We start from the raw sequence: 54,521 nt of genomic DNA, 5'->3' as shown, positions 1-54,521 counted from the left end.
CGGCGGGAGATACAACGAGCCCGCCATAGGGCGGGCCGGGGTTACTCGAGGCGCGGGATGGGGGGATTGGTTTCGGGCAGGATACTGAGCAACTGGTAGGGCTTCACCAGCTGCTTGTATTCATCCCCCTGTCTGACCTTGTCCAGCGCCTGTTGCAGGCGGGCAACCTGTTGTTTGTCTGCCCTCAGGTTGAAGGCGAAGCAGTTGTCCTGCTCTTCAAGAATCGCGACGGTGACAAAATCCTCGCTGGGGAAACCCAGCTCCTTGGCCTGATGGCGCAACATCACCTCGTTGCCCGCCACCAGATCGGTGCGTGCCATGATCAGCTGGCGCACCACCTGCTCCATGCGCTCGACCGACATCATATTGCCCGGGCTGATCCCGCGGTTGAGTAGCAACTGCTCCCCGACATCCGCCTGCATCACGCCGATCTGCAGCTTGGCGAGATCCGCTTTGCTGGCCACTTTGGGGGCATCCTGCTTGCGGCCGACCAGCGCGACCCTGGAATGGCTGATGGGGCAGACCCAGAGGAAGTGGGGATCCCGCTCCTTGGTGTGCGCCGTGGTAAAGAGCACGGCCTCTTGCTGCTGGGTCAGCAGATACCAGCCGCGGGCCCAGGGCAGAAAGTGGATGGGTTGCTCCGGCTCTCCCATTTCACGCCACATCAGGCGCAGCAACTCGACCGCCAACCCCACAGGCTGACCATTTTTATCCTGGCCATTGAGCGGCATGTTCTGTTCCGAATAGTAGATAAGTGCCGGAGCCGGGAGCGCGATAAACAGGGCGAGAGAAGCGAGAGCAGGGAGCAGACGACGCATGATGCACTCCTTGTGCGGGTAGTTACCTAACAGTCTATGTGGCCTTTTCCATAACGTCATGATCCGGTAGCGGGATAAAAAACAGGCCACCTTGCGGTGGCCTATCGGTTTATTTGAGCAGGGCTTCCATCTCTGCCTCTGCCTTGGCGCGAGCCTTGGCTTCCGCCGCTCTGGCGGCATCGGCAATGCTCTCTCCGGCCGTATGATAGGCGGCACTGACGGCCTGCCGGGCTGGTTCGGCAACGGCCTTGGTTGCCTCTTGCGTCACGGTAGAGGTGGCACTGCTGACTGCCTGTTTGGCAGGAACGGCAACAGCCTTGGTCGCTTCTTGTGTCACGGTCGCCGCGGCACTGCTGACAGCCTGTTTGGCCGGAGCGGCAACGGCTTTGGTCGCTTCTTGTGTCACGGTAGCAGTGTCACTGCTGACGGCTTGTTTGGCAGGAACGGCAACGGTTTTGGTAGCTTCTTGGGTCATGGTCGCCGCGGCGCTGCTGACAGTCTGTTTGGCAGGAGTGGCAACGGCCTTGGTGGCTTCTTGCGTCGCGGTCGCAGCGGCACTGCTGACAGTCTGTCTGGCAGGCGCGGCAACGGCCTTGGTGGCTTCTTGGGTCATGGTCGCAGTGGCGCTGCTGACTGCTTGCTTGGCAGGAACGGCAACAGCCTTGGTCGCTTCTTGAGTTGCAGTCGCAGCGGCACTGCTCAGCGCCTGCTTGGCTGGCGGAGTGACTGCGGTGGTTGCACTACGGGTCAGATCGGTCGCGCTTTGGCTCACAGCTTGGGTAGCCTGCCCTGTGGCGTTGGCGGCTGCGCCGCTGATAGCCTGACTTGCGCTGTTGGTCAGCGAGCCGGTGACGCCGCGGGTCACTGTGCCCAGCGCGCTGCCAAGGGAGAAGGGGGAGGCGCCACTCTGACTGGTTGCCGCGCCGGTCAAGGCATTGGTCGCCGGGGTGAGCTGGCTGGCGGGGGTCTGCCAGCCCTGCATAGCGGTTGGCCAGGTCGGTGCCGTGCCCGCCAGATTTTCGCCGAAGGTCAGGGTGGTGCCATCCCCTTTTTGCAGCAATACCGACATCTGGTTGGTTTGCGAGTTCCACACCATCCCCGCCTGCTTGGCGATATCCGGCACCGGCGCATACTCGGAGACCACATAGAAAAGCGGCCCCTCCTGCTGTAACTTGTCGGCAGTCTTGAGCAACTGCATGGTGCTGTCGTAGTTGGGGCCAAGGATGGCGGTCATCCGATCCTTGATCAGGGGTTGTTCGAACAGATTGACCTCGTTCGGGTCAAAGCCGACCAGCGGCTTGAGCAGGGCCCACATCAGCTGGCTGGTGGGGCTCATCATCAGCAATGGGGCAACGCAGGCGGACAACATCAGGCTCAGGCAGGCCGCCTGAAGCAACGGCATGATACGCATTGGGATAATATCCAAATAACGATTTGATAAATAAGGTTATATTTTGTCAGGACGTGACAAATTCACCGGAAGTTTGCGCGTGGCAGCGAGAGACTGCCCGCAGGCGCTGGCAGGCTACCATATTGGTTCCACAATGCCAGCAGGCAGTATGATTGTCAGTCAAGTAAACCACGGAGCTGGTCGACTCTTCGAGAGTGCCTCCCATCGCAACAGGATCCCCCTCATGAAAAATGTACTGCTCTGCCTGCTGGCCTCCCTCTGGCTTACCCCCGCTCTGGCTGCGTCCAAAACCACTGTGGTGGGCGAGTCTGCCAGTCCCGAGCTGCTGTTGCCGCTGGGCTCATTGCCCGAGCGGGTTTGCTGGTTTGCGGATCAGAAATATTCCGAAGGGGCCCGCATTCTGCAGGGAGATATCTGGCTGGAGTGCGGCCCGCAGAACGACCTCGAGAGCAATGGCCCGTTGGCCTGGCGCTCTCCTGCGGTGGTGTTGCCTGCCACCCGTGGTGCGAAAGATCAGAAGACGATTTCCGTGGGTCAGTGAGGCTTTTCTTGATCCAGCTAAAGACATGGACGTGATCCCTGTCGCATAATGCAGCTCCTTTCTTCTCTTGGCTGGAACCTAAGAAATGGCTCGTCGCTCTTCCAATGCACAACGTCGTCGCAGTAGCTGGTGGTACAAACGCTTGTTGGCAAGGGAGCGGGAAGAGCGCGAAGCGCGTTCCGTCCGGGATTGATACAGCATTGAAAAAACGGAGCCTCAGGCTCCGTTTTTGTTGCTGGTAATTTGCCGTCTGGTTATCTTGTCCACCCATCGCATACCTTGTTGCCCTATGCCATCGGCAACTATCCAGAGAGCTGAAACTGTGAGAGTCGACGTTGTCTCCTACAACCCCCAATGGCCAGCCAGCTTTGTAGCTGAAGAGGTTCAATTACGCAGTGCGCTGGATAACTGCTTGCTAGCTGTCCACCATATCGGCAGTACCTCTGTCGTCGGTTTGGCCGCCAAGCCCATCATCGACATCATGCTGGAGGTATCATCGCTGGAGCGGCTCGATGAGCAGAACGGTCAGCTGGAGGCGCTGGGCTATGAGGCGATGGGTGAGTGCGGGATTGCGCGCCGCCGCTATTTTCGCAAGGGGGGTGATGAGAGAACCCACCAGATCCACGCCTTCTTGCAAGGGGATGACCATGTGCATCGCCATCTGGCCTTTCGTGACTATCTAAGGACCCACCCTGCGGTATGTCGGGAATACGCCGAGTTAAAGCAGGCGGTAGCCGCGAGCTGTCAGCATGATATCGAGCGCTACTGTGCGGGCAAGAATGCCTTTGTCAAAGAGCACGAGGCGAACGCGTTGCGGTGGCAGGCCGTGCAGGAGCCTGCTTTCTGAGCTAGCTTGCTCGCAATAGAAAAAGGGGGCCATCAGGCCCCCGTTTTGTTTTTGCAGATGTTGCCTGCTTGTGGCTTAGCGCTGCAAGGCGGCCAGTGCCAGTTCGACCCGTTTGGCATACTCGGGGTCGGCCTGCTCGAAGTGTTTGAGCTGGGCCGCGACGATGGCGTCATCCTCCACATTGATAAGGGAGCGGGCCAGGTTGGCGGCGAGCCGCGAACGCTGTCCCTCGTCCATGATGCGGAACAGGTTGCCCGGCTGGCTGTAGTAGTCGCTGTCGTAGTCACGGAAGTCGTAGTGCAGGGCGGCCCCTTCCAGACTCAGCGCCGGTTCGTGCTGTTCGCTCGGCTGCTGGGTACCGAAACGGTTCGGCTGATAGTTGGGGCTGGCGCCGCCATTGCTGTCTGCCCGCATTGCACCGTCACGATGGGCACCGTGATGGAACGGGCAGCGCGGGGCGTTGACCGGCAGCAGACCGTGGTTGACGCCGAGGCGATAGCGCTGGGTGTCTCCGTAGGAGAAGAGCCGCCCTTGCAACATGCGATCCGGCGAGAAGCCGATACCGGGCACCACGTTGGCCGGGGTAAAGGCGGCCTGCTCCACATGGGCGAAGTAGTTGTCCGGGTTCTGGTTGAGCTCCAGCACGCCCACTGGGATCAGCGGGTAGTCGCTGTGCGGCCACACCTTGGTGAGGTCGAACGGGTGGATGTTGTAAGTCTGGGCGTCGGCCTCCGGCATCACCTGCACATAGACCTTCCAGCGCGGGAAGTTGCCCCGCTCGATGGCATTGAACAGATCCGCCTGACTGGTCTCCCGATCCTGCCCGACGGCGGTGGCGGCCTCTTCATCGGTGTAGAAGCTGTGGCCCTGCTCGGTCTTGAAGTGGAACTTGACCCAGAAGCGCTCGTTGGCATCGTTGATAAAGCTGAAGGTGTGGCTGCCGTAGCCGTTCATCTCCCGCAGGCTCTTGGGGATGCCGCGATCGCTGAACAGTATGGTGACCTGATGCAGGGATTCCGGATGGCGTGACCAGAAGTCCCAGGCGGCAGTGGCGCTGCGCAGGTTGGTGCGCGGATCCCGCTTCTGGGTGTGGATGAAGTCAGGGAATTTCAGCGGATCGCGGATGAAAAAGACCGGGGTGTTGTTGCCCACCAGATCCCAGTTGCCCTGCTCGGTATAGAACTTGAGGGCGAAGCCGCGCACATCGCGTTCGGCATCGGCGGCGCCCTTCTCACCGGCCACGGTGGAGAAGCGCAGGAATACAGGCGTCTGCTTGCCGATGGCGCTGAACAGATCGGCCTTGCTGAACTGGCTGATGTCGTGGGTCACGGTAAAGGTGCCATAGGCGCCCGAGCCCTTGGCGTGAACCACCCGCTCGGGAATGCGCTCGCGGTCGAAGTGGGCGAGTTTCTCCATCAACCAGATATCTTGCATCAGGATGGGGCCGCGCGGACCGGCGGTGAGGCTGTTGTTGTTGTCGACGACGGGGGCGCCGTTGGCGCTGTGCAGGGTCTTGTCAGTCATGGCTTCTCTCCTTGTTGATATGGGGTCAGCCTACGGATCTGCGCCGTGCTCGGCCAATGGGCCTTTCCTCGCCCTTTGATAGGCAAGACAAATGGGTGCAGGTGGGGGATGTGTAACCGCGCCGGATATTGCATGATGGTGGCTTCGAGAAGGAGCCTCATATGCAGATTACTATCCGTCATGCCGAACCCGCTGATGCCCCCGCCTTGCGGGATCTGTACGCCATGCCCAATGCCCAGGCGGGCACTTTGCACTTGCCTATGCCTCCCCTTAGCCAGTGGCAGAAACGGTTGGAGAGCGACAGCGTGGTGGCACTGGTCGCCGACGTTGACGGCATGCTGGTAGGCCAGCTATCGCTGCTGGTTGAGCCCAATCCGAGACGCAAGCATGTGGCCGGTATTGGCATGGGAGTGCGGGATGACTGGGCTGGCAAGGGGGTGGGCTCCGCCCTGATGGCCGCGGCGCTGGATCTGGCCGATAACTGGCTCAACCTGCACCGGATTGAGCTGACCGTCTATACCGACAATGAGGCCGCACAGGCGCTCTATCGCAAGTTCGGTTTTACCGAGGAGGGGCGCGCCCGTGACTATGCCTTCCGCCAGGGGCGTTATGTGGATGCGCTCTATATGGCCAGAGTCGCGGGGGGCGCCAGTCGCTAACGGTATGGTCGATTATCAGGCCAGATTGCGCCCGGTGATCCGGGCGCTGGAGCAGAATCCCGATCTCTCCATCGAAACGCTGGCAAGCAGTGCCTGCTTGTCTTTCTACCATTTTCACCGGGTGTTTACGGCTGTGGCGGGGGAGACGCCCGGGGAGATGTGTCGTCGTCTGCGCATCCAGCGGGCTGCTTGGCAGCTCTGCTATTCCGATGCCAGTGTCACGGCCATTGCGTTGGGGGCGGGGCTCGCCAGCTCCCAGGCGTTTGCCAAGGTATTTCGCCGTTACTATGGTTGCACGCCGGGAGAGTTTCGCCGCGACAAGAGCAAGAATGGACACTTGATGAGCAAGGATGGACACGCACTTGTGCTGCCTAATCCTTATGCTGAGGGTCACTCATCAGCAAGGAGTAATACCATGAAAACCATCGAGATGGACGCCCGCACTCTGGCTTATATACGTGTCACCGGCCCCTATGGCGAGGGGTATGGTCCCGTTTGTAGTCAGCTGCATCAGTGGGCCAGCGCCCGCGGTCTGGAAGGTGGGGAGTGGATCTTCATCTATCACGATAACCCCGAGGTGACTCCGCCAGCCCAGTGTCGCACTGACATCGGGGTGACGGTGCCTGCGGGGACGGTGGGGATGGGAGCGGTCGAGATCCAGCTTATTCCCTCCGGTCGTTACGCCCAGTCCCGTTATCTTATTACCGACCGCAGTCAGTATGGCCCGCGTTGGCAGGAACATATCGGCGACATCGTTGCTGCCGGGCTGGAGTTTGGCAATGGTCCCTGCTTCGAGCTCTATCACAGCATGAGCGATGATCCGGTGCAGGACGATGTCAGCTTTTGCTCCAGCCTCAAGGGGTAGGGCGCAGAAGGGGAAGCTGAGCGGTACATCATGTCGCGCAGAAATTAGAGAGCCGGACAGTGTCCGGCTCTTGTGCATCTGGCGGATGGGGCGGCGGTTAGCGCTGGAACCCCTTCTGGGCGAACTTGGGTCTGGCATTCATGATCTGCTCCACCTGCTCGTCGCTCATCTTGCCGCGCGACAGTCCCAGCACCTTGTAGGTGAGCAGCGGCCGGGCGGGCAGGGCGATCATCAGGGCGCGGATCTGGTTCTCGTCATCCTTCTCCCGGGTCGGCTTGCCGTAGGCGTAGGTGAGGACGCCGGCATCCATCAGGTTTTTGACGGCGGGCTCGGTGATCGGCAAGTTTATGACGCTTTTACGCTGCAGCACGAACTCGCGCAGCACCGCCTTCTCGTTGAAGTCGAGGAAGCCGATCATCTGGGCCAGCTGATCCTGCTGACGGCGCGCTTGCCACTCTTCGCATGCCCACTCCCAGGCGATCAGGAAGCCCTGACTGCAGAAGTAGGAGATGGCGATCAGCATGCCGACCCCCAGCCAGGCCGCATGATCCGCAGCCCACTGGCTGACGGCCCCTTTCATCAGCCCGGCCGGAAACAGCAGAATGATGCTGCAGCAGAGCAACAACCAGACCATCAGCCAATTGAGGCGGTTCAGTTGATAGAAATGTTGGATCCACCGTTTCATTGTTCATCCTTCCCAAACTGTTGTGGATAGTGAACTACCTACAGCAATCGGTGTGCCAACAGCGCAATAGCGGTGGGGAGGAGGGGCTGGCGAGGTTACATTCCCTTACAACTTATTGAATGAGTTGTCATTAATTTGCCTTGTGAGGCGGTGGTCGAGTTGCTAAAACGTCTCCTCAGTCATTGGGGAGTAGCAACCCGCCCGCATTCCGGGCCGGGCCCATGTCAACACTCTTGGATCCTCGCATCCATGGCATGGGCGGCGATAGGCACTATCGCTCTGCAAGACCTTTGGCCTCGATATGCACGCCAGCCGGGCGAGCCATGTCGGGTCCATCGGTTATTCTGCTCGCCTGGCGGTATCTATTATGTTGATTACCCTGCTGTTATTTCTCGTCTCTGCGGTCACCATCTACCTTGCCTGCGAATACTTCGTCAACGGCATCGAGTGGACCGGCCACCACTTCAAACTCTCCCAAAGCGCCACCGGTTCGCTGCTGGCGGCACTGGGTACTGCGCTACCCGAGTGTATCGTGACCCTGACCGCTCTGCTGATGGGCAACACAACCGCCCAGCAGGAGATCGGCATTGGCGCCGCCCTTGGCGGGCCGCTGGTGTTGGCGACCATCGGCTATGCGGCAGTCGGCCTCACCCTGCTGCTTTGCATGGGGCGTACCGAGCGCGCCATCGATGGCGAGGTGCAGCGCGAGATTGGCCGGGATCAGCGCTGGTTTATGGGGATCTTTCTGGTGGCGACCGCGCTGGGGCTGGTCGCTTTCACCGGCAAGAGCTGGCTGGCCCCGCTCTTCCTGCTGGTCTACCTCGTCTATGTAAGGCGCGAGCTGAAACAGAGTGACAGCCACGAAGTCGAATTGCCGGAGCCCCTCAAGCTGGCTCCAAATGCCGGGATCCCGCCCCTTGGTAAGGTGTTGCTGCAGACGCTGGCTGCGTTGGTGGTGGTAGCGCTGGCGGCCCAGCTGTTTGTCCATCAGCTGGAGAGCATGGGCGAGCTGTTTGGTCTCTCGCCGGTGCTGGCAGCCCTGTTGCTGAGTCCGGTGGCGACCGAGATGCCGGAGCTGATGAACGTGCTGATCTGGGTGCGACAGGGCAAGAACCGGTTGGCGCTGGCCAATATCTCCGGGGCCATGATGATCCAGGGCACTATCCCCAAGGCATTCTGCCTGCTCTTTACCCCCTGGTTGCTGGATGGCGCCATGATGGCTTCCTCGCTGGTCACGCTGCTGGCGGTGGGGTTGCTCTGGTGGGGGTTCAGAAAAGGAACCATGACCGCCGGACGGCTGGCGCTGGTCGGTCTGCTCTATCTCGGTTTTTGCGGCTGGCTGCTGGTGAGCTGAAGCGGGAAGCGCGGATATGAAAAAGCCCCCTTGGCAGGGGGCTTTGTTGTATCGGTTGGGGCGGTGCTTACAGCGCGGCGATTTCGGCCTGCTGGGCTTCCAGCTTGGTCAGCTGGAGACGGTAATCTTCCAGCTTCTCGCGCTCTTTGGCGATGACCGCTTCCGGCGCCTTGGCGACGAAGGCTTCGTTGCCAAGCTTGCCTTCGATCCGGCCGCACTCGCCCACCAGACGGGCAACCTCTTTGGCCAGACGGGCCAGTTCGGCGTCCTTGTCGATGAGACCGGCCATCGGGATCATCAGCTCGGTCGCACCGATCAGCTTCTTCACTGACAGCGGGGCGGTTTCACCGTCCGCCAGTACGCGGATGGACTCCAGACGGGCCAGCGACTTGAGGAAGGCTTCGTTGTCAGCGGCGCGCTGGGCATCCTTGGCATCGCACTGGAGCAGTACGTTGAGCGGCACGCTCGGGGCCACGTTCATCTCGGCGCGGATGTTGCGGATGCTGACGATGAACTCCTTCACCCACTCCTGATCCGCCATCGCGGCTTCGTCCACCTTGGCGGCGTCGAACTCCGGGAAGGCCTGAATCATGATGGTGTCGGCGTGTACGCCAGCCAGCGGCGCGACCGATTTCCAGATGGTCTCGGTGATGAACGGGATGATCGGGTGCGCCAGACGCAGCAGGGTTTCCAGCACGGTCACCAGGGTGTGGCGGGCAGCGCGCTGCTCGGCCTCGGAACCCTTGGTCAGCACCGGCTTGGTCAGCTCCAGATACCAGTCACAGAACTGGTTCCAGATAAATTCGTACAGCACGCCAGCCGCGATGTCGAAGCGGTAGGTATCGAGGGCGGTACGGAAGTCACGGATGGCCACTTGCAGCTGGGACTGGATCCAGCGATCCGCCAGGCTGAACTGCATTTCGCCACCGGCAAAACCGCAATCCTGATCTTCGGTGTTCATCAGCACATAGCGGGAGGCGTTCCACAACTTGTTGCAGAAGTTGTTGTAGCCGTCCAGGCGCTTCATGTCCCAGTTGATGTCACGACCGGTAGAGGCCAGCGCCGCCAGCGTGAAGCGCAGGGCGTCGGTACCGTGTGCTTCGATCCCTTCCGGGAACTGCTTGGCGGTACGCTTGCCGATCTTCTCGGCCATCTGCGGCTGCATCATGTTGCCGGTGCGCTTCTCCAGCAGGTCTTCCAGCGAGATGCCGTCGATCATATCGAGCGGATCCAGCACGTTGCCCTTGGACTTGGACATCTTCTGGCCTTCTTCGTCACGGATCAGACCGGTGATGTAGACGGTCTTGAACGGGACTTGCGGCTGGCCGTTTTCGTCCTTGATGAAGTGCATGGTCATCATGATCATCCGGGCAATCCAGAAGAAGATGATGTCGAAGCCGCTCATCAGCACGTCGGTCGGGTGGAAGGTCTTGAGTGCTTCGGTGTTGTTCGGCCAGCCCAGGGTGGAGAAGGTCCACAGGGCGGAGCTGAACCAGGTGTCGAGCACGTCTTCGTCCTGACGCAGGGTGGTCACGGACGGGATGCTGTGCTTGGCACGCACTTCCGCCTCGTCACGGCCCACGTAGACATTGCCGGCGTCGTCATACCATGCCGGGATGCGGTGACCCCACCACAGCTGACGGGAGACGCACCAGTCCTGAATGTCGCGCATCCAGGAGAAGTACATGTTTTCGTACTGTTTCGGCACGAACTGGATGCGGCCATCTTCCACCGCCTCAATGGCGGTCTTGGCCATCGGTGCCACGCGCACGTACCACTGGTCGGTCAGCATCGGCTCGATGGGCACGCCACCGCGATCGCCGTAAGGCTGTTGCAGCACGTGATCCTTGATCTCGTCCAGCAGACCCAGCTCTTCGAGCTTGGCCAGAATCGCTTTACGGGCGGCGAAGCGCTCCAGACCGGCGAACTCTGCCGGCAGGGTTGCGTCATAGGCGGTGCTCGGGTTGCCGTTGGTATCGACAACTTCAGCCTCGGCACGCACGTGGGCATCCAGAGTGAAGATGTTGATCATCGGCAGGCTGTGGCGCTTGCCCACTTCGTTATCGTTGAAGTCGTGGGCCGGGGTGATCTTCACACAACCGGTGCCCTTCTCCATGTCGGCGTGTTCGTCAGCAACGATGGGGATCAGGCGGTTCACCAGTGGCAGCAGGATATGCTGGCCGATCAGCGCCTTGTAGCGCGGATCTTCCGGGTTCACTGCCACGGCGGTATCGCCCAGCATGGTCTCCGGACGGGTGGTGGCGACGATCAGGTAATCCTTGCCTTCGGCGGTCTTGGCGCCGTTGGCCAGCGGATAGCGCAGGTGCCACATGTGGCCCTTGATCTCGCGGTTCTCCACTTCCAGATCGGAGATGGCGGTGTTGAGTTTCGGATCCCAGTTCACCAGACGCTTGCCGCGGTACATCAGGCCATCTTCGTAAAGACGGACAAACACTTCCTGCACGGCGGCGGAGAGACCCTCATCCATGGTGAAGCGCTCGCGCTCCCAATCCACTGAGTCGCCCAGACGGCGCATCTGGCGGGTGATGGTGCCACCGGACTCTTCCTTCCACTGCCAAATCTTGTCGATGAAGGCATCACGGCCGTAATCGTGGCGAGTCTTGCCCTCTTCTGCGGCGATCTTGCGCTCAACCACCATCTGGGTGGCGATACCGGCGTGGTCGGTACCTGCCTGCCACAGGGTGTTCTTGCCCTGCATGCGGTTGTAGCGGATCAGGGTGTCCATCAGGGTTTGCTGGAAGGCGTGACCCATGTGCAAGCTGCCGGTGACGTTCGGCGGCGGGATCATGATGCAGAAGGAGTCTTTGCTGGTGTCGCCGTGGGGCTTGAAGTAACCCTGGGCTTCCCAGTGCTGATAGAGCGCCTGTTCGATGGCGTTGTGATTAAAAGTCTTTTCCATGGTCTCGCCGTAATCTGGATGGATGGAGTCTGGTGTTGATTCTTTATGGATCAATTGGTTGCAGTCAGGGCTGCGCCGGATCCGGTGCGGCAAGGACGGGCTGATCCCTCATTTCGAGGGTATGGCCTGCCTGGCGATAGTGCTTGTAGCGCTCGCGGGCTTGCTGCTTTTGTGTTTCGTCAGTGGGGACAAAATCTACCACTTGAGCGAAGTGTCCTGCAAACAAAGGTGTCGCAGTGGCCAGATTGATGAGGCGGGCGTAGCGCCGTTTCGGTGGCTGATAGCCGATCTCCACCGGGGCAATGCCGCTTTCGCCCTGTAGCTGGTGCGGTACGAAGCGCTCCGGCGGCAGCTGCCACAACAGCTCGTCCAGACGCAGGGCCTGGGCCTCATCGTCGCAGAACAGGTAGATATGGCCCGCGCCCCACGACTCGGCCGCAAGAGTGCAGGCCAGTCGCTCGACCGCAGAGGCCTGCGCGTCATCCTGTTCGCTCATCAGGTAAAAGGTCACTTGGCTCATCAGGTTGATCCCGTTTTGCGGTGACGGACTGTTGACCGCCTCATGAGGCGGACGGGCATTTCCCGTCCGCAACTCACTGATTCAAGAATGAAACAAGGAAGAGGCGGGCCTCTTCCTTGTGGTTCAGGGTAACGCCAACCCTTCCGATGCAGCCATCGGCGGGGGCCGGAGAGTTACTCTTTCTCTTCGATATCCACGCCAGCCCGGTTCAGCAGGAACTGGGTCAGCAGGGGCACCGGACGACCGGTGGAGCCTTTATCCTTGCCACTCTTCCAAGCGGTCCCGGCGATATCCAGGTGGGCCCAGTTGTACTTCTTGGTGAAGCGTGACAGGAAGGCGGCCGCGGTGATGGTGCCGGCCGGACGACCGCCGATGTTGGCCATGTCGGCGAACGGGCTGTCGATCTGCTCCTGATACTCGTCAAACAGCGGCAGACGCCAGGCGCGATCACCCGCCTGTTCGGAGGCGTTGAGCAGCTCGTGAGCCAGCGGGTTGTGGTTGGCCAGCAGACCCGAGGTGTGATGGCCCAGCGCGATGACGCAGGCACCGGTCAGGGTCGCCACGTCGATCACGGTTTCCGGATCGAAGCGATCCACATAGGTCAGCGCATCACACAGCACCAGACGACCTTCCGCATCTGTGTTGAGCACTTCGATGGTCTGGCCTGACATGGAGGTGAGGATGTCACCCGGACGATAGGCGTTGCCACCCGGCATATTCTCGCAGCCTGCCAGCACGCCGATGACGTTGATCGGCAGTTGCAACTGGGCCAGCGCATGCATGGTGCCGAGCACGGAGGCAGCGCCACCCATGTCGTACTTCATCTCGTCCATGCCGTCAGCAGGCTTGATGGAGATGCCGCCGGAGTCAAAGGTCAGACCCTTACCGACCAGCACGATGGGCTTGGCATCCGGATGACCCTTGTATTCGATGATGGCCATCATGGCTTCGTTATCGGAGCCGCGGGCCACCGCCAGATAGGAGTTCATGCCGAGTTCGGCCATCTCCTGCTCGCCCACCACCTTGGTGGTGATGTTGTCGTAGGCATCGGCCAGACGACGGGCCTGGGAAGCCAGATAGGCCGGGTTGCAGACGTTGGGCGGCATGTTCGCCACGTCGCGGCAGACCCGCACACCCTTGGCCACGGCCAGACCGTGAGCGATGGCTTTTTCACCAATGGTCAGTTCCCGACGCGTCGGCACGTTGAATACCAGCTTGCGCAGCGGGCGACGTGGCTCGGCCTTGTTGGTCTTGAACTGATCGAAGCTGTAGAGGCCCGCCTTGGTGGTTTCTACCGCCTGGCGTACCTTCCAATAGGTATCCCGACCCTTGACGTGCAGCTCGGTGAGGAAGCAGACCGCTTCCATGGAGCCGGTTTCGTTCAGGGTGGTGATGGTCTTGTTGATGATCTGCTTGTACTGGCGTTCGTCGAGTTCCCGCTCCTTGCCGCATCCGACCAGCAGTACGCGCTCGCTGAGCACGCCCGGTACTTGATGCAGCAGCAGCATCTGGCCTGGTTTCCCTTCCAGGTCGCCACGGCGCAGCAGCGAACTGATATAGCCATCGCTGATCTTGTCCAGTTGTTCGGCAACCGGAGAGAGGCGACGAGGCTCAAATACGCCGACTACGACGCAGGCGCTCCGTTGCTTCTCTGGACTGCCACTCTTTACACTGAACTCCATGGAATCTCCTACATCCTAAAGACAAAAGGCACCTTTTATTGAATAATGCGGTGCTTGTTGGGGTATCAGAGGCGGAGCGAACAGCCACAGGCTCCGCAGTTCAAACTGGTAAAAATCCAATATACGGCCCTATTTTTCAGGCATTCGACTAAAAACACAAGTTTACTTGGGAATGACTGTGATCGTTTTCCGATATTTGTTCAGGGAAACCCTGAAAACCCAGCTGGCAGTGTTATTCGTATTGCTGCTTATCTTTGTCAGCCAACAATTTATCAAGATCATCGGTGACGCCGCCGATGGCGAGGTGCCGACACGTCTGGTCTCCACCCTGCTGCTGCTCAACTTGCCCAATATGGCGCTGTTGATGCTGCCTATCAGTCTCTTTTTAGCCATTTTGTTTGCCCATGGTCGCCTCTACGCCGAAAGCGAGATGACGGTGATGCATGCGGTCGGCTTCAGCCACCGTTTTGTGATGCGCAGCGCCATGTTGCTGGCCTTGCTGACGGCGGTGGTTGCGGCGTTCAACACTGGCTGGATCGCCCCGCAGGCCAAGGAGCGCGAGTATCAGGTGATCGACGAGTTCAAAGCGGACCCGGGTATCTCCTTCCTGCAGGCGGGCCGCTTTATGGAGCTCGACAAGGGGCGTCTGGTTGCCTATATCCAGGATTTGAACGACAACGGCTCAAAACTGCAAAAGATCTTCGTGCTGCAGCGGGCGGAGGGGAATAATCCTCCCTCGGTGGTGGTGGCGACCGAAGGGGTGGTGACGGTCGACGAGAACGGTCTGCAGTGGCTGACCCTGATGGATGGTTCCCGCTACGAAGGGAGCTTCTCCGGCAAGCAGTTCCAGATCTCCGATTTTCGCGAATATGGTCTGGTGATCCGCCAGCAGGAGATGGAGCGTTCCAACCGCAAGGCGGCGGCCAAGCCGACCATGGAACTGTTCGGTACCCAGGACAACGCCATGATGGCGGAATTGCAGTGGCGTATCTCGCTGCCCCTCTCCATTCCGGTGCTCACCCTGCTGGTGGTACCGCTGGCGCGGGTCAACCCCCGTCAGGGGCGCTACGCCAAGCTGTTGCCGGCCATCATGCTCTATCTCTCCTACTTCCTGCTGCTCAGCGCCGCTCGTTCGGCCATCGACAGCGGTCGGCTGCCCTACTGGCCGGGGATGTTCCTGGTGCCGCTCGGTTACCTGCTGTTTATCGGCCTGCCCCTCAATCTGCAGGGCACCAGCTGGTGGAACGGGGTGAAAGGGCGCTATTTCAACAGAAAATCAGCATGATGCTGCAACATAGGAACTTCTGCTGATGTTTGGCATTCTCGATAGATATATCGGTAGGGTCATCTTTATGTCGATCCTGCTGTGTGAAATCACGCTCGTTGGTCTGGCGGGGCTCATCAAGTATGTGGAGCAGCTCAAGTCGGTCGGTGACGGCAACTACGACATGATCAACGCCCTCTACTATGTGCTGCTCTCCATGCCCAAGGAGGCGGTGCTCTTCTTCCCGCTGGCCGCGCTGCTGGGTGGCCTGATTGGTCTGGGTCAGCTGGCGACCAGCTCCGAGCTGGTGGTGATGCAGGCTGCGGGTCGCTCCAAGATCAGTATTGTAATGGCGGCGCTCAAGACGGCGATCCCGCTGATGATCATGGTGGGGTTGATGGGGGAATATGTGGCCCCCATCGCCAAGCGGATGGCAGATGACATCAAGGCGGGCGCGCTGTCCGAAGGTCGTCTGACGGTTTCAGCCTACGGAGTGTGGGCTCGTGATGGCAACAACTTCGTCAATATCAACGGGGTGCGTAACGATGGTGCACTCACCGGCATCACCCTCTATCGCTTCACCCCCGAGCGCAAGCTGATCGACGTGGTGCAGGCGCAGGAGGGGGTGTTCGAGCGCCACCACTGGCTGCTCAAGCAGACTCAGGTTACCCGCTTCGACGACCCGGCGCAGATCCGCAGCGAACAGCATGACAAGATGGAGTGGAGCTCGGAGTTGACGCCCAAACAGCTGGGGGTGGTGAGTATCGACCCCGAGAACCTCTCGGTCTCCGGTCTGCTCGACTACATCGGCTATCTCGATGCCAACAAGCAGGATGCCGGTCGCTACAAGCTGGAGATGTGGCGCAAATTGCTGTCACCGCTCTCGGTGGTGGCGATGATCCTGCTGGCCTCCTCCTTCATCTTTGGCCCGCTACGCTCGGTGAGCATGGGGGCGCGGATGCTGATGGGGATCATGACCGGCTTCGCCGTCTACGTGAGTGATCGGGTGTTTGGCCCCATCAGTCTGGTCTATGCGGTACCGCCCATTCTGGCGGCTATCGCGCCCAGCCTGCTGTTTGGCGGTATCTCCTTCTACATCCTCAGCCGCAAGCAGTAATCCGCACGAGGTTATGAGGAAATGCAAAGAGGGCACCTGTTGGTGCCCTCTTTCGTTATTGCATTGATCCGGGATTACTTGTTCAACAATTCCAGATTTGCCTCTTTGCTCAGCACGATCACTTCGCACTCGGCCCAGATATCCTGAAACGCCCGCGGGCGCTGGCGGTTGAACAGGCACATCAGGTTGCCCAGACCAAAGGCGGCGGTAGCGAGACGGATCAACGCTTGGGTAACGCGGATGTGGCTGCCATCCTCGTTCTGAATGCGCAGCCGCCAGGCGCGCATGCCGACGGTCTGGCCAGCGCGGGTCCAGAACCAAGTGTAGAAACCACAGATGACGAAGGCGAGCCACAGGGTGTAGATCAGGCTCAGGTGGTGGCGGGTCAGCAACCAGACGGTATCTTCACCCGCCGGTACGCTGGCCATGCCGGTGACCAGCAACAGCTTGGCTACACCCATGCCGATGAAGCCGGCGATGATCAGCAGCGAAGTCACCACCAGCGCATCATAGATCAGGGCGCCGAGGCGACGCAGCAGACCCGCTGACGGGTATGGCTGAGTGGCGAGAGAGGGGGATTTTTGTTGGACTTTTTTAGGCTTGGCCATCGTTTTTATTCCATTAAGATGATGGCGGCATTCTATGTAACTGGCCCCGCATCGGCAAGGCGTTGAATAAATGAACAAACGGGAGTGTTCAATCGAAAAACACCTTGCATGGCATCGCGCCATTCGTATAATCCCTCGCAGTTGCCCGGGTGGCGAAATCGGTAGACGCAGCGGATTCAAAATCCGCCGGTGAATAACCGTGTCGGTTCGAGTCCGACCCCGGGCACCATCAAATTCATGACAAAAGGCCATCAGCAATGATGGCCTTTTGTTTTTTGGCGTTCCTGCGCATTGGTGCGTTGCTGCTGAGTAGGCAGTACTTCCCGTTACCTCTTGGTATCCCTTCTCTTTTTCCGCTCCCCGTTATTTCCTTGTCTTGATATAGCCGCTGACGGCATCACCGCCAGCGGCCTGTTTCTATTGCGGTTTTCTTTCCAAACCTTGCGGCATCAGATCATGATTGCTGCGTTACCCCAGCAGGGCAAACAGCAGGGTCCCGAGGGTACCTGCGAGCGTCAGCACGATGATGGCTCTGGGTGTGCCGTGCAGCTTGGTCCACATAAACAGGCTGGTGAGGGCCAGCAGCAGCAGGGCCAGGGCGGCGATATCGCCAAACAGCTGCCAGCCGAGGCCGGTACCCATGCCGCGGTGCAGCCGGTTGAGGCTGGCGGCAAAGTTGGCCAGTTGCAGGTCGGTACGTACCAGCAGGGTACCCTCAACATAGCTGGCGGCCACGCTCTGGCTGAGGGTGACGCCGCGCATCTCCCACTTGGCGGGCAGGGTGAGCGGGCCGTTCGGGGTGGGCAGGGTCTGGGCCGGGGTGATCATGGTTCGCCCGTCGACAAAGGTATCGGGATAGCGCTGTTGCAGCAGGCTTTTCAGCTGCTCCGGGCTGGCGAGCGGCGCCTCCAGCACTATCTCTTCACTCGATTTTTCGGTGTGGGGGCCGGGGATGGGCAACACGGCACGGTGTTGCAGCCAGAGGCCGGTGATGCCGTACATCAGCATCAGGGCGAGGGTAAAAAAACCGGCCCAGGCATGGAGGCGGCGTACCCATTTGTTGTTGTGAAGGGGAACTCTTCTGCGTTTCATCGTGGTTGCTTCATAAAAAAACTGGCCAGCAGGGGCTGGCCAGTCGGGGTGGTTGTCACAGAGATCAGAAGCGGTAGGTACCGGTCAGACTCAGCTGACGGGGCGTACCCGGCATGATCTGGGTGGCACTGGTGGCGCTGACAAAGTACTCGTGATCGGTCAGGTTTTCGGCGCTCAGCTCGGCTTCCCACTGCTGCCAGCGATAACCGGCGCGCGCATCGAAGCGGGCGTAACTGGGCAGTGTGGTGGTGTTGGCGTTGTCGGCGAAGCGATCGCCCACCGCCGTTACGCCGGTTTCACCGAACCAGCCCTGCTCGCCACTCTTGTAGCCGAGGTAGAACTGGCCATTCTGGCGGGAGACGTTCATCGGGCGCTTGCCCTGCAGATCCGCGTCCGCCTTGACCTGCTCCGCATCCTGAATGGCGAAGCCGCCACGCAGGTAGATCTCGTCGGTCAGCTCGGCACGTGCGCTCAGCTCGACACCCTCGGTACGCTGCAGGCCGGTGAGGATCACCTTGGTGGGATCCAGCGGATCCTTGGTGCGCTTGTTGTACATCTCCAGTCGATAGAGGGAGAGAGTGGTCGCCAGCTTGCCGTTCAGCCAGTCACTCTTCACCCCCCCCTCGTAGAGGCGGGTGTGCTGGGGTTCCAGCCCGTTGTTCTTGTCACCTGGGGTGATGCCGATCAGCTCGCCGCCCACCGGAGTGAAGGTCTTGCTGTAGGAGGTGTAGAAGGCGTGATCCTCGAGGGGATTCCACACCAGACCGAGGCGCGGGCTCAGGCTGTTGACCGAGACGCTCTCCTCCTTGTTGAGGTCGTAGCGGCGACTGGTGACGGTGAAGTCGTCACGGCGCAGCCCGCCCACCAGATGCCAGTCACCCAGGGTGAGCTGATCCTGCAGATAGAGGCCATTGCCGCGCACCTTGTGTTTGGCGTCGCTGGAGAGCTTCATGGCGCCATTGTAGGTGGGCAGCGAGCCCGGATCGTAGAGATTGCCAGACGGGATGGCGGTGGCGTTCTGGTAGAGCTTGGGTGTGCGCTCCTGCCAGTTCTGCTCGAAGCCAACCAGCAGGCGATGTTCCACCGGGCCGGTCTGGAACAGACCTTCGGCCTCGGTGTTGCTGATCAGGCTCTTCGCTTTCAGATCTTGCTGCCAGCGGGAGCGGGTCACCTGATCCCCTTTGACGCTGGTGACATAGGTGTTGTCAAACTGGCTGTCGAGGGTGGAGTAACCGAGCTGCTGGCGCAGCTGCCACTGATCGTTGATATCCCAGGAGAGGCGGGAGCGGGTGGATTGCGCCACGTCATCGATGAAGTCGCGACTGGTATCGCTGTAGACATACTCCCGCGGCACATCGGCCGGGCGACCATTGATCCCGGGAATGCCGCGATCCGGGGTGCGGTCATGTTCGTTGCGCTCGTACTGTACCAGCCAGTTGAGGTTGTCGCTGATCTCCCAGTTGACGGAGGGGGCCAGCAGGGTACGCTTGCTCTTCACGCCGTTGCGGAAGCTATCTTTGTCCTCTTGCGCCATGTTGAGGCGCAGCTGTACCTGTTCGCTCGCCTCACCATTGAGGTCGGCGGCCAGTCGTTGGCTGTCAAAACTGCCGACCCGGGCGGTAACGCTGGACTCCTCTCCTTTCTGCGGCTTCTTGCTGACCCGGTTGACGATGCCCCCCGTGCTGCCGCGGCCGTAGAGCACGGCAGCCGGGCCCTTGAGCACTTCCACTCGCTCGATGTTGCCGAGATCCCGGGTGTACTGCATGTCGTCGCGGAACCCGTCGAGATAGAAGTCGTTGCTGGCGCTGAAGCCGCGGATGTTGACCCCGTCGAAGCGGGTATCACCGCTGGCGTTGACCCCGGGAATGCCGCTCAGGGCTTCACTCAGCGTCGGTTGGCCGAAGGCGGTCAGCTCGCTGACCTTGACGCTGTCGATGGTCTGGGGAACCAGCTTGGCTGGCGTATTGGTACGGGTAGCGGTGGCAACTTCCTGATGCTGGGAACGTTTACCAACCACAGTCATGGTTTCATCGGCGGCCTGGGCTGTGAAGCCGGTGCCCAGCAGTGCCAGCGAGACCAGCGTTCTGCGAAAGTGAGGGTGCTGCATATTCAATGTTGACTCTTTGGATGTCGACCTGACGGCTCGAACATATTGATTTAATTATAATTAGCCTGACCCGCTCAAGCGGGATGCCAATGATATTGATTTTCATTTGTCTGGCAAGGTGAAAATAGAGGGGGGCAGTGGTGGCAGGTTTTACGGTTGGGGAAGCGCGGCTGAAAAGTAGAACCATTGCAGCAAACCGCGCGAACGACGCAAGGGAAAAAGGGCGTAGCGGAAGAGAAAGGGACAAAACGTGAAGAGGCATCCGGCCCGATAGGACGGGCCGGATATCGGACTCAGTAGGTGCGCAGCAGTCGGCGGGCGAGGGGGAGGGCCGCCATCAGGCGATAGGCCAGCAGAGACGCTCCCAGCAGCAGCGGCACCTTGGCAATCTCCCACAGGATGGATGCGCCCTGCGGGCCGAACACGAAGAGCCAGACCACCAGCATCATGTGCAGGCAGTAGATCCCGAGCACTTTGGGGGCCTGGCGCTCAAGCCAGCTGCCCTTGCCCCACTCGGGGTTGGCCAGCAGCAGGCCAAACAGGCCGATAGCCCAGGGAAGGGAGCCGAGCAGGAAGTCGTGGCGGGTGAGCGGCACTGCGGCAAAGTGCTGCAGCGCCCAGGCTTCACAGCCATAGAGCGCCACGCCCGCCAGCAGCAGTTGCCAGCCGATGCGGGCATCGGGCTGCCACTGACGCTGGCGCAACAGGGCGCCGAGCGCCACAAACAGCAGGGAGAAGAAGGGGCCGTTACGGGTGAGCAGTGGCCACTCGGCGCCCAGCAGCGGCTTGGCATAGGAGCCCCCCAGCAGCGCCAGCAGGTAAAGGCCAAGACCCAGCCAGAGGGCGAGCGATGGTCTGCCAAGCCGATAGCAGAGTGCCAGCAGGGCCACCGCCATCACCAGGGCTGGCAGAAACCAGAGGTGGATCATGCCGCCCACCAGCCAGCCATTGAGGGGGTCGCCGAGCTGGAATTGCCACTGCCCGCGCAGGGAGGCCAGATAGCCTTGCTGCACGGCATCCAGCGGATTGAACGGCACCAGCAGGTAGACCAGACTCCATACCAGCCAGAGCAGCAGTAAGGGGTGGCAGTAGCGCCAGGCAACGGTCAGCGGCGCTTCGCGGCTCAGTCTCGGCTGCAGAAAGTAACCGGCACAGAGGAAAAACAGCGGCACGGCAAAGCGGCATAACTGGTTGATTGTGCCGCTCAGCCAGAGCCAGGATCCGCTTCCCCACAGGGCGGGATTGAAGGGATTGGCGAAGGGGGATACGTGAATGGTCATCACGGCCAGAATGGCCAGTACCCGCCCGCACTCGATACTGGAAATACGCATGGTGGCTCGTCGCTACAGGGGTTGTGATGGCACGCTAAAATTCTTGCCGAAAACTTACAACCAATTGATTCTATTAGTGTGAATCACGCTGTTGAGTAGTTACATTTTGTAACGGGATGGCGGAAGGTGTTACCTGTAACGGGAGCAAGCTCCCGTTTTTGGGCGCGCTCATGCAGATAAAAAAAGCGAGGCGGGCGCCTCGCTTGGTTGGGGATGTTCGAGCTTACTGGTGAGTCAGCATGCTGCTCTGGTTGGCTGCCAGGGTGGTTCTGCCCGAGCTCTCCAGCCAGGTTTTGATCCGCTTGGCGTCGGCGACCCGATCGTTGGTGGTCTCGGCATTGAGCAGCACCATGATCACCGGCTCACGATTGACCTTGGTGCCCAGCACCAGACAGCGGCCCGCTTCGCGGATATAGCCGGTCTTGGAGAGGGTGAACTCCCATTGCCCTTCGCGGATCAGCCGGTTGGAGTTGAGGTAGTGCAGCTGGCGCTTGTTGGTGCGCACATAGCTCTGCTCGTCGGTGGAGTACTGGCGGATCAGCGGATAGGAGGCAGCTGCGGCGGCGAGCTTGGCGAGATCCTGCGCGGTGGAGACATTGCGCGGGTTGAGTCCGGTGCTGTCGGCGTAGCGGGTATTCCACATCCCCAGCATGCGGGCCTTGGCATTCATCGCCTCGACGAAGGCGCGCTGGCCGCCGGGATAGTGGCGGGCCAGCGCCGAGGCTGCGCGGTTTTCAGAGGACATCAGGGCGATATGGAGCATTTCGGCGCGGCTGAGCCTGGAACCGATGGCCAGGCGCGAGCCGGTTCCCTTGATGCGGTCGATGTCGGCATTGGTCACCGTGAGCATTTCGTTAAGGCGCAGGTTGGCATCCAGCACCACCAGCGCCGTCATCAGCTTGGTGAGTGAGGCGATTGGCATTACCCGGTTGCCGTTGCGCTCGGAGATCACCTCGCCGGTTCTGTGGTTGGCCACCACGAAGGCAGCCGAGCTGAGGTTGGGCACATCCCGTCGCTCGAGAAAGCCGCTGCTGCTCTTGCTGCTGGCGGCAAAGGGGTTGGCATGGGCACTGTCCATAGTGGCCGGCAGCATTACTGCGCCAAGCAACAGGGGAAGGAGGGAACGCATCATCATGATCAGCTCTACCGGACGAAATACAGGGATATCTCGCTAAGTTATATGTCGTGAACTGGCGCTTCACAATCATTCTCACCTTGATATTGATAATTTACGGCGTTGAGCGCGCTCTGACGGCGAGGAGAGCGTAAAAGAGGTCTCCATAGAGTCTTTTCTTACATTGAAACTATGGACTGGTCGTGATGGCGAGCGGAAGCCGGCACTAAAAAAATCGGGACCAGAACAGTCCCGATTGGCATGGAGCATTGCTTGCCGTTTAGTGGGCATCTTCCTGCTTTATCTTGAAGCGCATGGCGATCACCACGAACAGCAGCGGGCCAATGATGGTCCAGACGCCGGTGGAGATATCGCCGGAGATAAAGGGGGCCACCACGGTAAAGACGTTGCCGAAGGCGACCAGGATCAGGCTGATGATGGTGGCCAGCAGTACCGAGCCCGCGCTCTTGAAGAAGATCAGATCCTTGTCCAGCGCCGGGTTGTTGCGATAGCGATACCAGGCGTAGATGAGGAACATGTAGGGCAGGGTCATGCCGACGTTGGTCATGGTGATGATCAGCTCATAGAGGGCGGCGGCCCCTTCCGGGTTGATCAGGGTAAAGATGGACTTGGCGGCAATGAACAGACAGACCACCCAGGCTTGCACCTTGAGGGCTTCAATCCGTACGCCATTCTCGTTCTCGCGCTGGAAACGCTCCGGCCAGAAGTAGCTCGGGGTGCCGGTGATGAACTGGCGCAGCGGTGCGTAGGAGAGGGCGATAAAGGCACCCAGATAGCTCAGGAACATGCCCAATCCGGCAAAGCGCATGAACACCTGTCCCAGCCACTCGCCACCGAGATGGCGCCCCAGCTCCAGCATGATGATGAAGAGGGCGGAGAGAGAGGTGATCCCCTCGGCCGGGAAGTCGCTCCAGCGCATGATGGCGCCGACCGCCAGAAAGCCGATGATGTAGCAGAGTACGATGAAGGCGCCGGAGAGGAAGATGCCGCGCTTGAGGTCACGCTCGGGATCTTCCAGCTCGTCAGCCACCCCGGCCATCGCCTCGACCCCGCCGTAGGCGAAGATGGCGAACACCATAAAGCCGAGGAAGGGGATGATGTCGTTGAAAGCGGCATTGGGAGAGGCCGTCAGCGATGCCTGGGTGAAGGGCTCCTGCAGGGTCATGCCGCTCACTGCGAAGGTGAAGACGCCGCCGACCAGCAACAGCACGTTGAGTGCCACCACGGAGAGGCCGCCGATGGCCGCCACTTTGGCGAAGCGGGCGCTGCCCAGGGTGATGAGCTTGGTGACGGTGGCAACCAGTGCGATGGCGACCACACCCAGAATAAAGGGGCCGAAGTCGATGCCGGTGCCCAGGGTGACCGGGATGACGGTGATGTCGCGGCCAAACAGCATGAAGGAGAGGGGCACCCACATAGAGAGCGCCTTGCCAAACATCCAGATGACGTAGGAGGCGAACCACATGGTCAGACCGATAAAGGCGAATCGGGTCGAGACCGAGTGACGCATCCAGGTAAAGATGCCGCCCGCCTCTTTGCGAAAACCGGTGCCGAATTCGATCATCATCAAAATGAACGGGATGAAGAAGAACAGACCGCCGATCACGAACATCGGAATGGCGGCATATCCCATTCGGTAAAAACCGATCCCGATATTAGTGACGCCAAATACCGATGTTAATATCATCAATATAAAGGCGCCCAACTTCAGCTTTTTTGCTGACATATTAAAAACTCCCTGATGGTGCTGGATTTAAAATAATCAAAAATTAAACAGACGAAACCGGACCCATTAATAACGCGGTAGCGCCATGCCATCTTGCTGTGGCGGGCGCGATCGGGTCATCTCTGACCGGGCTGGCTTACCCGTCAGGCGGTCAATGAATGTATGGGCGGAGCGGCATGGTCTGTGCCATGCGCGGTATTGGTCAGCGTTGCCGAAAATTAACTGTGAACGATTTTATCATTAATGCTGCTGGGCAGGTAAGTTTCCCGAATGAAGCTGTGGTTGAAATAAACAGACCTGCCAGTTAATTGATACGTTGCGGATGTAAACATTTACGCCCGGGCCGAGACTTATTTCCATTATTCGTATTCGGCATATTTGGCGGAGTGAATTACGCCATCCTGTCAGATAAATCTGCACCAATGGCGACAGCGCTTATCCTCCCAGCCGGGTCAGCAGCACGCCGCCGGTGATAATGGCCGCCGCCGTCAGCCGCATGCGCCCGAGCGGCTCTTTCAGCAGCCAGACCGAGAGCAGCATGGCAAACAGCACACTGCTTTCGCGCAGAGCCGCGACCACGCCAATGGGGGCTTGGGTCATGGCCCAGATAACAATCCCGTAGGCGAGCAGTGACATAGCCCCTCCGGTGGCGCCAACCAGTGCATATTGACGGATCTGGCGCCATGCGTTGCGTTTCTGGTGGACGAGCAGCACCAGCAGCATTGCCAGCCCGGTGCAGGCAAAGAGCCAGAGGGTGTAGCGTACCGGTTCACCCCCTGCGCGGGCGCCGGCCCCATCCGATAGGGTGTAGGTCGCCGTGAACATGGCCGTGATCAGGGCTGCACGAACTGCCTTGCTGTCAAGGCGTTGCTGCCCACCTCGCCAGGCCATCAGCAAGACCCCCATGATCAGCACGCAGGCACCGATGATGCCGCCGTAACCGGGGTAGTCCCCCAGCAGCAGGGCACTTAACGCCATGGCGAGCAGTGGGGCACTGCCACGGGCCAGCGGATAGATCTGGCCAAAATCGCCCTGATTGTAGGCATGGCTGAGAAACAGGCAGTAACCGATATGGAGCAGGACTGAGAGGCCGAGCCAGGGCAGCTCGGCAGCAGAGGGAAGCCCCATGGGTAGCAGCGCCACGGCGGCGATAAGCCCTGAGAAGATCGCCACCAGTGACACGCCCACCAGCCGCTCTTCGCCAATTTTGACCAGCGCATTCCAGCTGGCGTGAAGCAGGGCTGCCAGAAGAACGGCAAAAAAGACGGTGGTGCTCATGGGAAAGGGCTCTCGGGCGATGGGGGTCAACAGCATACCCGCCCGGAGCCTGATTGGCCGAGATCTTTATCAAGGCTTCGGCGTTTCGGGGCTCGCTTCCTGCTTGATGGCGTTACCCAGTTGTCCCAGCACCAGTTTGGGATGGGGATCGGTCTGCAGCGGAATATCCTGCAACTCTGTTCCCTGCTGATGGCGGTGGATGATCCCGGCGGCCATCTTGCCCAGCGCCTCGTAGCTGCTGATGGTGCCAACGCTGCAGCCGTGTTCGACGAACAGCTCGGCACTGCAGATGGTAGGGATGGCCGCTGCGTTGAGCGCATTCAGCAAACGGGGGGCGATGGAGAGCAGATAGCTGTCTGCGGCCAGAAAGACGATGTCGTTTTTGGCATCCTGTTGCAGCCGCTTCAGTTCGTTGTCCAGCCGCCGTGGGTCAGGGGCCATTCGCCAGGTGACCATCTGCCACTGATAGCGTTTCGCTTCATTGAGCAACATATCGGCCACCAGCAGGGTGTTCTGCTCACGGGGGTTGAAGGGTAGCAGCAGCCGTTTGCCGGTGGCCAGATGCTCGCTGGCGTTGGCCAGTTGCAGTGCCATCGGCACCATGTTGCTTACCCCGGCCACCATGCTGTTCTGGGCTTTGTCTTCCGAGAGGATGTCTGCCCCGACCGGATCGGAAACCACATTGAAAATCAGAGGCTTGCGGTTGGCCACCAGACTCTTGGTCATGGTGGTGGCGGTGGTGCCAAAAGTGTAGATGTAGTCGTATTCGGCCAGTTTCGGCAGCATCTGCTGGCGCAGCATGGTTGCCAGCGCCGTACGATCCTGATCGGCGTTATAGGTGGTGATGGTGGCCTGATAGCCAAGGCGGGTCAGCTCTGCCCGAAAGCCCGCTTCGGCTGCGGTTTCACCGCGCCACAGCACCATGGCGATAGAGAGGGCGTGAGCGGGAAGAGCCAGCAGTAACAGCAGGACGAAAGGCAGCCTGACCATGATCATCTCTCCGGCGATACATCTACTGTTGAGCCTAGGCCACTTTCTCCGGTCGTGAGCGACGCTCAGCAAAAAGCGCGATGGCAAGCCATCGCGCTTTGGGGATCCGCAAAACCTCGATTAGAAGTCGTAGCGGGCAGCCAGCTGGAAGTCATCCTTGACGTTGAGCTTGCCGCTCTCCTTGCTGTCCAGATTGTTGATGCGGTACTCGCCAATCACCCGCAGGTTCTTGTTGAATTTGTACTGGGCACCCAGGGTGTAGTAATCCACGTTGTCTTTCTTGATGCCAGCCTTGTCCTGCTCCTGTTTGTTCCACAGGGCCATCAGACCGAAGCCGTTCTCGAAGTTGTAGCCCAGCGCGGCTTCCCAACCGGTGTGATCGGTGCCGGTCGCCAGGAAGTCGCTGCCATCGGCATAGCTCAGGGCGGCGTAGGCGGCCTTGTTGTCGAACTTGGCGGAGATCAGCCACAGCTTGGCATCTTCTTCACCGCTCTTGTCGCGGATACCGACGTTGTAGGCGGTACCCAGTGACAGGTTGAACGGGAAGGTATAGGCCACGGCAGCACCGTAGGCGGCGTCGCTATCCTTGCTGGTGGTCTCTTCGGTGTCACCACCGTCGAACTTGTAGCTGGTGTCGAGCTGGAAGCCATTGAACAGGCCGGAGTATTTCAGCACGGAACCGGCGCGGTTGGTGGCGAAGGTGTCGGTCTTGGCGCCCAGCGCTTCGTTGCCGTAGCCGTCGGAGAGGGAGACATCAGTCCAGTCGGCCAGGAAACCCGGGGCCCCTTTCTGGCGACCGAAGGTCACGGTGCCCCAGTCAGCGCCGACACCGGCGAACGCCAGACGGGTGCGCAGGTTGTCGGAGTTCTCGCTGATGGTCTTCTCGCTGTCATTGATATACATCTGTACTTCGTACTGAGCCAGAGCCTTCAGGCCGCTCTGGATCTGGGTCTCGGCCTTGGCGCCGAAACGGACAAACTGGTTGGCACCCTGTTTGTCGCTGTATTCGCTTTTCGGTTTGCCGCTGGCATCCAGTTCCTTCTTGTCACCAAAGAAGTGGCCAGCGTAGATACGGCCATAGAGATCCAGCATGGAGGTGTCATTTTTGTACACTTCAACGGCTTGAGCCTGGAAGGCTGCGGTGAGAGCCAGTGCCACTACAGTCAGCTTTTTCATCTTAATCCCTTGTGGTGTTGCAAGCTTTTGTTTTGAAAACGAGGTCATGCTAGGCAGCAGGGATGACAGCGGGGTGACAGTTGGATGAAGAGTCGATGGCAATTGGGTTGCAATTGGATGAATTGGCTACATTCTTGCTCGCAGCGGCTACTTTTGTGCGCAAAGGTTTGCCCTTGTGGTAGAATGCCGCCCGTTTTCGAGCTCCATAGGTTGGATATGCGATGAGACGTGAACTGGCAATCGAGTTTTCCCGAGTGACGGAAGCGGCTGCACTGGCTGGCTACAAGTGGCTCGGACGTGGTGACAAGAATATCGCTGATGGGGCGGCCGTAGCGGCCATGCGCCACATTCTCAACCAGATCGAGATCGATGGTGAGATTGTGATCGGCGAAGGTGAAATTGATGAAGCGCCGATGCTCTATATCGGCGAGAAGGTTGGTACCGGACACGGCGACGCGGTGGATATCGCGGTCGATCCCATCGAGGGTACCCGCATGACTGCCATGGGTCAGGCCAACGCGCTGGCCGTGCTGGCGGTGGGCGACAAGGGTTCTTTCCTGAAAGCGCCTGACATGTACATGGAAAAGCTGATCGTCGGGCCCAAGGCCAAAGGCGCCATCGACCTGGATCAGGCTCTCGAGCTGAACCTGAAGTCCGTGGCCAAGGCGCTGGGCAAGCCGCTCTCCCGTCTGACCGTCATTACCCTGGCCAAGCCGCGTCATGACAAGGCAATCAAGGAGATGCAGGGTCTGGGCGTGCGGGTGTTCGCCATTCCTGATGGTGACGTTGCCGCCTCCATCCTCACCTGTCTGCCGGACAGCGAAGTCGACATGCTGTATGGCATCGGCGGCGCACCGGAAGGGGTGATCTCCGCGGCGGTGATCCGCGCGCTGGATGGTGACATGCAGGCCCGTTTGGTGCCGCGTCACCGCGTCAAGGGCGACAGCCCGGAAGTGCGTGCGCTGGGCGAGCAGGAAATTGCCCGCTGCGAAGCGCTGGGCATCGATGTCAACAAGGTGCTCAAGCTGGAAGACATGGCGAAGAATGACAACGTCATTTTCTCCGCCACCGGCATCACCAAGGGGGATCTGCTGGATGGCATCACCAGCGATGGCGTGATGGCGACCACCGAGACCCTGCTGATCCGTGGTAAATCCCGTACCATTCGTCGTATCAAGTCGATCCATTATCTTGAGCGCAAAGACAGCGTGGTTCGCGATATCATCCTGTGATGATGGCTCGCTGAACCGGCTGTGTCTGAAGCCCGATCGCCCGTGCGGTCGGGCTTTTTGTTGTGCGCCAGCTACGTTTGTGCTGCGGCTTCGGCTATGGTGGCTCAGACCGTCCCAAAGGAGTGGAGTCTATGGAGTGTCGTAGCGGCTGCGCTGCCTGTTGCATCGCCCCCAGTATAAGCAGTGCCATTCCCGGTATGCCAGATGGCAAACCGGCTGGCGTCCCCTGTATCCAGCTCGATAGCGCCCTTGGCTGCAAGATCTTCGGTCAACCGGAGCGGCCAGCGGTGTGCGGCGGTTTTCGTCCCATGAAGGATGTGTGCGGCAGCCACCGTGCCGAGGCCATCTGGCTGATCGGTGAGCTGGAACGGCTCACCACCTGACGAGGGCAGGGCGAAGAGATAAAAAAGAGGCCGCATCATGCGGCCTCTCGCGTTTCTGTTCGCTGGGGATCAGACTCCCGCCAGTTCCAGTGCCTGACGATAGTACTCGTTGGCCTTGTTGGTGAGGCGGCGCTTGTCCATCAGCTGGCCGAGGGCGTGGTAGGCGGCGGCGCTCGGCGCCCGCTCCACCTCCTGCTCCAGCAGCTTCTGGGCATCGTCCAGCTGACCTGCCAGCAGATAGAGCTGGGCCAGTGCGGTGTCCACATCCGGTTGCCCCTGCTGTTTTTGCAGCAGCGCCAGCAGCGGCTGGTAGCTGTCGAGTTTCAGCTTGGGCAGACGAGCCAGCAACTGGGGCATCGGCTGTTTTCGCAGTGCCTCCTGCCACAGGGTGGCGGCCTCGCCATCGGCGCCCAGCTGGCGCAGCAGATCGCCGTAGCAGGCCAGCAGTTCTGGCTCGAGGCGCAGCTTGCGCGGCAGATCCTGCCATACCGCCTTGAGGGTCTCGAGGCTGCCGGCAGCCTGTTGCAGACGACCAGACCAAGCCTGTTGCAGCAGATCTTCTTCCTGTTTCGGGGTCAGCTTGCCCACCTTGTGCAGTGTCGGGATCAGGTCGCACAGGGCGCTCCAGTCCTGACGGGCCAGATGCACCTGACGCAGCTGATCCAGCACCATGGGGTGGCGCGGGTTGAGGGCGTAGACTGACTCCAGCATCGCCAGCGCGGTATCGTACTGGCCCTGCTCGATCTGCAATTGGGTTTGGGTCAGGGTGAGCGCCAGCTCGGCCTTGGGGTTCTCCTCCTGCGCTTTTTGCAGGTATTGATCCCGGCGGGCGTCGTCACCACGGGCCTGGGCCGCCTTGGCGGCGCTCAGGTAGTTGAGCAGCGGGGTGTCGCTGTTGCTGGCCCCCTTGATCAGCAGCTTTTCAGCCTGACTGTAGTGCCCTTCGGCCATTGCCAGGGTGGCGGCGACGGTCTGTTGATTGGCCTTGCGGCGGCGGCGCGAGCCGTACCAGCCGAGGGTCTTGCGGCGCAGGCCGAATACCCGACCCATCAGCCACTCGACGATCAGCAGGGCGCCGTAGAACAGCACTGCCAGGATCACCGCGCTGGTGACGGAAGATTCGATGGTGTAATTGCCAAGGGCAATCAGCACATAGCCCTTGTTGCCGGAGGCTTGCGGGCCAAAGATCAGCCCTGCGACCATCACGGCAACCAGAATGATTATACGGATCATGGTGCCCTCCTCAGCTGCTGGCCAGAATGCGTTGCAGGCGTTCGGTCAGCACCTGCTCCAGTATCGCCTGGGTCTTGAACTGTGCCGGATAGTCGATCTGGATCTGCTCACCCTTGAGCTTGTCGATCTCGCCCTGCATGTAGCGGGTGGCGCTGTTGTCGGTGTCGAAATACTGGGTCAGCCAGCGCTGGGCCTTGTCCAGGCTGTCTTCGTAGAGCGCCTGCTGCTCGCGATAGACGGAGAGCTGGGCCTGCAACAGCTTGGTCTTGAGGTTTTCACGCAGGAAGATCTCCTGCTGCGGCGAGAGCAGCGCCTCTACTGCACCATCGCGGCGGCGGATGGTGACGAAGTTCTCGGTGAACTTGACCCAGTTCTTCTTCAGGTTGCTCTCCCACTCTTCGGGATTGGTGCTGACAGCCTGATCCGGTTCGGCCTTGGCTTCCGGCATGCTGACGGTGGAGAGGGGCAGCAGCTCGATCTGGTCGGACAGTGCCGCCAGCTTGAGGGTCAGCCCCTCGCGGTCGATGCGCGGCATCCCCTTGAGCTTGGCGATATCCTCGGCCAACGCCTTGCGGATCGGCATCAGGCTGGGGTCGTTGAGGGCAGCGATCCGCTCGTCGGCATTGCCGAGCAGGGTGATGGCGGAGACGAGGTCATGCTCCAGCCACAGCTTGCGGCCCGCCATCCGTACCAGATACTCGGATTCGGCAAGCATCCAGTCGTTGGGGCGCTTGTCATTCAGATCCAGTACCCGGTTCTGCAGACCCTGCATCTCCCCCTGCAGTCGCTGCTGGGTTTGATCCAGTGCGGCCAGCTGCTCGGCATCCTTGCTGCTGGTCTGGTCGATCTTGCTCAGGGCGCTCGCCAGCTGCTGCTTGAGCTGGGCCAGTTCGGCCTGCTGGGCCACGGCGTTCTTGTGACCGTGCAGATAGAGACCGCCGGTCAGGCCAAGGGCCAGCAGGATGGCGACCCCTCCCAGTACGGCACCGGAGCGGCTCTTGCTGCCATTGACCGCAGCGGTCGGCTGGGGTTTGACCTGGGATTCTTGTTGTTCTGTCATTCCATCTTCCTCAGTTCCAGTGCGGCCGTCATGGCCTGGTTGGATGCACCTTGGGCAATCGTGATATGGATAAAGCCCGCGGAGTGGGCCATCTCGGCCACGCGCGGGCTGGGGACCACCAGCAGGCGGTCAAAAAGCCAGGGCCGCTGGTGGTCGGGAACCAGCTCCAGCAGCCGTTGCAGCAGTTCACCACTGGTAATGAGCAGGCTGTCCAGCCCCGCTGCCTGCCAGTGGTGGGTTAATGTGTCCCCGTCTAGCTCGGGGTAGTGGCGCTCATAGGCCGCACAATAGTGCACCAGAGCACCGCGTGAGGCCAGTGTGCTGGCGATGAGATCCCGCCCGCCATTGCCGCGCAGGATCAGCACCCGTTTGCCTGCTACCTGCTGCAGGGCGGGCAGGGCCAGCAGCCCTTCGCTGCGCGGGTCATCCGGGCAGCTTGCCGTGATGCCGATGGCGGCAAACGCATCTGCGCTGGCCTGACCCACCGCAAAGTACTCAATATGTGGCCAGGTCTGACCAGTTTGCAACAGAAAATCGTGTGCAAAATGAACGGCATGGATGCTGACGGCGATAACCGCGTCAGCACTGCGCAACAGGTCGGGCAGGAGAGGGAGTTCACTGCCCGCCACGGTTTCCAGCAGCGGGCTGCAGAGTGGTGCATGGCCGTGCTGGCGCAGCAACTGCACCAGCTCGGCGGCCTGAATGGCCGGACGCACCACCAGCGGGGTCATGCGCGGTAGACCTCGGCCAGGATCTCGTCGGCACCGGCTGCCAGCAGGCGCTGGGCCAGTTGCTCGCCGAGGGCCTCACCATCGGCCAGCGGGCCGCGGATCTCGTCGCGGATCACCTGGCTGCCATCCGGGCTACCCACCAGACCACGCAGCCAGATCTGCTCGCCTTCGACCAGTGCGTAGGCACCGATGGGGACCTGACATCCCCCTTGCAGGGCGCGATTCATGGCGCGCTCGGTCAGTACCCGGGCGCGTGTTTCGGCGTGTTCCAGCGGCGCCAACAGAGCGTGCAGCTCAACATCGTCGAGGCGGCATTCGATGCCGACGGCGCCCTGACCGTTGGCAGGCAGGCTCTGTTCCGGCTCGATAAAGGCGGTGATGCGGTGCGCCATCTCCAGTCGTTTCAGACCGGCGGCGGCGAGGATGATGGCGTCGTATTCACCGGCATCCAGCTTGGCGAGGCGAGTGTTGACGTTGCCACGCAGGTCGCGGATCACCAGATCCGGGCGGGCGGCGCGCAGCTGGCACTGGCGGCGCAGGCTGGAGGTGCCGACCACGGCCCCTTGCGGCAGTTCGGCAATGGCCTTGAAACGGTTGGAGACGAAGGCATCACGGGGATCTTCCCGCTCGCAGATGGTGTGCAGGCCGAGCCCCTCGGGGAACTCCACCGGCACATCTTTCATGGAGTGAACGGCGATATCGGCCCGCCCTTCCAGCATGGCGGTCTCCAGCTCCTTGACGAACAACCCCTTGCCGCCCACTTTGGCCAGCGGGGTATCGAGGATCTTGTCACCCTGAGTGCTCATGGGCACCAGTTCGACCTGCAACTGCGGGTGCAGGGCTTCGAGCCGGTCTTTGACAAAGTTGGCCTGCCACAGGGCCAGCGGGCTCTTGCGAGTGGCAATTTTCAGGGTTCGGGCTGCCATATCAATCAGTTGTTTCATTTTTAGAAGGAAATCGATATTACCACCCTTTGCCCGGGCTTTCATGGCGGAGCCGGCAAAAGCGGGGCCAAGCTCAAAAATGCATGCTGAAAATGATTTTCATTAAGCAAGTGGTGTTGATTAATTCATTGAATGTATTGGAATTTAATGATTTCCCCTGATACTTGATGTGGTCATACCAGAAATAATCTGGCGTTTAGCTGAAGGCTTGTTTACCACCGCTGTTTGCATTGTTAACATGATCACACTTTTTTGACGTATCCCCCTTTTGGTGCGTCATTTTCACTTAGGTGATAGGCAGGGCATTGCAGGAACACATCGATACGCTGGTTGCGCGTTATGACGACATTACCCGTCTCAAGACGCAACGGGCGTTAGGCCTCATGAGTCGCTATGGGCAGCAGGTATTCCAACTGCTGCCTGTCATGCTGCACTTCAATCATCCCCTGCTGCCCGGTTATGTCTCCGGTGATGTCCCTCATGGCATCTGGAGCTTCAGCGCCACCGCCGAGCAGCAAGCCTTCATCGATGACCTCTGTCGCAACGCCAACTGTCAGAGTGGTCTTGCCACCCATGATCGGGCCATTCAGGGGCTCTACTCCATGGGCAGCACCTCCTCCATCGGTCAATGCTGTCACTCCGATCTCGATATCTGGGTCTGCCACGTGGCCGGTTTGTCTCAGGAGCGGCTCGATTTGCTGGAGCTGAAATGCCAGCAACTCTCCAAGTGGGCCGAACAGCGCGGGGTCGATCTCAACTTCTTCCTGATCCCGGAAGACAAGTTCCGCCAGACCAACGATGCCCAGATGCAGGGGGAGAGCTGCGGCAGTGCCCAGCACCTGCTGCTGCTCGACGAGTTCTACCGCAGTGCCATGCGTATCGCGGGCAAACGCTTGATCTGGTATCTGGTGCCCACCGAGTGTGATGATCACTACGATGCGTATGTGAACGAGCTGTTCGAGAGCGGCAAGCTCAAGCAGGACGACTGGCTCGATCTAGGCAGTTTTGACCGTATTCCGGCCGAAGAGTATTTCGGCTCCGCCCTGTGGCAGCTCTACAAGGGGATCGACTCCCCCTACAAGGCGGTGCTCAAGTCGGTGCTGATGGAAGCCTACTCGCACGAGTATCCCAATACCCGCCTGCTGTCGATGATTGGTCGCGACTGGTTCCAGCACAACGAGGGGATGCACTATCGGCTCGACAACTACTGTCTGATGCTGGACAAGGTGACCAACTACCTCAAGTCCATCGGCGACATGGCGCGGCTCGATCTGGTGCGCCGCTGCTTCTACCTCAAGGTGTGCGACGGTCTCAGCCATCCCAAGGATGATCACTCCCCCGAGTGGCGCCGCGAGCAGATGAGCCAGCTGGTCTCCTACTGGGGCTGGAGTCAGGAAAAGCTCTATCAACTCGATCATCGCCACGAGTGGAAGATCGAAGAGGTGAAGATCGCTCACGCCGAGCTGCTGGAAGCCCTGATGCAGAGCTACCGCAACCTGATCCAGTTCGCCCGCCGCAACAACATCAGCGAGTCGATCAACCCGGAAGATATCGGCATCCTGTCGCGTAAACTATACGCCGCGTTCGAGAGCCTGCCGGGCAAGGTGCAGCGGGTGAACCTCAAGATCGCGCCGGATCTGAGCGAGCCCGACCTTAGCTTCGTGCAGGTGCCCCACGGTCGCCTCAACCGCGCCGGCTGGTATCTCTACAAACATTCGCTGGAGCCGGTGGACATCATTGGTCGCGCGCCGCTCGAGTTCAACGGCTACATCAGCAAGCTGGTCTCCTGGGCCTACTTCAACGATCTGCTGACCCCCCAGTCGCGGGTGCACCTGTTCAATCAGGGCTCGGATCTGCACATCGACAATCTGCACCAGTTCTGCCGCGATCTCTCCGGCTGCTTCCCCGAGAAGTACCCGCTGGCCACCAACCTGGCGCTCAGCCGACCGTGCGAAATTCGCCAGCTCTCCATCTTCCTCAATCTGGAGATGGACCCGACCAGCCACTGGGTCGGTCAGGTGATCGAATTTGACGCCAATACCGTGGATGTCTTCTCGTTCGGTCGCAATCAGGAGTGTCTGGTCGGTTCGGTGGATCTGGTCTATCGCAACTCCTGGAGCGAGATCCGTACCCTGCACTTCCAGGGGGACGAGGCGGTGGTCGATGCCCTCACCACTATCCTCGGCAAGATGCATCAGGATGCCGCCGCCCCCGAGATGATCGAGGTGTTCTGCTACAGCCAGCACTTCCGCTCTCTGGTGCGCTCCCGCTTCCAGACCCTGGTGGCGGAGTGTATCGACCTGCGCCTTGCCCGCGACAAGCAGCAGCTGGTCAAGACCATGGCCCTTGGCCGCGAGAAGTACGGCATCTTCTTCGAGCGGCGCGGGGTGTCGGTGAAGAAGCTGGAAAACGCCATCGATTTTTACCGTCACATCTCCCACAACAAGCTGGATCACCTGCCGCTGCGGCTCGACAAGACCCACAGCCAGCATCTGCCGAGCATCGTCGATGCCTACGCCAGCGAAGGCTTGGTGCAGTTCTTCTTCGATACCCGGGATGCGGGCACCAACATCTATATCCTCGATGAGGCGAACCGGGTGGAGATCTACCAGCACTTTGCCGGCAACAAGGATGAGCTGGTGGCGGGGGTCAACCGCTTCTACACCTCGAATCACGAGCGGTTCAGCGATGATGGGCAGTTCATCAACTTCAACCTGCCCCAGTACTACGAGATAGTACAAGTGAATGGCGAGCTGGATGTGATCCCCTATCGCAGTCAGGGCACTCTGCGCGAACAGGTGCCGCCCGCTCGAGAAGTGGGCTGACCCGCCAGTTGGAATCGTCATAAAAAACGGCCTGCAGATGCAGGCCGTTTGCTTTACCGGAGAGGCTCAGGCGCCGAGGCGAGCCAGCAGCCAGCTGCGAATGTCGCCCAGCTGCGGGCGGCAGATCTCGTGACGCATCGGGTACTCGTGCCACTCGGGGGCGAGTCCGGCGCTTTCCAGCCGCTTCTTGGCATCCCAACCGAGCGACAGGCTCACCACATCGTCATAGATGCCGTGCATGTAGCAGATGGGCAGGGTGCGAGCGGCCTCGCTCATCTCGCCGAGCAGCTGGTCGGGGGCTGCCAGATAGGTGGACATGCAGAGCAGGCCCGCCAGCGTTGCCTGATAGCGCAGCGCGGTGAAGGAGGCAATCACCCCGCCCTGAGAGAAACCTGCCAGCACGATATGCTCGGGGGCAAACCCGTCGGCCACCAGCTGATCGAGCAATGCGGCAATCTGGTTGGCCGAGTCACGGACATGGGACTCCACGGCCCGCTCGGCGGGATCCTCGAAGCTCTTGATGTCGTACCAGCCGCGCATCTTGTAGCCCATGTTGATGGTGATGGGGCGCTCGGGGGCATCCGGCAACAGGTGACGCACCGGTGGCTCGGCGGGCAGATCCAGCGCCTCCACCAGCGGGGCGAGACCGGCGCCGGAATCACCCAGCCCGTGTAGCCAGATCACCGCATGACGGGCGCCCTGCGGGTGCAGGTCGATCATGGGAACACCACCTCTTCGCCCGCCTGGGCGGTGCAGGATTGGCTCAGCAGCGCCTTGAGCTCGTGGCCGAAGCGGTTGTCGATCCAGGTGTCACCCTGCAGTTCGAAGTGGAAGCCGTTCTCGCGGGTGGCGACCCAAATCTGGTGCAGTGGCTCCTGCTTGTTGATGATGACCTTGGTCTTGTTCTCGAAAGAGAGGGTCAATACGCCGCCGCTGCGTTCGCAGTCGATATCCGGATACCCCTCGTCGAGCGTGTCTTCCACATATTGGAAAAAGGCGTCGGTCAGGGCGTGATACTCGTGATCCTTCATCGGTTTATCCTGTTGCTTTTAACAATGTGAGTGCGATTATAGAGGGCCAAAAATTTTTTCGCAGCGAACCATTATGATCACTCAGTTCACCAAGTGTCTGCTTGCCACTCTTCTGTCCCTCGGGTTGGCCGCGTGCGGTCTGAAGGGGCCGCTCTATATGCCGCCCCCCGAGCAGCCACAGAGCCAGAGTACACCGCAAGCAGCACCGCCTGCGACCACTGAGGCTGCCACCGAGGCCGCGCCGCACTAATGCCGCACCCATTCTAGGAAGGAACCGCCCCCTTGGATCACTTTAACTACGACGCCGCCGGCCAGCTTCAGGCCGAGCAAACCCCGCTGCAACAGCTTGCCGAGCAGTACGGTACCCCGCTTTACGTCTACTCCCGTGCGACCCTCGAGCGCCACTGGCACGCCTTCGACAAGGCCGCTGGCGATATTCCCCATCTGATCTGCTATGCGGTGAAGGCCAACTCTAACCTGGCGCTGCTCAACCTGCTGGCCCGTCTGGGCTCGGGGTTTGACATCGTCTCCGGTGGCGAGCTGTCGCGGGTACTGGCGGCGGGCGGTGATCCGGCCAAAGTGGTCTTCTCCGGGGTCGCCAAGAGTGAAGCGGAGATGCGCCTCGCGCTGGATAAAGAGATCCTCTGCTTCAATCTGGAGTCGGAAGCCGAGCTGGAGCGCCTCAATCGGGTGGCGGGCAGCATGGGCAAGAAGGCTCGCGTCTCGGTGCGGGTCAATCCGGATATCGATGCCGGTACTCACCCCTATATCTCCACCGGCCTCAAGCAGAACAAGTTCGGCATTCCCATCGAGCTGGCGCCAGCCATCTATCGCAAGGCGGCCACGATGGCGAACATCGAGATCGTCGGGGTGGATTGCCATATCGGCTCGCAACTCACTGAATTGAATCCCTTTATGGAGGCGGCTGACAAGCTGCTGCGGCTGATCGATGGTCTGGCGGCGGAAGGTATTCATATCCACCATCTGGATGTGGGTGGCGGCCTTGGGGTCAACTATGGTTCCGAGCAGCCACCCCATCCGACCGAGTATGCCGAAGCGCTCAAGCAGAAGCTGGCGGGCCGGGATCTGACCCTGCTGTTCGAGCCGGGCCGCGCCATCGTCGCCAATGCCGGCGTGCTGCTGACCCGGGTCGAGTACCTGAAACCGGGCGAAACCCGCAACTTTGCGCTGATCGATGCTGGCATGAACGACATGCTGCGCCCTTCGCTCTACGGCGCCTGGATGAACATCATCGAGGTGGATAGCCGTGCCGGCCATGCTCCCGCGATCTATGACGTGGTGGGCCCGGTGTGCGAGACCGGCGACTTCCTCGGCAAGGAGCGCACCCTGGCCATTGCCGAGGGCTCCCTGCTGGCAGTGCGCTCGGCCGGTGCCTACGGCTTTACCATGTCATCCAACTACAACACCCGTCCGCGCGCAGCTGAAGTGCTGGTGGATGGTGCCGAAGCACATCTGATCCGCGAGCGTGAGCAGTTGGCCGATCTCTGGCGCGGTGAGCACCTGCTGCCCTGATGGTGCAGGCTGGGACAATGATTTCATAACGGTTGACGGTGAGTTTTTACAGCCCTAACAGCACAGGAATGCACGATGTTGATAGATTTTTCCAAGATGCATGGCTTGGGCAACGACTTCATGGTGGTGGATGGCGTCACCCAGAAGGTATTTTTCAGCAATGACGTCATCAAGAAGCTGGCAGATCGCCACTTCGGGATCGGCTTTGACCAGCTGCTGCTGGTGGAGCCGCCCTATGACCCTGAACTCGACTTTCACTATCGCATTTTCAATGCCGATGGCAGCGAGGTGGAGCAGTGTGGCAACGGTGCCCGCTGTTTTGCCCGTTTCGTGCGTCTCAAGGGGCTGATAAACCGGGATCGCATCGCGGTCAGTACCGCCCGGGGTCGCATCGTGTTGCAGCTGGAGGGGGAGAATCAGGTCACGGTCAACATGGGTGTTCCCCAGTTTGAGCCGGGCAAGATCCCGTTCCGGGCCCAGAAGGCAGAGAAAACCTATCTGCTGCGGGCGCAGGAGCATACCGTGATGTGTGGCGTGGTCTCCATGGGCAATCCCCACTGCGTTATCGAGGTGCCTTCGGTCGCCGATGCACCGGTCGAGACGCTCGGTGCCATCATGGAGCGCCACGAGCGTTTCCCCGAGCGGGTCAACGTCGGTTTCATGGAGATGGTCAACGCCACCGAGATCAAGCTGCGTGTATTCGAAAGGGGCTGTGGCGAGACCCTGGCCTGCGGCACCGGTGCCTGTGCGGCGGCAGTGATTGGCATCAGTCAGGGCAAGCTCAAGGAGCGGGTCACCGTCAGCCTGCCGGGCGGCAAGCTGACCATCGCCTGGAAGGGGCCGGGCCAGCCGGTCTATATGACAGGTCCCGCCGAGCATGTGTTTGACGGCCAGATAGAGGTTTAGCCGATAAAGGTTCAGGTACGGGGGGCGTTGGCCCCCTTTGCCCATGATGTCGGGGCAGCGAGCCCCATTTCTCTGATGGATCAACCAATTTATGAGCGAACTCAAACGGCAGGAGCAATCGGTGGATGAAGCCACTGTGCTGGAGTACCTGGCCCGTTATCCCGAGTTTTTCCAACGCCATGCCGCCGTGCTGGACCGGATCCGCATTCCCCATGAACGCAAAGGGTCGGTCTCGCTGGTCGAGCGCCAGCTGGAGCGTCAGCGCGAGCGGATCGAACAGCTGGAGCAGGAGATCACCGAATTGATGGGGATCGCCAGCGAGAACGAACGGATCTTCCGGGTCTATGCCGATCTCTACGGCGAGCTGTACGGTTGCCAGACCCTGTTCGAAGTGAGTGCCGTGATGGGCAAGGCCTTTGTCCAGCGGCTGCGCCTGACCGGGCTGCGGCTCTGGCTCAATCCCAAGAAGTTTGCCCTGAGCGGGCCCGAGCAGCGTTTTCTGGCACAGGGCAAGCAGCTCGAATCCCTGCTGGGTCAGCGTCTGCCGGGGCAGGATTACTACTTTGGCCGCCTGAGCCAGAGCGAGAAGCAGGCGCTGTTTGGCCACGATGTGCTGGTCAACTCGGTGGCCCTGATGCGGCTCGGCGATCTCGGTGTGCTGGCCTTCGCCAGCTCGGATCCCGGCCACTTTACTCCCCACAACGACACCCTGCTGCTGGGCCAACTGGGGCGCCTGCTGCAACTGCGTCTGCCCGAGTTGACTCATGGCTAGAACACCGGCCAGGGCACCCGCCAAAGCTCCCGTCGTCGCACCGACACTGCCTGCGGCACTGGCGGACGAGCTGGCGGCCTTTATCGAATACCTGAGGGTCGAGCGTCAGCTCAGCCCTCATACCCGCAATAACTATCAAGCCCATCTGGAGGCGATGACCGCCGAGCTGGTGGCCCTCGGGCTCACTGACTGGGGTCGGCTCGAGGCGAGTCAGGTGCGCACTCTGGTGACCCGGATGCACAAGGCGGGCCTTGCTCCTCGTTCCCTTTCCACCAAGGTCTCGGCCCTGCGCAGCTTTTGTGACTGGCAGGTGCGGCAGGGGCGGCTGACCGCCAATCCGGCCCGTGGCATCGTCACCCCCAAACAGGGGCGGCCGCTGCCGAAAAACCTCGATGTGGACGAGATGCACCAGCTGCTCAACATCACCGACGAGCAGGATCCGCTGGCGGTGCGGGATCGCGCCATCATGGAGCTGATGTACTCCTCAGGGCTGCGTCTGGCCGAGCTGGTGGGGATCAATCTGGTGGATCTGAAGCTCGACGACCGCCAGCTTAAGGTGACCGGCAAGGGCTCACGGGAGCGGGTGCTGCCCATCGGCCGGATGGCGGTCGAGTGGCTGCAGAAGTGGCTCAAGGTGCGCCCGCTGCTGGCCGGGGACGAGAGCGAGGCGCTGTTTGTCTCCAGCCGCAAGCAGCGGCTGTCGGCCCGTTCGGTGCAGGCTCGCCTTGATGGCTGGGGCAACAAGCAGGCGCTCAACGCCCACGTCCATCCCCACAAGCTGCGCCACAGCTTCGCCACCCATATGCTGGAGTCCTCCGGCGATCTGCGGGCGGTGCAGGAGCTGCTGGGCCATGCCGACCTCTCTACCACCCAGATCTATACCCACCTCGACTTCCAGCATCTGGCCAAGGTTTACGACAGCGCCCACCCCAGGGCCAAGCGTGACTCGGATGCGCAGGACGATGAATAACGGGCCCTGAGCCCCGTTGCAGAGGAGAGTCCATGCACTTCTATCGCCGCTGGCAGCCGGTTGCTGCCATCTCGTTTGACCTCGATGACACCCTCTATGACAACGGCCCCGCCATCGTGCGCGCCGAGCAGTGGATGCTGAGCCATCTGCGCAGCGAATATCTGGCCACCGCCATGCTCGACAAGCCGCGCTGGCTGGAACTCAAGCGCAGTGTGCTGAACGGTTCCCCCGAGCTGCGCCACGATGTCAGTCTGGCGCGCCAGCAGACCATCCGCGCCGCCATGGTCGAGGGGGGGATGGCTGACCAGCATGCCAGTCGCGAGGCGGAGCAGGTGTTTGCTGCGTTTCTGGCAGAGCGCTCGAAGATCGAGGTGAGCGAGTCCACTCATCAGCTGCTGGCCAGACTGGCCGAACGCTACCCACTGGTGGTCATCACCAACGGCAATCTGGATCTGGCGCAGGCAGGGCTGGATCACTACTTCACGCTGGTCTGCAAGGCGGGGGCGGGCGCCAGAATGAAACCGGCACCGGATATGTTTGAGCAGACCCGCAGCACCCTCAAGTTGCCAGCAGAGCAGATCCTCCATGTGGGGGATCATCCCGAGACCGATGTGCTGGGTGCCCGCTTGCACGGCTTTCGCGCCGCCTGGCTCAACGAGCGGCGGCAACCGTGGCAACAGCTGCAACTGCTACCGGACGTGGAGCTGACGGCTCTGGAGGATCTGGCCGAGCTGCTGCTCTGATGGCGCTGGCGGGTGGCCACGCTCAGGCGGTAATGGCTGTCAGCGAATAGCGATATATGGCAAGGGGTTACGCCCGCTATTTGCGACAAACCAACCCGAGCAGGGTGTAGCGATCGCGCTGGTTGACGCGGCAGTAGCTGATGCCGACGGGCAGCGCCTGCTGCAGGGTGATGGCGCTGTTCTGATAGCGGCAGACCAGATAGAGCGGGCGCAGACTGCTATCGAGCTGGCTCCAGTAGTGGATCTCGTCGCTGTCGCCATTATCCGGTTTGAGTTGGGCCAGCTCGGCAGGATCTCCGTCGAACAGGGCCAGATTATCGAGCCGGTGGCTGAGGGTTTCGTCCGGTTTGCCATCGTCATTGCGGGTGAACGCCTGCCAGCCCTGCTGCGGGGTCAGCAGCTGCTGGCGACTCTCGATGGTGGCGGGACAATCAAATTGCAGGCTGGCGGCAAGGGCCAGGGTGGTCAGTAACATGGCTGCGGTTCTCTCTTCATGTCCTCAATACGATGCCATGCTACGTCATCTTCCGCCGAACAGCTTCATCAGTTTATCAAGCAGATCAAGCTGTTGTGGTGGTTGCTTCATGGCTTCCGCCTCCCGCTCCAGCAGGGCCCGCTGCTCCTGCTGGCGGTCGCTCAGCACCCGGTAGAGGGGCTCGACCAGCGCCTCGCGCTGCATCACCAACTCCTGAAACATTGCCTGATTGATGCGATAGGTTTCGACGGTGGCCACCGCCCGCACCGTGAAGGAGCTGGGCTCGCCGGTGAGCAGGCTCAGTTCGCCAAAAAAGTCTCCCGCGTTGAGCGTACCAAGCTTCAGCTCTCGCCCTTCGACATTGACCACCATCTCGGCTTCCCCTTTGACCAGCACGAACAGCCAGCTGGAGACATCTCCCTGCTCCAGCATGATGTCGCCACTGACGAAGGGGGCGAACTTCACCTGATCGGCCAGCTGGAGCAGCTCGTTCTCCTGCAACATGGCAAACAGCGGCAGCTTGCGCAGGGTATCGGTTCGTTCGGCGGTGTGGCGCTTGTGGCGGGCATCCAGATGCTGCTTCTCCTTGGCCATAAAGACGTTGAAGATCGGCGGGGTGAGGCGGCGATCGTTGCGGCGCAGGGCGGCATCGATCAGGCTGCGCACCATGGAGTCGGTCGGATCGTCGCGAGCCAGATCGGTCAGCCAGTAGCGCACTGCATAGCGGGCGATGCCCCCTTCGACGTTCATCAGCAGGCAGTCCGGTTGCGGATGCTTGGCGACACAGGGGAGCTTGGTCTCCCGCAGGGATTTCTCGATCAGCGCGATGATCTGGGTCGGCAGGGTATCCAGGGTCAGATCGAACCAGACCCAGCGCCGCCACTGCAAGGGTTCGCCACGGCGACGCCCGAGCACGGTGAAGCGCTGTTTAAGCAGGTGGCTGTTGGGGATGACGACAGTCTCCCAGTTGCGGGTCTCGATGGTGGTGGCACGCCAGTTGATCTCCACCACCCGGCCCTGGGTGGTATCGACTTGCAGCCAGTCACCGATGGCGATGGAGTTGTCGAGCTGAATGGAGACCCCGGCCAGCAGGTTGCCCAGGGTGTCCTGCATGGCGAAGGCGATGACCGCGGTGATCACCGCGGAGGTGGTGACTATCTCCCCGAGCGCCATGCCGGAGGCGTAGAGGCGAAACAGACCCCAGCCGATATAGCCGATGGTGATGACGATATCGGCGATGATCCGCGGGATCCGCACATGGCAGAGGGGGAGCAGAAACTCGAACAGCAGGATCCCCCATATCTTGACCAGTATCAGGCCAGCCAGCAGGGTGGAGATCTCGATCAGCAATTGATGGGGCAGCGGCAGTTTGAACCAGCCCCCCTCCAGCTGGATCAGCAGGATCACCACCGCGCTTATCATCACGAAACTGAGCTCGGAGAGCAGCTCCCGTCGCTGTCCCGGACGGCGCCAGAAGTGGATCAGCATTAGGGAGAGGGTGAGCAGGGTCCAGAACGGGTGTTCGCCAATCCAGATCAGCGTCGGTAGCGCGGTGAGGTTTTCGCCAGCCATAGCAGCACCTTATTGTGGTTTTATTTCCAGCATAGCTGCTGCGGCGCGGGGAAATGGTGCGTTGGGGCGGCAATTTATTTATCCTGTGCAGAACCGGGCAAAGGAGTGCGATTGAGTGAAATTTTCAAAGAAAATCATCTGTTTGATGGCCCTGTTGCCATTGGCTGGCTGCGATCTGCTGGCCGAGAAGTATCGGGTCGAATTCCGGGATGGCTCCTGGCGTGAAATAGCCATTACCCCCTTCTCCAGCGAGGCGCGCTGGCGCGAGGGGTGTGCCACCGGCGAGGTGCTGAGCGACATGAAGGTGCCCATCAAGCGGGGTGACACGGTCAATGGCCGCGAGCAGCTGCTGATCGGAGGCGAGAAGTTCGAGCTGGATGACAACAATCTCTACCGCAGCAACGGTATGGTGTTTGGCCATTCGCCTGACCATATCCAGCGCGGGCTCAAGGGGATGGATATCTGCCGCACCTTGCGCCCCGAGCGGGGCGGACTGCCCAAGCTCAAGGCGCGCGGGTTTGGCGACTGAATCGATGAGGGATTAACTAGCCGCCATCAATGCACTGCGTTGGCGGCAGGCATCGCCAAAGGCTTGAAAGATCTTGATGGAGTGGGGGTTTTCATTGGCCTTCCACTCCGGATGCCACTGCACTGCCAGCAAAAAGGGTGACAGTGCGGGAGCATGAAGTGCTTCGATCAGCCCATCTTCGGCGTGGGCCAACGGCTCCAGACCCTTCCCCAACCGGTTGATGCCCTGTCCATGCAGGGAGTTGACCGGAATCTGTTCTTCCCCCATCAGTTCGGCAAACCAGCTACCCGGCAACAGTTTGATCTGATGGCTCGGCCCATACTGCTCGTCGACCGGATCGTCGGCATCCTCCCGGTGATCGTCATAACCCGGCTCGTTATAGACCTTCTGATGAATGTCTCCCCCCAGTGCCACGTTGATCTCCTGCATGCCGCGGCAGATCCCGAGGATCGGCAAACCACGGGCAAGCGCCCCCTTGATGAGGGGCAGATCGAACAGGTCGCGATCCCTGTCTTGCTGTTTTTCTGGCGTGAGGTTCTCCTGGCCGTAGAGGGCCGGATCGATATTGGAACCGGCGCCGCTCAGATAGACCCCATCGGCGAGATCCAGATACTGCTCCAGATCGGCGGTGCCGCAGCAGGTGGGTACCAGCAGCGGGACGCAGCCGCTTATTTCCACCAGCGGCATGATGTATTTGTGGGTCATTACCTGATAGGCGTGGCCGTTGCGGGGCTGGGCGCCCATGGTCATCAGCACGACAGGTTTACGGGTGGCGGGAGGCTGGGGATTTGGCATAGGGCACCTTGATTATCCTTGGCGTTGAAGTCTCATCCTGCGCCTTGGGCAGGCCCTTGCAAACCGGCAGGGCAAGGGCATGCCTCAAGGCATGGTCATGGGATCCCGCGTCGGGCCGAGTGACAGAATCGTTGGTCAGCCTGGGCAGCGACGGTATGGATCCTCTCTTCAGTCTGCCAAGGCCGTTCAATATGTCAAACAAAATGATCCCAAGTTGTTAACAGATTTGTCTTGAACTGCTCTGAAGCGGCGATTTAACGGGGCTGTTGAGATGAGCCGTTATGGTTGGGGTAGCAAAATGGTGGATATATTAAACGCGCAGGGATGGCGGGGGATGTGGAGAGGAAAAGGCATCAATAGAAGCACGCCTCCCCGAGGGGAGGCGTGTTTCGGGGATCACAGCAGGTCTTCGATCTCGCCGCGCAGATACTGGTACATCTCGCGGTAGGCGACCGGCGGCTTGTTCAGCTCCCGCTCCTTGTTGGCGTTGCGGATCAACTGGCGCAGCTTCTGGCGATCCAGCTCGTGGAACTGGGACATCAGCTCATTGAGGGCGCTGTCACCTTCGGTGATCAGGCGTTCGCGCCACTGCTCCAGCCGATGCAGGCGTGCATTCACGGTGGAGTGACGGTTCTTGATGATGGAGAGCGCTTCGGCAATCGGCTCGATATCGCGGCTGCGCATCAGGCGGCCGATGAACTGCAGATGGCGACGGAAGGACTCATCCTTCTTCGGCTTGAGTTTGCGACCCAGCTCGACAGCTTCTGCAAGCTCTTCATCCAACGGGATTTTTTCCAGCTCGCTGTGGCTGAGGGAGACGATCTCTTCCCCCATTTTCTGCAATGCTTCGGCATCGCGCTTGAGCTGGCTCTTGCTGGGGCCCCAGTCTTCGAACTCGTTGTCGTCTTGATATTGACTCATCGGTCTCTTGATTCCTGTCATTCACGTTTGGCGGATATGTTACCAGCTTCTCCCGCTGGGCGCAGGGGTCTGATATGCTTACCCCCCTTTCCTTCTTTCATACAGATGTGAGTTATGGATCAGCAAGACCAAATCCGCCAGGATCAAGCCCATCTCGAGGCCGTGGTTGCCGAAGCCCTGGAGATAGCCAAAGGACTGGGCGCCTCGCTGGCCGAAGTCTCCATCAGCAAGCAGACCGGGTTATCGGTGAACACCCGGGGTTGTGAACTGGAAAGCATTGAATTCAATAAGGATGGCGCCCTCGGCATCGCTGTCTATCGCGATGGTTGCAAGGGATCTTCCTCAACCACCGATCTGAGCAAACCCGCCATTCGTGCCGCCGTTGAAGCGGCCATCGAGATTGCCCGCCACACCTCGGCGGATGATTGCGCCGGTCTGGCGGACGCCGAGCTGCTGGCCTGGGATGCCCCCGATCTGCAACTGTGTCACCAAATCGAACTGGATCCCCAGTGCGGCATCGAACTGGCCATCGAGTGCGAACGACTCGCTCTGGGTCGCGATGCCCGCATCAAGCACTCCGACGGTGCCGGTTTCTCCAGCCACCTCGGCATCAAGGTCTATGGCAACAGCCACGGCTTCGTCAAAGGCTACGCGGCGTCGCGCAACTCCCTGAGCTGCGTGCTGATCGGCGAGCAGGATGGCGATATGCAACGGGATTACGGCTACTCCTCCAGCCGTACCCTCGACGGGCTCTGGAGCCCGCAGCGTATTGCCGATGAGGCGGTGGAGCGTACCGTCTCCCGCCTCGGCGCCCGCAAGATCTCTACCCGCCATGCGCCTGTGCTGTTCCACCCAGACACTGCCTCCGGCCTGTGGGGCCATCTGGTGATGGCTATCAGCGGTGGCAACCTCTATCGCAAGTCGAGCTTCCTGCTCGACAAATTGGGCAAGCAGATCCTGCCCGAGTGGCTCACCATTCAGGAGTTCCCCCACCTGCTGGGCGGGCTCGCCAGTACCCCGTTCGATGGCGAAGGGGTGCGTACCCGCGACATGGATATCATCCGTAACGGCGAGCTGATGAGCTGGCTGCTTACCTCCTACTCTGCGCGCAAGCTGGGGCTGACCACTACGGGTCACGCCGGTGGCATCCACAACTGGCAGGTCTCCAATACCGGCCAGGATTTTCAAGGCATGCTGCAAGAGATGGGCACCGGTCTGCTGGTGACCGAGCTGATGGGGCAGGGGGTCAATATCGTCAATGGTGACTACTCCCGCGGTGCTGCCGGTTTCTGGGTCGAGAATGGCGAGATAGCCTATCCGGTCGAAGAGATCACCATCGCCGGCAATCTGGCCGAGATGTTCAGCCATATCGTGGCGGTGGGTCGTGACGAGGATGAGCGCTCCAGTCTCAAGACCGGCTCGGTGCTGGTAGAGAATATGAAGCTGGCGGGCCACTGATCCCGGTTTCAACAGAACCGAAACCATGAAAAAGGCCCCCTCGCCAACGCGAGGGGGCCTTTTTATCGGCCAGCGATCAGGAGGCTATCAGCCCTTGATGCGCTCGATGCGGCCACCCAGACCCTGCAGCTTCTGCTCGATGTCTTCGTAGCCACGGTCGATGTGATAGATACGGTCGACGATGGTGGAGCCTTCGGCCACGAAGCCGGCCAGTACCAGACTGGCGGAGGCGCGCAGATCGGTCGCCATTACCTGGGCACCCTTGAGTTGCTCGGTGTCACGGCAGATGGCTACGTTGCCCTGCAGTTCGATGTCTGCGCCCATCCGTACCAGTTCGGGAACGTGCATGAAGCGGTTCTCGAAGATGGTCTCGGTGACCATGCCGGTGCCTTTGGCGACAGCGTTCAGCACGGTGAACTGTGCCTGCATGTCGGTCGGGAAGGCCGGGTAGGGGGCAGTCTTGATGGTGACCGGCTTGAGGGTGCGGCCAGTCATGTCGAGGGTGATCCAGTCTTCACCCTTCTCAATCAGGGCGCCAGCCTCTTCCAGCTTGACCAGTACCGCTTCCAGCAGAGTCGGGTCGGTCTTGCGGCAGGTGATCTTGCCGCCGGTGACAGCTGCACCCACCAGGAAGGTACCGGTTTCGATGCGATCAGGCTGCACGCTGTAGTTGCCGCCGTGCAGACGCTCGACACCGTCGATGGTCAGGGTGTCGGTGCCCGCCCCCTGGATCTTGGCACCCAGGGTATTGAGGAAGTTGGCCAGATCGACCACTTCCGGCTCGCGTGCGGCGTTTTCGATCACGGTGCGGCCATCAGCCAGGGTGGCGGCCATCATCAGGTTTTCGGTACCGGTCACGGAGACCATGTCCATCAGGATGTGGGCGCCTTTCAGGCGACCATCGACACGGGCCTTGATGTAACCATCTTCGATGGTGATCTTGGCACCCATCAGCTCCAGGCCGTGGACGTGCAGGTTGACCGGACGGGCACCGATAGCGCAACCGCCAGGCAGGGAGACGTCAGCCGCGCCGAAACGGGCGGCCAGCGGGCCCAGCGCCAGAATGGAGGCGCGCATGGTCTTCACCAGCTCGTAGGGGGCGACATGGTTGTTCACCGCACCGGTCAGCACGGTGACGTTGCCGTTGACCTTGGTGGTCGCGCCCAGCATCTCCAGCAGCTTGATGGTGGTGCCCACATCTTTCAGACGCGGCACGTTGGAGAGGTGAACCTCTTCATCACAGAGCAGGGTTGCGAACAGGATCGGCAGCGCGGCGTTTTTGGCGCCGGAGATGGTCACTTCGCCGTTGAGAGTACAACGACCATCGATTTTGAATTTGTCCATTTTTACTTCGTTACCAAATCAGGAGGGCAATAGGAATTTACGTTCGCGTTTCCACTCGGCGTCGGTGAACGCCTTGATGGAGAGGGCGTGAATGGCGTTGCTGGCGATCTTGTCCATCAGCGGGGCATAGATGGCTTGCTGCTTCTTGACCCGGCTCATGCCGTCAAACATGTCACCGACGGCGATCACTTGGTAGTGACTACCGTCCCCTTTGACATGGACTTCGGACAATGGCAGAGCCTCAAGGAGTATCGCTTCAATTTCAGAGACTTGCATTATGCGTCCTCAGTTGTGAGCGGGGTTGATTGAAACAGCCCGGCCACCCCGTAGAGGTTGGCCAGGGTATAGAAATCACTGGAGGCGCCCACCAGTTGCGGTGTGGCGCCTCGCGCTAATACGGCTTTGGCCCATTTGACCAGCAGGGCCAGTCCGGCGGAGTCGAGGGTGGTGACGCCGCCGAGCTCGAGCTGGTCGTCCTGCCACCATTCAGCGCGGCGTTGCCACAGGTCATTGACCTGTGGCGCCTGCAGCTCACCGCTGAGGGTCATGGTTTGAGTACCAGCGGCTTGGCGTTGTGTTCGCGCAACTGGGCGATCACCGCATCGATGCCGTTCTGGCGGATCAAACCGCCGAGCTCGCTCTGCTTGGCGGAGAGCAGGCTGATCCCCTCGGCCACCATGTCGAAGGCTTTCCATTCGCCGGTCTTGTTGTTCTTGCGCAGTTTGAACTCGAGGAAGATGTCCGGCTTGCCGGCCTCTTTCACGCTGACGTTGACGGCGGTGATGTTGCCGCTGGGAGCTTTGCCCGGCTCGACCTTGACGGTCTGCTTGTCAAAATGGGCCAACGCGTCGGCGTAGGAGCTCACCATGTACTCGGTAAAGACTTCGACAAAGGCATTGCGTTGCGCCTCTGTGGTCTGCTTGATCTGGTTGCCGAGCACCTTGTAGGCGGCGAAGCGGTTGTCCACATAGGGCAGCAGCTCTTCGCGGATGATCACCCGCAGGTGATCCGGATTGCTCTTCACTTGGGCCTGATCGGCTTTCAGGCGGGCAAAGGTCTGCTTGGCAGCCTGATCCACCAGCGCATTGGGGTCGGTGGCATCGACTGCGGCCTGGGCAGACAGGGAAAAGAGCATGCTGGTCATCAGACCCAGCAGCAGGGCGATTTTCTTGAACATGATTACTCCTTCTTGCTGTCTGATTTGCTGTCGGAGGATTGGCTGTAGAGGAACTTGCCAATCAGATCTTCCAGCACGATGGCGGATTTGGTGTCTTCAATCAGGTCGCCATCCTTGAGCATCTCGGTGCCCATCTCCTCATCGCTGAAGCCGGGGGCCAGACCGATGTACTGCTCGCCGAGCAGACCGGAGGTGAGGATGGAGAGGGAACTGGTATCGGCAAACTGGCCAGCGCTCTTTTGCATCATCAGGGTCACTTCGGGCACCTGGGTTTTCGGGTCCAGTACGATGTCGCTGACCCGGCCTACCACCACGCCGCCGACCTTGACCGGCGAACGGACTTTCAGGCCGCCGATATTATCGAAATGCGCGCGCAGGGTATAGGTTTCTCCTTCCGGTTTGAAGCTCAAACCGGCCACTTGCAGGGCCAGTGCCAGAATGGCACCGATGCCAGCCAGCATGAAGGTGCCGACCAGGAATTCTACTTTGCTGAACTTCATCTTTACCTTATCCAAACATGACTGCAGTGAGTATAAAATCCAGGCCGAGCACGGCGAGGGATGAGTGGACCACAGTTCGGGTCGTGGCCTGACTGATCCCGGCCGAGGTCGGCTTGGCATCATAGCCGTTAAAGAGCGCAATCCAGGTGACCACCAGGGCGAAAATCAGGCTCTTGATGGCGCCCTGCATGATGTCTTCATGCCAGTCGACGGAGGCCTGCATGGCAGACCAGAAGCCCCCTTCGTCCACGCCGAGCCAGTCCACACCTACCAGCTTGCCGCCGAAGATGCCGATCAGGCTGAACATAAAGGCCAGCAGCGGCATGCTGATGACGCCAGCCCAGAAGCGGGGGGCAACCACCCGGCGCAGTGGGTCGACCGCCATCATCTCTAGGCTTGAAAGTTGCTCGGTGGCCTTCATCAGGCCGATTTCAGCGGTCAGGGCCGAACCGGCACGGCCGGCAAACAGCAGCGCCGTGACCACAGGACCCAGCTCCCGCAGCAGGGAGAGGGAGACCAGCGGTCCCAGACTCTGCTCGGCGCCGAAATCCTTCAATACGTTGTAACCCTGCAGCGAGAGCACCATGCCGATGAACAGGCCGGAGACTAGAATGATGGCCACCGACTGTACGCCCACCACATACAACTGCTGGACAAGCAGCGGGAAGTGCTTGCGCGGTTCGGGTTTGCCCGCCAGCGCATGGAACAACATGATGGTGGCGCGACCGACGGAGCTGATAAACCGCACTCCGACCCGCCCCAGCTTGCTTATTTGACTTATCAACATCAGAGATCCTGTAGCAGATCGCCTGCCGGAAAATGAAACGGAACAGGACCATCGGGCAATCCTTTGAGGAACTGCTCGACTTCGGGATTGTGCTCCTCGCGCAGCTGGTCCGGCGTGCCGTGCGCCACCACCTTGCGATTGGCAATGATGTAGGCGTAATCGGCGATGCTCAGCACCTCTTTCACATCGTGGGTGACGATGACGGAGGTGATACCGAGGGCATCGTTCAGCTCCTTGATCAGCTTGACCAGCACCGCCATGGTGATGGGATCCTGCCCGACAAACGGCTCGTCATACATGATGAGGTCGGGGTCAAGGGCGATGGCCCGTGCCAGCGCCGCCCGGCGCGCCATGCCGCCGGAGAGCTCGGAGGGCATCAGTTTCGCCGCGCCGCGCAAGCCCACCGCCTGCAGCTTCATCATGACGATGGTGTGGATCAGCTCCTCCGGCAGGCCGGAGTGCTCCCGCAGCGGGAAGGCCACGTTGTCGTAGACCGTCATGCCGGTAAACAGGGCGCCGCTCTGAAACAGCATGCTCATCCGCTTGCGCACTTCATAGAGGCGCGAACGGGAGAGGGTGGGGATATCTTCCCCGTCAAACAGAATGTGACCGGACTCCGGCTTGAGCTGGCCACCGATCAGCCGCAGCAGGGTGGTTTTACCGATGCCGCTCGGGCCCATGACGGCGGTCACCTTGCCACGAGGAATGGTCAGGTTGATCCCGTCATACAACAGCCGATCTCCATGACTGAAAGTCAGATCGGAGATAGTGATCAGGTCATTGTTCAAACAATTGTCCATCCGGTGTAAATGAGGTGCGAATTTTATGGGGTAGTCTAGGTCTAAGCAACAGCAAGGAACAACTATTGAACAGGCTGCAAGCCCATTTGCACGACAGTTTTCTGTAACAAAGTGCGTCATTGAGAGCGGGACTTGCCATCCGATTCGCTTATCCGGGCAGACTTTTTTATAATCCCGCAGCTAATTTCGGCCCGGAGCTGTGTCTTTATGTCTGTAAAGCCTGAGAAAGTGTCTGAACTGTTCGATTTTCGTCGCAGTGCCCGCGCGGTGCTGGACACAGAAAAGCAAGCCATTGATGGACTCTATCAGTATCTGAACGACGCCTTCGACAAGGCGTGCGAAATGGTGCTGCGCTGCGGTGGCAAGATAGTGGTCACCGGCATGGGCAAATCGGGCCATATCGGCAGCAAGATCGCCGCCACCCTCGCCAGCACCGGCACCCCGGCCTTCTTCCTTCACCCGGGAGAAGCGAGTCACGGCGATCTGGGGATGATCTCCAGCGGCGACCTTATCATCGCCATCTCCAACTCCGGCGAGAGTGACGAAATCCTGGCCCTGCTGCCGGTACTCAAGCGCCGCGGCATTCCGCTCATCTGCATGACCGGCAATCCTGCCTCCACCATGGCCAAAGAGGCCAACGTGCACCTGTGCATCAAGGTGGAGAAAGAAGCCTGCCCTCTGGGTCTGGCACCCACTTCCAGCACCACGGCAACCCTGGTGATGGGCGATGCCCTGGCGGTCGCCCTGCTGGAAGCGCGCGGTTTTACCGCCGATGACTTCGCCCTCTCTCACCCGGGCGGTTCCCTTGGCAAGCGTCTGTTGCTGCGGGTCGGCGACCTGATGCACAGTGGCGATCTGTTGCCCCGGGTAGGGATAGATGCCACCATCAGTCAAGCGCTGCTGGAAGTGAGCCGCAAGGGGCTCGGTATGACGGCAGTGGTCGATGGCAATGGCCTGCTGGCCGGGCTCTTTACCGATGGCGACCTGCGCCGCATTCTTGACCAGCAGATCGATATCCATCACACCCCCATCAGCCGCGTGATGACGGCCAACTGTGTTACCGTAGGTCCAGAGATGATGGCTGCAGAAGCCGTCAAGCTGATGGAAACGAGAAAAATCAACGGATTACTGGTCGTGGATGAAGAGAAACGCCCGCTCGGCGCCTTCAACATGCACGACCTGCTGAAAGCCGGAGTAATTTGATGCAAAACGTACCGACCCTCTATGGTCCGGTGACGCGCAGCCAGTTCGACAAGGCGGCGCAAATCCGCCTGCTGGTGTGCGATGTGGACGGGGTGCTCTCCAACGGCCTCATCTACATGGGAAACAACGGCGAAGAGCTGAAAACCTTCTGCACCCGCGATGGTGCGGGCATGCGAGCACTGCTCAATGCCGGGATCGAGATCGCCATCATCACCGGGCGCAACTCCCGTATCGTCAGCGATCGGATGAAAAGCCTGGGGGTGTCTCATGTGGTGCAGGGGGCTGATAAAAAGCTGCCTCACTTCGAAGCGCTGCTGGCCAAGCTTGGGCTGACTGCTGAACAGGCCGCCTATATGGGCGATGACACCATCGATCTGCCGGTGATGGACGCTTGCGGCCTGGGTATCGCGGTGGCCGATGCCCATCCGCTGGTGCTGAGTCGTGCCGATATGGTGACCCGGCTTGGCGGTGGCATGGGCGCGGTGCGCGAGGTGTGCGACCTGATCCTGCAAGCGCAGGGGGGGGCCGATGACCAGCCCGAGGCTTCGGTATGAGCAGACAGACCCTGTTGTTTGCCCTGCTGTTTCTGGTCGCGCTGGTTGCCTGGCAGTTGGGCAAGGTTGAGCTGGTGCCTGAGAGCGCCGCCAAAATCGAAAACTATCAGCCGGATTTTGTCGCCAAAGATCTGGTGACCACCCGTTTTGATATCAATGGCAAGCGCACCGAGCGGTTGGAGTCGACCTACGCCGAGTATTATCAAATCCTCGAGCAGGCCACCTTCGACAAGCCGGTGGTCTACATGTATGACGATCAGGGTGCCGCCGAGTGGAAGGTGACCGCCGAAACCGGCGTGCTCAACACCGGCGACAACGTCATCCTGCGGGACAAGGTGCATCTGGATGGTCTGCTGCCCACCTCCTTTATCTCCACACTGGATACCCCTTATC

At 60.4% G+C, this 54,521-nt stretch carries 54 protein-coding genes, 1 tRNA gene and 1 riboswitch (1 of these 56 running past the window's edge); of the genes, 22 read left to right on the top strand and 33 right to left on the bottom strand.

Going from position 1 to position 54,521, the window contains the following annotated elements:
- Positions 1-41: 41 nt before the first annotated feature.
- Both AACR14_RS01645 and AACR14_RS01640 read right to left on the bottom strand, forming a co-directional pair.
- Positions 42-818 carry a substrate-binding periplasmic protein gene (locus AACR14_RS01645; RefSeq protein WP_019444886.1) on the bottom strand — a complete coding sequence of 259 codons (777 nt, stop codon included), beginning with the start codon at positions 816-818 and terminating at the stop codon, positions 42-44.
- A 109-nt stretch (positions 819-927) separates the two neighbouring features.
- Complete coding sequence (locus tag AACR14_RS01640; RefSeq protein WP_019444885.1) at positions 928-2,229, bottom strand: hypothetical protein; 1,302 nt, start codon at positions 2,227-2,229, stop codon at positions 928-930.
- Between the two features lie 223 nt (positions 2,230-2,452).
- Between AACR14_RS01640 and AACR14_RS01635 the strand changes: the two genes are divergently transcribed.
- Positions 2,453-2,770, top strand: coding sequence for a YnjH family protein (locus tag AACR14_RS01635; RefSeq protein ID WP_019444884.1), 318 nt, complete (start codon positions 2,453-2,455; stop codon positions 2,768-2,770).
- 322 nt (positions 2,771-3,092) lie between these two features.
- Positions 3,093-3,617 (top strand): GrpB family protein, encoded by a 525-nt coding sequence (locus AACR14_RS01630; protein ID WP_026034868.1) that lies wholly within the window; start codon positions 3,093-3,095, stop codon positions 3,615-3,617.
- Between the two features lie 75 nt (positions 3,618-3,692).
- On the opposite strand, the gene AACR14_RS01625 is transcribed toward AACR14_RS01630, so the two are convergent.
- On the bottom strand, positions 3,693-5,141 hold the full coding sequence (locus AACR14_RS01625) for a catalase (RefSeq protein WP_019444882.1): 1,449 nt from the start codon (positions 5,139-5,141) through the stop codon (positions 3,693-3,695).
- A gap of 161 nt (positions 5,142-5,302) precedes the next feature.
- Between AACR14_RS01625 and AACR14_RS01620 the strand changes: the two genes are divergently transcribed.
- Together AACR14_RS01620 and AACR14_RS01615 are read left to right on the top strand one after the other, a co-directional pair.
- The gene (locus tag AACR14_RS01620; protein ID WP_019444881.1) at positions 5,303-5,800 is read left to right on the top strand and encodes a GNAT family N-acetyltransferase; all 498 of its coding nucleotides are present in this window, start codon (positions 5,303-5,305) and stop codon (positions 5,798-5,800) included.
- 4 nt (positions 5,801-5,804) lie between these two features.
- Complete coding sequence (locus AACR14_RS01615; RefSeq protein WP_019444880.1) at positions 5,805-6,665, top strand: AraC family transcriptional regulator; 861 nt, start codon at positions 5,805-5,807, stop codon at positions 6,663-6,665.
- 97 nt (positions 6,666-6,762) lie between these two features.
- On the opposite strand, the gene AACR14_RS01610 is transcribed toward AACR14_RS01615, so the two are convergent.
- A complete protein-coding gene (locus tag AACR14_RS01610) occupies positions 6,763-7,350 on the bottom strand; it encodes a superinfection exclusion B family protein (RefSeq protein ID WP_005336432.1) in 588 nt (195 codons plus the stop codon).
- Between the two features lie 172 nt (positions 7,351-7,522).
- A riboswitch (yybP-ykoY riboswitch) is annotated at positions 7,523-7,630 on the top strand.
- A gap of 87 nt (positions 7,631-7,717) precedes the next feature.
- Between AACR14_RS01610 and AACR14_RS01605 the strand changes: the two genes are divergently transcribed.
- Positions 7,718-8,704, top strand: a complete 987-nt coding sequence (locus tag AACR14_RS01605) for a sodium:calcium antiporter (protein WP_019444879.1) — start codon at positions 7,718-7,720, stop codon at positions 8,702-8,704.
- Positions 8,705-8,771: 67 nt separating this feature from the next.
- Here the strand turns inward: AACR14_RS01605 and AACR14_RS01600 are convergent, their stop codons facing one another.
- The 3 genes from AACR14_RS01600 to pepA form a co-directional block, all read right to left on the bottom strand.
- Entirely contained in the window at positions 8,772-11,624 is a 2,853-nt protein-coding gene (locus tag AACR14_RS01600; RefSeq protein ID WP_019444878.1) for a valine--tRNA ligase, read from the bottom strand.
- A 64-nt stretch (positions 11,625-11,688) separates the two neighbouring features.
- Positions 11,689-12,144, bottom strand: a complete 456-nt coding sequence (locus tag AACR14_RS01595) for a DNA polymerase III subunit chi (RefSeq protein WP_019444877.1) — start codon at positions 12,142-12,144, stop codon at positions 11,689-11,691.
- 173 nt (positions 12,145-12,317) lie between these two features.
- Positions 12,318-13,826, bottom strand: a complete 1,509-nt coding sequence (pepA, locus tag AACR14_RS01590) for a leucyl aminopeptidase (protein ID WP_005336423.1) — start codon at positions 13,824-13,826, stop codon at positions 12,318-12,320.
- A gap of 172 nt (positions 13,827-13,998) precedes the next feature.
- Between pepA and lptF the strand changes: the two genes are divergently transcribed.
- Both lptF and lptG read left to right on the top strand, forming a co-directional pair.
- Positions 13,999-15,111: an LPS export ABC transporter permease LptF gene (gene lptF, locus AACR14_RS01585; protein ID WP_019444876.1), complete on the top strand. Its 1,113-nt coding sequence runs from the start codon at positions 13,999-14,001 to the stop codon at positions 15,109-15,111.
- Positions 15,112-15,136: 25 nt separating this feature from the next.
- Complete coding sequence (gene lptG / locus AACR14_RS01580; protein WP_005355217.1) at positions 15,137-16,207, top strand: LPS export ABC transporter permease LptG; 1,071 nt, start codon at positions 15,137-15,139, stop codon at positions 16,205-16,207.
- Positions 16,208-16,281: 74 nt separating this feature from the next.
- Here the strand turns inward: lptG and AACR14_RS01575 are convergent, their stop codons facing one another.
- Positions 16,282-16,815 carry an RDD family protein gene (locus AACR14_RS01575; protein ID WP_019444875.1) on the bottom strand — a complete coding sequence of 178 codons (534 nt, stop codon included), beginning with the start codon at positions 16,813-16,815 and terminating at the stop codon, positions 16,282-16,284.
- 143 nt (positions 16,816-16,958) lie between these two features.
- Between AACR14_RS01575 and AACR14_RS01570 the strand changes: the two genes are divergently transcribed.
- Positions 16,959-17,044: transfer RNA gene (locus AACR14_RS01570), tRNA-Leu, on the top strand.
- Between the two features lie 239 nt (positions 17,045-17,283).
- Here AACR14_RS01570 and AACR14_RS01565 read toward each other — a convergent pair.
- From AACR14_RS01565 to AACR14_RS01530, 8 genes are all read right to left on the bottom strand, one after another.
- Positions 17,284-17,907 (bottom strand): PepSY-associated TM helix domain-containing protein, encoded by a 624-nt coding sequence (locus AACR14_RS01565; protein ID WP_019444874.1) that lies wholly within the window; start codon positions 17,905-17,907, stop codon positions 17,284-17,286.
- A gap of 64 nt (positions 17,908-17,971) precedes the next feature.
- A complete protein-coding gene (locus AACR14_RS01560) occupies positions 17,972-20,014 on the bottom strand; it encodes a TonB-dependent receptor (RefSeq protein WP_026034867.1) in 2,043 nt (680 codons plus the stop codon).
- A 293-nt stretch (positions 20,015-20,307) separates the two neighbouring features.
- Positions 20,308-21,345 (bottom strand): acyltransferase, encoded by a 1,038-nt coding sequence (locus AACR14_RS01555; protein ID WP_019444872.1) that lies wholly within the window; start codon positions 21,343-21,345, stop codon positions 20,308-20,310.
- A gap of 223 nt (positions 21,346-21,568) precedes the next feature.
- Positions 21,569-22,480, bottom strand: a complete 912-nt coding sequence (pbpG, locus tag AACR14_RS01550) for a D-alanyl-D-alanine endopeptidase (RefSeq protein WP_019444871.1) — start codon at positions 22,478-22,480, stop codon at positions 21,569-21,571.
- A gap of 259 nt (positions 22,481-22,739) precedes the next feature.
- Positions 22,740-24,206: a glutamate/gamma-aminobutyrate family transporter YjeM gene (gene yjeM / locus AACR14_RS01545; RefSeq protein ID WP_019444870.1), complete on the bottom strand. Its 1,467-nt coding sequence runs from the start codon at positions 24,204-24,206 to the stop codon at positions 22,740-22,742.
- A 435-nt stretch (positions 24,207-24,641) separates the two neighbouring features.
- Entirely contained in the window at positions 24,642-25,520 is an 879-nt protein-coding gene (locus AACR14_RS01540; protein ID WP_019444869.1) for a DMT family transporter, read from the bottom strand.
- A 33-nt stretch (positions 25,521-25,553) separates the two neighbouring features.
- Positions 25,554-26,474 (bottom strand): ABC transporter substrate-binding protein, encoded by a 921-nt coding sequence (locus tag AACR14_RS01535; protein ID WP_026034865.1) that lies wholly within the window; start codon positions 26,472-26,474, stop codon positions 25,554-25,556.
- Between the two features lie 120 nt (positions 26,475-26,594).
- Complete coding sequence (locus tag AACR14_RS01530) at positions 26,595-27,650, bottom strand: porin (protein ID WP_019444867.1); 1,056 nt, start codon at positions 27,648-27,650, stop codon at positions 26,595-26,597.
- Between the two features lie 221 nt (positions 27,651-27,871).
- Between AACR14_RS01530 and glpX the strand changes: the two genes are divergently transcribed.
- Positions 27,872-28,882 (top strand): class II fructose-bisphosphatase, encoded by a 1,011-nt coding sequence (glpX, locus tag AACR14_RS01525; protein WP_005336386.1) that lies wholly within the window; start codon positions 27,872-27,874, stop codon positions 28,880-28,882.
- Positions 28,883-29,013: 131 nt separating this feature from the next.
- Positions 29,014-29,265 (top strand): YkgJ family cysteine cluster protein, encoded by a 252-nt coding sequence (locus AACR14_RS01520; protein ID WP_019444866.1) that lies wholly within the window; start codon positions 29,014-29,016, stop codon positions 29,263-29,265.
- A gap of 69 nt (positions 29,266-29,334) precedes the next feature.
- Here AACR14_RS01520 and AACR14_RS01515 read toward each other — a convergent pair whose 3' ends face one another.
- From AACR14_RS01515 to hemC, 4 genes are read right to left on the bottom strand one after another with little or no spacing between them, the layout of a single operon-like run.
- A complete protein-coding gene (locus tag AACR14_RS01515; protein WP_019444865.1) occupies positions 29,335-30,498 on the bottom strand; it encodes a heme biosynthesis HemY N-terminal domain-containing protein in 1,164 nt (387 codons plus the stop codon).
- 10 nt (positions 30,499-30,508) lie between these two features.
- Positions 30,509-31,558: a uroporphyrinogen-III C-methyltransferase gene (locus AACR14_RS01510; RefSeq protein ID WP_019444864.1), complete on the bottom strand. Its 1,050-nt coding sequence runs from the start codon at positions 31,556-31,558 to the stop codon at positions 30,509-30,511.
- Positions 31,555-32,289 (bottom strand): uroporphyrinogen-III synthase, encoded by a 735-nt coding sequence (locus AACR14_RS01505; RefSeq protein ID WP_019444863.1) that lies wholly within the window; start codon positions 32,287-32,289, stop codon positions 31,555-31,557. Before AACR14_RS01505 ends, AACR14_RS01510 begins: the two co-directional genes overlap by 4 nt.
- Entirely contained in the window at positions 32,286-33,215 is a 930-nt protein-coding gene (hemC, locus tag AACR14_RS01500; protein WP_139740585.1) for a hydroxymethylbilane synthase, read from the bottom strand. The genes AACR14_RS01505 and hemC overlap by 4 nt, the downstream gene beginning before the upstream one ends.
- 323 nt (positions 33,216-33,538) lie before the next feature.
- Here hemC and AACR14_RS01495 point away from each other — a divergent pair, with 323 nt between their 5' ends.
- Complete coding sequence (locus AACR14_RS01495) at positions 33,539-36,058, top strand: class I adenylate cyclase (RefSeq protein ID WP_019444861.1); 2,520 nt, start codon at positions 33,539-33,541, stop codon at positions 36,056-36,058.
- A 66-nt stretch (positions 36,059-36,124) separates the two neighbouring features.
- On the opposite strand, the gene AACR14_RS01490 is transcribed toward AACR14_RS01495, so the two are convergent.
- Both AACR14_RS01490 and cyaY read right to left on the bottom strand, forming a co-directional pair.
- Complete coding sequence (locus AACR14_RS01490; protein ID WP_019444860.1) at positions 36,125-36,778, bottom strand: alpha/beta hydrolase; 654 nt, start codon at positions 36,776-36,778, stop codon at positions 36,125-36,127.
- A complete protein-coding gene (gene cyaY / locus AACR14_RS01485; protein ID WP_019444859.1) occupies positions 36,775-37,089 on the bottom strand; it encodes an iron donor protein CyaY in 315 nt (104 codons plus the stop codon). The genes AACR14_RS01490 and cyaY overlap by 4 nt, the downstream gene beginning before the upstream one ends.
- A 73-nt stretch (positions 37,090-37,162) precedes the next feature.
- Here cyaY and lptM point away from each other — a divergent pair, with 73 nt between their 5' ends.
- The 6 genes from lptM to AACR14_RS01455 all read left to right on the top strand — a co-directional run bounded on the left by lptM (position 37,163) and on the right by AACR14_RS01455 (position 42,013).
- Positions 37,163-37,339 (top strand): LPS translocon maturation chaperone LptM, encoded by a 177-nt coding sequence (gene lptM, locus AACR14_RS01480; protein ID WP_019444858.1) that lies wholly within the window; start codon positions 37,163-37,165, stop codon positions 37,337-37,339.
- Positions 37,340-37,371: 32 nt separating this feature from the next.
- Positions 37,372-38,622 (top strand): diaminopimelate decarboxylase, encoded by a 1,251-nt coding sequence (gene lysA / locus AACR14_RS01475; RefSeq protein ID WP_019444857.1) that lies wholly within the window; start codon positions 37,372-37,374, stop codon positions 38,620-38,622.
- Between the two features lie 75 nt (positions 38,623-38,697).
- On the top strand, positions 38,698-39,528 hold the full coding sequence (gene dapF / locus AACR14_RS01470; protein ID WP_005336371.1) for a diaminopimelate epimerase: 831 nt from the start codon (positions 38,698-38,700) through the stop codon (positions 39,526-39,528).
- 91 nt (positions 39,529-39,619) lie between these two features.
- Positions 39,620-40,300, top strand: a complete 681-nt coding sequence (locus AACR14_RS01465; RefSeq protein ID WP_005336370.1) for a DUF484 family protein — start codon at positions 39,620-39,622, stop codon at positions 40,298-40,300.
- Positions 40,293-41,270 (top strand): tyrosine recombinase XerC, encoded by a 978-nt coding sequence (xerC, locus tag AACR14_RS01460; protein ID WP_019444856.1) that lies wholly within the window; start codon positions 40,293-40,295, stop codon positions 41,268-41,270. Before AACR14_RS01465 ends, xerC begins: the two co-directional genes overlap by 8 nt.
- Positions 41,271-41,302: 32 nt before the next feature.
- Positions 41,303-42,013, top strand: coding sequence for an HAD-IA family hydrolase (locus tag AACR14_RS01455; protein WP_019444855.1), 711 nt, complete (start codon positions 41,303-41,305; stop codon positions 42,011-42,013).
- A gap of 76 nt (positions 42,014-42,089) precedes the next feature.
- Here the strand turns inward: AACR14_RS01455 and AACR14_RS01450 are convergent, their stop codons facing one another.
- A complete protein-coding gene (locus AACR14_RS01450; RefSeq protein ID WP_019444854.1) occupies positions 42,090-42,488 on the bottom strand; it encodes an STY0301 family protein in 399 nt (132 codons plus the stop codon).
- Positions 42,489-42,533: 45 nt separating this feature from the next.
- Complete coding sequence (locus AACR14_RS01445) at positions 42,534-44,060, bottom strand: cyclic nucleotide-binding domain-containing protein (RefSeq protein ID WP_005356684.1); 1,527 nt, start codon at positions 44,058-44,060, stop codon at positions 42,534-42,536.
- Positions 44,061-44,205: 145 nt separating this feature from the next.
- Between AACR14_RS01445 and AACR14_RS01440 the strand changes: the two genes are divergently transcribed.
- Positions 44,206-44,589 (top strand): hypothetical protein, encoded by a 384-nt coding sequence (locus AACR14_RS01440; RefSeq protein ID WP_040069030.1) that lies wholly within the window; start codon positions 44,206-44,208, stop codon positions 44,587-44,589.
- A gap of 12 nt (positions 44,590-44,601) precedes the next feature.
- Here the strand turns inward: AACR14_RS01440 and AACR14_RS01435 are convergent, their stop codons facing one another.
- Positions 44,602-45,384 carry a gamma-glutamyl-gamma-aminobutyrate hydrolase family protein gene (locus tag AACR14_RS01435; protein WP_019444853.1) on the bottom strand — a complete coding sequence of 261 codons (783 nt, stop codon included), beginning with the start codon at positions 45,382-45,384 and terminating at the stop codon, positions 44,602-44,604.
- Between the two features lie 396 nt (positions 45,385-45,780).
- A complete protein-coding gene (gene yjgA, locus AACR14_RS01430; protein WP_019444852.1) occupies positions 45,781-46,305 on the bottom strand; it encodes a ribosome biogenesis factor YjgA in 525 nt (174 codons plus the stop codon).
- 114 nt (positions 46,306-46,419) lie between these two features.
- Between yjgA and pmbA the strand changes: the two genes are divergently transcribed.
- A complete protein-coding gene (gene pmbA, locus AACR14_RS01425; protein WP_019444851.1) occupies positions 46,420-47,763 on the top strand; it encodes a metalloprotease PmbA in 1,344 nt (447 codons plus the stop codon).
- Positions 47,764-47,850: 87 nt separating this feature from the next.
- On the opposite strand, the gene murA is transcribed toward pmbA, so the two are convergent.
- Genes murA through mlaF form a run of 7 tightly spaced genes read right to left on the bottom strand, consistent with a single transcriptional unit; the run spans position 47,851 to position 52,371 of the window.
- Entirely contained in the window at positions 47,851-49,107 is a 1,257-nt protein-coding gene (gene murA, locus AACR14_RS01420; RefSeq protein ID WP_005336355.1) for a UDP-N-acetylglucosamine 1-carboxyvinyltransferase, read from the bottom strand.
- 18 nt (positions 49,108-49,125) lie between these two features.
- Positions 49,126-49,383, bottom strand: coding sequence for a BolA family iron metabolism protein IbaG (gene ibaG / locus AACR14_RS01415; RefSeq protein ID WP_005306001.1), 258 nt, complete (start codon positions 49,381-49,383; stop codon positions 49,126-49,128).
- Complete coding sequence (locus AACR14_RS01410) at positions 49,383-49,655, bottom strand: STAS domain-containing protein (protein ID WP_005336352.1); 273 nt, start codon at positions 49,653-49,655, stop codon at positions 49,383-49,385. The genes ibaG and AACR14_RS01410 overlap by 1 nt, the downstream gene beginning before the upstream one ends.
- Positions 49,652-50,284: an MlaC/ttg2D family ABC transporter substrate-binding protein gene (locus AACR14_RS01405; RefSeq protein WP_019444850.1), complete on the bottom strand. Its 633-nt coding sequence runs from the start codon at positions 50,282-50,284 to the stop codon at positions 49,652-49,654. Before AACR14_RS01405 ends, AACR14_RS01410 begins: the two co-directional genes overlap by 4 nt.
- 2 nt (positions 50,285-50,286) lie before the next feature.
- Positions 50,287-50,784, bottom strand: a complete 498-nt coding sequence (gene mlaD / locus AACR14_RS01400; protein ID WP_019444849.1) for an outer membrane lipid asymmetry maintenance protein MlaD — start codon at positions 50,782-50,784, stop codon at positions 50,287-50,289.
- Between the two features lie 7 nt (positions 50,785-50,791).
- On the bottom strand, positions 50,792-51,571 hold the full coding sequence (mlaE, locus tag AACR14_RS01395; RefSeq protein ID WP_005336345.1) for a lipid asymmetry maintenance ABC transporter permease subunit MlaE: 780 nt from the start codon (positions 51,569-51,571) through the stop codon (positions 50,792-50,794).
- Positions 51,571-52,371, bottom strand: coding sequence for a phospholipid ABC transporter ATP-binding protein MlaF (gene mlaF, locus AACR14_RS01390; protein WP_005336343.1), 801 nt, complete (start codon positions 52,369-52,371; stop codon positions 51,571-51,573). The genes mlaE and mlaF overlap by 1 nt, the downstream gene beginning before the upstream one ends.
- Positions 52,372-52,578: 207 nt before the next feature.
- Here mlaF and AACR14_RS01385 point away from each other — a divergent pair, with 207 nt between their 5' ends.
- The 3 genes in view from AACR14_RS01385 to lptC are tightly spaced (each overlapping or abutting the next) and all read left to right on the top strand, a layout consistent with a single transcriptional unit that may run on beyond the window.
- Entirely contained in the window at positions 52,579-53,574 is a 996-nt protein-coding gene (locus AACR14_RS01385; RefSeq protein ID WP_005336342.1) for a KpsF/GutQ family sugar-phosphate isomerase, read from the top strand.
- A complete protein-coding gene (gene kdsC / locus AACR14_RS01380; RefSeq protein ID WP_019444848.1) occupies positions 53,574-54,128 on the top strand; it encodes a 3-deoxy-manno-octulosonate-8-phosphatase KdsC in 555 nt (184 codons plus the stop codon). The genes AACR14_RS01385 and kdsC overlap by 1 nt, the downstream gene beginning before the upstream one ends.
- A protein-coding gene (gene lptC / locus AACR14_RS01375; protein ID WP_019444847.1) for an LPS export ABC transporter periplasmic protein LptC crosses the window boundary here: on the top strand, positions 54,125-54,521 show its 5' portion. 164 nt of this gene lie beyond the right edge of the window; 397 of the gene's 561 nt are visible here — the first part of the coding sequence; the start codon lies at positions 54,125-54,127; its stop codon lies beyond the right edge, outside the window. The genes kdsC and lptC overlap by 4 nt, the downstream gene beginning before the upstream one ends.

This window comes from Aeromonas sp. 159 (genome assembly GCF_963862045.1).
GTDB classification, from domain to species: Bacteria; Pseudomonadota; Gammaproteobacteria; order Enterobacterales; family Aeromonadaceae; genus Aeromonas; species Aeromonas veronii.
Note: the sequence above shows the minus strand (reverse complement) of the source record. Positions and strands in the feature narration are given on the sequence as shown.

Excerpts from the sequence above, each read along its gene's own strand:
- AACR14_RS01605 (WP_019444879.1), top strand. The coding sequence starts at position 7,718 with ATGTTGATTACCCTGCTGTTATTTCTCGTCTCTGCGGTCACCATCTAC.
- AACR14_RS01535 (WP_026034865.1), bottom strand. The coding sequence starts at position 26,474 with ATGGTCAGGCTGCCTTTCGTCCTGCTGTTACTGCTGGCTCTTCCCGCT.
- dapF (WP_005336371.1), top strand. The coding sequence starts at position 38,698 with ATGTTGATAGATTTTTCCAAGATGCATGGCTTGGGCAACGACTTCATG.
- AACR14_RS01620 (WP_019444881.1), top strand. The coding sequence starts at position 5,303 with ATGCAGATTACTATCCGTCATGCCGAACCCGCTGATGCCCCCGCCTTG.
- AACR14_RS01445 (WP_005356684.1), bottom strand. The coding sequence starts at position 44,060 with ATGGCTGGCGAAAACCTCACCGCGCTACCGACGCTGATCTGGATTGGC.
- AACR14_RS01560 (WP_026034867.1), bottom strand. The coding sequence starts at position 20,014 with ATGCAGCACCCTCACTTTCGCAGAACGCTGGTCTCGCTGGCACTGCTG.
- AACR14_RS01625 (WP_019444882.1), bottom strand. The coding sequence starts at position 5,141 with ATGACTGACAAGACCCTGCACAGCGCCAACGGCGCCCCCGTCGTCGAC.
- AACR14_RS01505 (WP_019444863.1), bottom strand. The coding sequence starts at position 32,289 with ATGACCCCGCTGGTGGTGCGTCCGGCCATTCAGGCCGCCGAGCTGGTG.
- murA (WP_005336355.1), bottom strand. The coding sequence starts at position 49,107 with ATGGACAAATTCAAAATCGATGGTCGTTGTACTCTCAACGGCGAAGTG.
- AACR14_RS01575 (WP_019444875.1), bottom strand. The coding sequence starts at position 16,815 with ATGGCCAAGCCTAAAAAAGTCCAACAAAAATCCCCCTCTCTCGCCACT.
- pepA (WP_005336423.1), bottom strand. The coding sequence starts at position 13,826 with ATGGAGTTCAGTGTAAAGAGTGGCAGTCCAGAGAAGCAACGGAGCGCC.
- AACR14_RS01405 (WP_019444850.1), bottom strand. The coding sequence starts at position 50,284 with ATGTTCAAGAAAATCGCCCTGCTGCTGGGTCTGATGACCAGCATGCTC.
- AACR14_RS01410 (WP_005336352.1), bottom strand. The coding sequence starts at position 49,655 with ATGACCCTCAGCGGTGAGCTGCAGGCGCCACAGGTCAATGACCTGTGG.
- pbpG (WP_019444871.1), bottom strand. The coding sequence starts at position 22,480 with ATGATGATGCGTTCCCTCCTTCCCCTGTTGCTTGGCGCAGTAATGCTG.
- AACR14_RS01635 (WP_019444884.1), top strand. The coding sequence starts at position 2,453 with ATGAAAAATGTACTGCTCTGCCTGCTGGCCTCCCTCTGGCTTACCCCC.
- AACR14_RS01490 (WP_019444860.1), bottom strand. The coding sequence starts at position 36,778 with ATGATCGACCTGCACCCGCAGGGCGCCCGTCATGCGGTGATCTGGCTA.
- mlaF (WP_005336343.1), bottom strand. The coding sequence starts at position 52,371 with ATGGACAATTGTTTGAACAATGACCTGATCACTATCTCCGATCTGACT.
- AACR14_RS01510 (WP_019444864.1), bottom strand. The coding sequence starts at position 31,558 with ATGACAGAACAACAAGAATCCCAGGTCAAACCCCAGCCGACCGCTGCG.
- ibaG (WP_005306001.1), bottom strand. The coding sequence starts at position 49,383 with ATGCAAGTCTCTGAAATTGAAGCGATACTCCTTGAGGCTCTGCCATTG.
- AACR14_RS01640 (WP_019444885.1), bottom strand. The coding sequence starts at position 2,229 with ATGCGTATCATGCCGTTGCTTCAGGCGGCCTGCCTGAGCCTGATGTTG.
- xerC (WP_019444856.1), top strand. The coding sequence starts at position 40,293 with ATGGCTAGAACACCGGCCAGGGCACCCGCCAAAGCTCCCGTCGTCGCA.
- pmbA (WP_019444851.1), top strand. The coding sequence starts at position 46,420 with ATGGATCAGCAAGACCAAATCCGCCAGGATCAAGCCCATCTCGAGGCC.
- AACR14_RS01530 (WP_019444867.1), bottom strand. The coding sequence starts at position 27,650 with ATGAAAAAGCTGACTGTAGTGGCACTGGCTCTCACCGCAGCCTTCCAG.
- AACR14_RS01615 (WP_019444880.1), top strand. The coding sequence starts at position 5,805 with ATGGTCGATTATCAGGCCAGATTGCGCCCGGTGATCCGGGCGCTGGAG.
- lptG (WP_005355217.1), top strand. The coding sequence starts at position 15,137 with ATGTTTGGCATTCTCGATAGATATATCGGTAGGGTCATCTTTATGTCG.
- lptM (WP_019444858.1), top strand. The coding sequence starts at position 37,163 with ATGATCACTCAGTTCACCAAGTGTCTGCTTGCCACTCTTCTGTCCCTC.
- AACR14_RS01555 (WP_019444872.1), bottom strand. The coding sequence starts at position 21,345 with ATGCGTATTTCCAGTATCGAGTGCGGGCGGGTACTGGCCATTCTGGCC.
- AACR14_RS01600 (WP_019444878.1), bottom strand. The coding sequence starts at position 11,624 with ATGGAAAAGACTTTTAATCACAACGCCATCGAACAGGCGCTCTATCAG.
- lptF (WP_019444876.1), top strand. The coding sequence starts at position 13,999 with ATGACTGTGATCGTTTTCCGATATTTGTTCAGGGAAACCCTGAAAACC.
- AACR14_RS01565 (WP_019444874.1), bottom strand. The coding sequence starts at position 17,907 with ATGAAACGCAGAAGAGTTCCCCTTCACAACAACAAATGGGTACGCCGC.
- mlaE (WP_005336345.1), bottom strand. The coding sequence starts at position 51,571 with ATGTTGATAAGTCAAATAAGCAAGCTGGGGCGGGTCGGAGTGCGGTTT.
- glpX (WP_005336386.1), top strand. The coding sequence starts at position 27,872 with ATGAGACGTGAACTGGCAATCGAGTTTTCCCGAGTGACGGAAGCGGCT.
- mlaD (WP_019444849.1), bottom strand. The coding sequence starts at position 50,784 with ATGAAGTTCAGCAAAGTAGAATTCCTGGTCGGCACCTTCATGCTGGCT.
- AACR14_RS01515 (WP_019444865.1), bottom strand. The coding sequence starts at position 30,498 with ATGATCCGTATAATCATTCTGGTTGCCGTGATGGTCGCAGGGCTGATC.
- cyaY (WP_019444859.1), bottom strand. The coding sequence starts at position 37,089 with ATGAAGGATCACGAGTATCACGCCCTGACCGACGCCTTTTTCCAATAT.
- kdsC (WP_019444848.1), top strand. The coding sequence starts at position 53,574 with ATGCAAAACGTACCGACCCTCTATGGTCCGGTGACGCGCAGCCAGTTC.
- yjeM (WP_019444870.1), bottom strand. The coding sequence starts at position 24,206 with ATGTCAGCAAAAAAGCTGAAGTTGGGCGCCTTTATATTGATGATATTA.
- AACR14_RS01435 (WP_019444853.1), bottom strand. The coding sequence starts at position 45,384 with ATGCCAAATCCCCAGCCTCCCGCCACCCGTAAACCTGTCGTGCTGATG.
- AACR14_RS01440 (WP_040069030.1), top strand. The coding sequence starts at position 44,206 with ATGGCCCTGTTGCCATTGGCTGGCTGCGATCTGCTGGCCGAGAAGTAT.
- yjgA (WP_019444852.1), bottom strand. The coding sequence starts at position 46,305 with ATGAGTCAATATCAAGACGACAACGAGTTCGAAGACTGGGGCCCCAGC.
- AACR14_RS01520 (WP_019444866.1), top strand. The coding sequence starts at position 29,014 with ATGGAGTGTCGTAGCGGCTGCGCTGCCTGTTGCATCGCCCCCAGTATA.
- AACR14_RS01645 (WP_019444886.1), bottom strand. The coding sequence starts at position 818 with ATGCGTCGTCTGCTCCCTGCTCTCGCTTCTCTCGCCCTGTTTATCGCG.
- AACR14_RS01540 (WP_019444869.1), bottom strand. The coding sequence starts at position 25,520 with ATGCTGTTGACCCCCATCGCCCGAGAGCCCTTTCCCATGAGCACCACC.
- AACR14_RS01595 (WP_019444877.1), bottom strand. The coding sequence starts at position 12,144 with ATGAGCCAAGTGACCTTTTACCTGATGAGCGAACAGGATGACGCGCAG.
- hemC (WP_139740585.1), bottom strand. The coding sequence starts at position 33,215 with ATGGCAGCCCGAACCCTGAAAATTGCCACTCGCAAGAGCCCGCTGGCC.
- AACR14_RS01465 (WP_005336370.1), top strand. The coding sequence starts at position 39,620 with ATGAGCGAACTCAAACGGCAGGAGCAATCGGTGGATGAAGCCACTGTG.
- AACR14_RS01385 (WP_005336342.1), top strand. The coding sequence starts at position 52,579 with ATGTCTGTAAAGCCTGAGAAAGTGTCTGAACTGTTCGATTTTCGTCGC.
- AACR14_RS01610 (WP_005336432.1), bottom strand. The coding sequence starts at position 7,350 with ATGAAACGGTGGATCCAACATTTCTATCAACTGAACCGCCTCAATTGG.
- AACR14_RS01455 (WP_019444855.1), top strand. The coding sequence starts at position 41,303 with ATGCACTTCTATCGCCGCTGGCAGCCGGTTGCTGCCATCTCGTTTGAC.
- AACR14_RS01450 (WP_019444854.1), bottom strand. The coding sequence starts at position 42,488 with ATGTTACTGACCACCCTGGCCCTTGCCGCCAGCCTGCAATTTGATTGT.